Annotated in this window: 54 protein-coding genes and 1 riboswitch (2 of these 55 only partly in view); of the genes, 29 read left to right on the top strand and 25 right to left on the bottom strand. The window is 56.8% G+C overall.

Going from position 1 to position 56,034, the window contains the following annotated elements; translation table 11 throughout:
* The 5 genes from ureC to plsY all read right to left on the bottom strand — a co-directional run.
* Window positions 1–978, bottom strand: the 5' portion of a protein-coding gene (ureC, locus tag OVA10_RS25490) for an urease subunit alpha (RefSeq protein ID WP_268197218.1). 726 nt of this gene lie to the left of the window's left edge; only the first 978 of its 1,704 coding nucleotides appear in the window; its start codon is at window positions 976–978; its stop codon lies off the left edge, out of view.
* On the bottom strand, window positions 971–1,291 hold the full coding sequence (locus OVA10_RS25495) for an urease subunit beta (RefSeq protein WP_102104796.1): 321 nt from the start codon (window positions 1,289–1,291) through the stop codon (window positions 971–973). Before OVA10_RS25495 ends, ureC begins: the two co-directional genes overlap by 8 nt.
* 10 nt (window positions 1,292–1,301) lie before the next feature.
* A complete protein-coding gene (locus OVA10_RS25500; RefSeq protein WP_039031754.1) occupies window positions 1,302–1,604 on the bottom strand; it encodes an urease subunit gamma in 303 nt (100 codons plus the stop codon).
* 9 nt (window positions 1,605–1,613) lie between these two features.
* Entirely contained in the window at window positions 1,614–2,441 is an 828-nt protein-coding gene (locus tag OVA10_RS25505) for an urease accessory protein UreD (protein ID WP_268197219.1), read from the bottom strand.
* A gap of 137 nt (window positions 2,442–2,578) precedes the next feature.
* Complete coding sequence (plsY, locus tag OVA10_RS25510) at window positions 2,579–3,193, bottom strand: glycerol-3-phosphate 1-O-acyltransferase PlsY (RefSeq protein WP_100778881.1); 615 nt, start codon at window positions 3,191–3,193, stop codon at window positions 2,579–2,581.
* A 107-nt stretch (window positions 3,194–3,300) separates the two neighbouring features.
* Between plsY and folB the strand changes: the two genes are divergently transcribed.
* Window positions 3,301–3,669, top strand: coding sequence for a bifunctional dihydroneopterin aldolase/7,8-dihydroneopterin epimerase (folB, locus tag OVA10_RS25515; RefSeq protein ID WP_102104794.1), 369 nt, complete (start codon window positions 3,301–3,303; stop codon window positions 3,667–3,669).
* A gap of 105 nt (window positions 3,670–3,774) precedes the next feature.
* Window positions 3,775–4,596 (top strand): undecaprenyl-diphosphate phosphatase, encoded by an 822-nt coding sequence (bacA, locus tag OVA10_RS25520; RefSeq protein ID WP_100778883.1) that lies wholly within the window; start codon window positions 3,775–3,777, stop codon window positions 4,594–4,596.
* A gap of 14 nt (window positions 4,597–4,610) precedes the next feature.
* On the opposite strand, the gene OVA10_RS25525 is transcribed toward bacA, so the two are convergent.
* Entirely contained in the window at window positions 4,611–5,852 is a 1,242-nt protein-coding gene (locus OVA10_RS25525) for a multifunctional CCA addition/repair protein (protein ID WP_107702818.1), read from the bottom strand.
* 61 nt (window positions 5,853–5,913) lie between these two features.
* Window positions 5,914–6,534, bottom strand: a complete 621-nt coding sequence (locus OVA10_RS25530) for a TIGR04211 family SH3 domain-containing protein (RefSeq protein WP_100780817.1) — start codon at window positions 6,532–6,534, stop codon at window positions 5,914–5,916.
* Between the two features lie 229 nt (window positions 6,535–6,763).
* Here OVA10_RS25530 and OVA10_RS25535 point away from each other — a divergent pair, with 229 nt between their 5' ends.
* Genes OVA10_RS25535 through hldE form a run of 3 tightly spaced genes read left to right on the top strand, consistent with a single transcriptional unit; the run spans window position 6,764 to window position 12,412 of the window.
* Window positions 6,764–8,065 carry a CYTH domain-containing protein gene (locus tag OVA10_RS25535; RefSeq protein WP_123428404.1) on the top strand — a complete coding sequence of 434 codons (1,302 nt, stop codon included), beginning with the start codon at window positions 6,764–6,766 and terminating at the stop codon, window positions 8,063–8,065.
* Window positions 8,066–8,085: 20 nt separating this feature from the next.
* Window positions 8,086–10,941: a bifunctional [glutamate--ammonia ligase]-adenylyl-L-tyrosine phosphorylase/[glutamate--ammonia-ligase] adenylyltransferase gene (glnE, locus tag OVA10_RS25540; protein WP_268197265.1), complete on the top strand. Its 2,856-nt coding sequence runs from the start codon at window positions 8,086–8,088 to the stop codon at window positions 10,939–10,941.
* 40 nt (window positions 10,942–10,981) lie between these two features.
* Window positions 10,982–12,412 carry a bifunctional D-glycero-beta-D-manno-heptose-7-phosphate kinase/D-glycero-beta-D-manno-heptose 1-phosphate adenylyltransferase HldE gene (gene hldE / locus OVA10_RS25545; RefSeq protein ID WP_100778887.1) on the top strand — a complete coding sequence of 477 codons (1,431 nt, stop codon included), beginning with the start codon at window positions 10,982–10,984 and terminating at the stop codon, window positions 12,410–12,412.
* Between the two features lie 139 nt (window positions 12,413–12,551).
* Here the strand turns inward: hldE and ubiK are convergent, their stop codons facing one another.
* Entirely contained in the window at window positions 12,552–12,845 is a 294-nt protein-coding gene (ubiK, locus tag OVA10_RS25550) for a ubiquinone biosynthesis accessory factor UbiK (RefSeq protein WP_100778888.1), read from the bottom strand.
* A gap of 237 nt (window positions 12,846–13,082) precedes the next feature.
* Window positions 13,083–13,233: riboswitch (FMN riboswitch) on the top strand.
* Between the two features lie 105 nt (window positions 13,234–13,338).
* Here ubiK and ribB point away from each other — a divergent pair.
* Window positions 13,339–13,992 carry a 3,4-dihydroxy-2-butanone-4-phosphate synthase gene (gene ribB, locus OVA10_RS25555; RefSeq protein WP_095283406.1) on the top strand — a complete coding sequence of 218 codons (654 nt, stop codon included), beginning with the start codon at window positions 13,339–13,341 and terminating at the stop codon, window positions 13,990–13,992.
* 31 nt (window positions 13,993–14,023) lie between these two features.
* On the opposite strand, the gene zupT is transcribed toward ribB, so the two are convergent.
* Window positions 14,024–14,797, bottom strand: coding sequence for a zinc transporter ZupT (gene zupT / locus OVA10_RS25560; protein ID WP_100778889.1), 774 nt, complete (start codon window positions 14,795–14,797; stop codon window positions 14,024–14,026).
* Window positions 14,798–14,993: 196 nt separating this feature from the next.
* On the opposite strand from zupT, the gene ygiD reads away from it, so the two are divergent.
* On the top strand, window positions 14,994–15,782 hold the full coding sequence (ygiD, locus tag OVA10_RS25565) for a 4,5-DOPA dioxygenase extradiol (RefSeq protein ID WP_268197221.1): 789 nt from the start codon (window positions 14,994–14,996) through the stop codon (window positions 15,780–15,782).
* Between the two features lie 90 nt (window positions 15,783–15,872).
* On the opposite strand, the gene OVA10_RS25570 is transcribed toward ygiD, so the two are convergent.
* The 3 genes from OVA10_RS25570 to tolC form a co-directional block, all read right to left on the bottom strand.
* Entirely contained in the window at window positions 15,873–17,033 is a 1,161-nt protein-coding gene (locus OVA10_RS25570; protein WP_100778891.1) for a glutathionylspermidine synthase family protein, read from the bottom strand.
* Window positions 17,034–17,035: 2 nt separating this feature from the next.
* Window positions 17,036–17,701 carry a DUF1190 family protein gene (locus tag OVA10_RS25575; RefSeq protein WP_100778892.1) on the bottom strand — a complete coding sequence of 222 codons (666 nt, stop codon included), beginning with the start codon at window positions 17,699–17,701 and terminating at the stop codon, window positions 17,036–17,038.
* Window positions 17,702–17,860: 159 nt separating this feature from the next.
* Window positions 17,861–19,339, bottom strand: coding sequence for an outer membrane channel protein TolC (gene tolC / locus OVA10_RS25580; protein ID WP_268197224.1), 1,479 nt, complete (start codon window positions 19,337–19,339; stop codon window positions 17,861–17,863).
* A 202-nt stretch (window positions 19,340–19,541) separates the two neighbouring features.
* Here tolC and nudF point away from each other — a divergent pair, with 202 nt between their 5' ends.
* Genes nudF through parE form a run of 5 tightly spaced genes read left to right on the top strand, consistent with a single transcriptional unit; the run spans window position 19,542 to window position 23,949 of the window.
* Complete coding sequence (gene nudF / locus OVA10_RS25585) at window positions 19,542–20,174, top strand: ADP-ribose diphosphatase (RefSeq protein WP_100778894.1); 633 nt, start codon at window positions 19,542–19,544, stop codon at window positions 20,172–20,174.
* Complete coding sequence (locus tag OVA10_RS25590) at window positions 20,171–20,593, top strand: DUF1249 family protein (protein WP_102104786.1); 423 nt, start codon at window positions 20,171–20,173, stop codon at window positions 20,591–20,593. Before nudF ends, OVA10_RS25590 begins: the two co-directional genes overlap by 4 nt.
* A gap of 27 nt (window positions 20,594–20,620) precedes the next feature.
* Complete coding sequence (gene cpdA / locus OVA10_RS25595) at window positions 20,621–21,448, top strand: 3',5'-cyclic-AMP phosphodiesterase (RefSeq protein ID WP_100778895.1); 828 nt, start codon at window positions 20,621–20,623, stop codon at window positions 21,446–21,448.
* Window positions 21,448–22,029 (top strand): esterase YqiA, encoded by a 582-nt coding sequence (gene yqiA / locus OVA10_RS25600; protein WP_102104785.1) that lies wholly within the window; start codon window positions 21,448–21,450, stop codon window positions 22,027–22,029. Before cpdA ends, yqiA begins: the two co-directional genes overlap by 1 nt.
* Window positions 22,030–22,056: 27 nt before the next feature.
* Complete coding sequence (gene parE, locus OVA10_RS25605; RefSeq protein WP_231275979.1) at window positions 22,057–23,949, top strand: DNA topoisomerase IV subunit B; 1,893 nt, start codon at window positions 22,057–22,059, stop codon at window positions 23,947–23,949.
* Between the two features lie 83 nt (window positions 23,950–24,032).
* On the opposite strand, the gene OVA10_RS25610 is transcribed toward parE, so the two are convergent.
* Window positions 24,033–26,174, bottom strand: coding sequence for a TonB-dependent siderophore receptor (locus OVA10_RS25610; RefSeq protein ID WP_268197227.1), 2,142 nt, complete (start codon window positions 26,172–26,174; stop codon window positions 24,033–24,035).
* Between the two features lie 380 nt (window positions 26,175–26,554).
* Between OVA10_RS25610 and OVA10_RS25615 the strand changes: the two genes are divergently transcribed.
* Genes OVA10_RS25615 through OVA10_RS25635 form a run of 5 tightly spaced genes read left to right on the top strand, consistent with a single transcriptional unit; the run spans window position 26,555 to window position 31,240 of the window.
* Window positions 26,555–27,367 (top strand): ABC transporter ATP-binding protein, encoded by an 813-nt coding sequence (locus OVA10_RS25615; protein WP_248859190.1) that lies wholly within the window; start codon window positions 26,555–26,557, stop codon window positions 27,365–27,367.
* Window positions 27,364–28,347 (top strand): FecCD family ABC transporter permease, encoded by a 984-nt coding sequence (locus OVA10_RS25620; RefSeq protein ID WP_129035170.1) that lies wholly within the window; start codon window positions 27,364–27,366, stop codon window positions 28,345–28,347. The genes OVA10_RS25615 and OVA10_RS25620 overlap by 4 nt, the downstream gene beginning before the upstream one ends.
* A complete protein-coding gene (locus tag OVA10_RS25625; RefSeq protein ID WP_268197228.1) occupies window positions 28,344–29,396 on the top strand; it encodes a FecCD family ABC transporter permease in 1,053 nt (350 codons plus the stop codon). Before OVA10_RS25620 ends, OVA10_RS25625 begins: the two co-directional genes overlap by 4 nt.
* A 12-nt stretch (window positions 29,397–29,408) precedes the next feature.
* Window positions 29,409–30,356 (top strand): iron-siderophore ABC transporter substrate-binding protein, encoded by a 948-nt coding sequence (locus OVA10_RS25630; RefSeq protein ID WP_268197229.1) that lies wholly within the window; start codon window positions 29,409–29,411, stop codon window positions 30,354–30,356.
* On the top strand, window positions 30,353–31,240 hold the full coding sequence (locus OVA10_RS25635) for a MurR/RpiR family transcriptional regulator (RefSeq protein WP_100778903.1): 888 nt from the start codon (window positions 30,353–30,355) through the stop codon (window positions 31,238–31,240). The genes OVA10_RS25630 and OVA10_RS25635 overlap by 4 nt, the downstream gene beginning before the upstream one ends.
* Window positions 31,241–31,261: 21 nt before the next feature.
* Here OVA10_RS25635 and OVA10_RS25640 read toward each other — a convergent pair whose 3' ends face one another.
* The gene (locus tag OVA10_RS25640) at window positions 31,262–32,101 is read right to left on the bottom strand and encodes a helix-turn-helix transcriptional regulator (RefSeq protein ID WP_268197230.1); all 840 of its coding nucleotides are present in this window, start codon (window positions 32,099–32,101) and stop codon (window positions 31,262–31,264) included.
* A gap of 166 nt (window positions 32,102–32,267) precedes the next feature.
* Here OVA10_RS25640 and OVA10_RS25645 point away from each other — a divergent pair, with 166 nt between their 5' ends.
* The 3 genes from OVA10_RS25645 to OVA10_RS25655 are packed head-to-tail and all read left to right on the top strand — an operon-like array spanning window position 32,268 to window position 36,600.
* Entirely contained in the window at window positions 32,268–34,085 is a 1,818-nt protein-coding gene (locus OVA10_RS25645) for a DUF2264 domain-containing protein (protein WP_268197266.1), read from the top strand.
* Between the two features lie 33 nt (window positions 34,086–34,118).
* Window positions 34,119–35,384: an oligosaccharide MFS transporter gene (locus OVA10_RS25650; protein ID WP_100778906.1), complete on the top strand. Its 1,266-nt coding sequence runs from the start codon at window positions 34,119–34,121 to the stop codon at window positions 35,382–35,384.
* Window positions 35,385–35,412: 28 nt separating this feature from the next.
* On the top strand, window positions 35,413–36,600 hold the full coding sequence (locus OVA10_RS25655; RefSeq protein WP_248859184.1) for a glycoside hydrolase family 88 protein: 1,188 nt from the start codon (window positions 35,413–35,415) through the stop codon (window positions 36,598–36,600).
* A 92-nt stretch (window positions 36,601–36,692) separates the two neighbouring features.
* On the opposite strand, the gene OVA10_RS25660 is transcribed toward OVA10_RS25655, so the two are convergent.
* The 4 genes from OVA10_RS25660 to qseB form a co-directional block, all read right to left on the bottom strand.
* Window positions 36,693–37,007: a putative quinol monooxygenase gene (locus OVA10_RS25660; protein WP_100778908.1), complete on the bottom strand. Its 315-nt coding sequence runs from the start codon at window positions 37,005–37,007 to the stop codon at window positions 36,693–36,695.
* An 87-nt stretch (window positions 37,008–37,094) separates the two neighbouring features.
* Window positions 37,095–37,676, bottom strand: coding sequence for an NAD(P)H-dependent oxidoreductase (locus OVA10_RS25665; RefSeq protein ID WP_100778909.1), 582 nt, complete (start codon window positions 37,674–37,676; stop codon window positions 37,095–37,097).
* A gap of 106 nt (window positions 37,677–37,782) precedes the next feature.
* Window positions 37,783–39,132, bottom strand: a complete 1,350-nt coding sequence (qseC, locus tag OVA10_RS25670) for a quorum sensing histidine kinase QseC (protein ID WP_268197231.1) — start codon at window positions 39,130–39,132, stop codon at window positions 37,783–37,785.
* On the bottom strand, window positions 39,129–39,788 hold the full coding sequence (gene qseB / locus OVA10_RS25675; protein WP_102104774.1) for a quorum sensing response regulator transcription factor QseB: 660 nt from the start codon (window positions 39,786–39,788) through the stop codon (window positions 39,129–39,131). Before qseB ends, qseC begins: the two co-directional genes overlap by 4 nt.
* A gap of 150 nt (window positions 39,789–39,938) precedes the next feature.
* Here qseB and OVA10_RS25680 point away from each other — a divergent pair, with 150 nt between their 5' ends.
* The 5 genes from OVA10_RS25680 to OVA10_RS25700 all read left to right on the top strand — a co-directional run bounded on the left by OVA10_RS25680 (window position 39,939) and on the right by OVA10_RS25700 (window position 47,402).
* Window positions 39,939–40,340, top strand: coding sequence for a YgiW/YdeI family stress tolerance OB fold protein (locus tag OVA10_RS25680; protein WP_100778912.1), 402 nt, complete (start codon window positions 39,939–39,941; stop codon window positions 40,338–40,340).
* Window positions 40,341–40,459: 119 nt separating this feature from the next.
* Window positions 40,460–42,718 (top strand): DNA topoisomerase IV subunit A, encoded by a 2,259-nt coding sequence (gene parC / locus OVA10_RS25685; RefSeq protein WP_268197232.1) that lies wholly within the window; start codon window positions 40,460–40,462, stop codon window positions 42,716–42,718.
* A 122-nt stretch (window positions 42,719–42,840) separates the two neighbouring features.
* The gene (plsC, locus tag OVA10_RS25690; protein ID WP_100778914.1) at window positions 42,841–43,578 is read left to right on the top strand and encodes a 1-acylglycerol-3-phosphate O-acyltransferase; all 738 of its coding nucleotides are present in this window, start codon (window positions 42,841–42,843) and stop codon (window positions 43,576–43,578) included.
* Window positions 43,579–43,635: 57 nt separating this feature from the next.
* The gene (gene ftsP / locus OVA10_RS25695) at window positions 43,636–45,048 is read left to right on the top strand and encodes a cell division protein FtsP (RefSeq protein ID WP_123428434.1); all 1,413 of its coding nucleotides are present in this window, start codon (window positions 43,636–43,638) and stop codon (window positions 45,046–45,048) included.
* A 182-nt stretch (window positions 45,049–45,230) separates the two neighbouring features.
* Window positions 45,231–47,402: a YgiQ family radical SAM protein gene (locus OVA10_RS25700; RefSeq protein WP_123428436.1), complete on the top strand. Its 2,172-nt coding sequence runs from the start codon at window positions 45,231–45,233 to the stop codon at window positions 47,400–47,402.
* Window positions 47,403–47,459: 57 nt separating this feature from the next.
* Here OVA10_RS25700 and dkgA read toward each other — a convergent pair whose 3' ends face one another.
* Both dkgA and yqhD read right to left on the bottom strand, forming a co-directional pair.
* Window positions 47,460–48,287 carry a 2,5-didehydrogluconate reductase DkgA gene (gene dkgA / locus OVA10_RS25705; RefSeq protein ID WP_100778917.1) on the bottom strand — a complete coding sequence of 276 codons (828 nt, stop codon included), beginning with the start codon at window positions 48,285–48,287 and terminating at the stop codon, window positions 47,460–47,462.
* Window positions 48,288–48,391: 104 nt separating this feature from the next.
* The gene (gene yqhD / locus OVA10_RS25710; protein WP_100778918.1) at window positions 48,392–49,555 is read right to left on the bottom strand and encodes an alcohol dehydrogenase; all 1,164 of its coding nucleotides are present in this window, start codon (window positions 49,553–49,555) and stop codon (window positions 48,392–48,394) included.
* On the opposite strand from yqhD, the gene OVA10_RS25715 reads away from it, so the two are divergent.
* Together OVA10_RS25715 and OVA10_RS25720 are read left to right on the top strand one after the other, a co-directional pair.
* The gene (locus OVA10_RS25715; protein ID WP_102104772.1) at window positions 49,535–49,753 is read left to right on the top strand and encodes a hypothetical protein; all 219 of its coding nucleotides are present in this window, start codon (window positions 49,535–49,537) and stop codon (window positions 49,751–49,753) included. The genes yqhD and OVA10_RS25715 overlap by 21 nt on opposite strands.
* Window positions 49,750–50,649 (top strand): AraC family transcriptional regulator, encoded by a 900-nt coding sequence (locus OVA10_RS25720; RefSeq protein WP_100778920.1) that lies wholly within the window; start codon window positions 49,750–49,752, stop codon window positions 50,647–50,649. Before OVA10_RS25715 ends, OVA10_RS25720 begins: the two co-directional genes overlap by 4 nt.
* A gap of 36 nt (window positions 50,650–50,685) precedes the next feature.
* On the opposite strand, the gene yghB is transcribed toward OVA10_RS25720, so the two are convergent.
* A complete protein-coding gene (gene yghB / locus OVA10_RS25725; RefSeq protein ID WP_100778921.1) occupies window positions 50,686–51,345 on the bottom strand; it encodes a DedA family general envelope maintenance protein YghB in 660 nt (219 codons plus the stop codon).
* A gap of 142 nt (window positions 51,346–51,487) precedes the next feature.
* Window positions 51,488–52,675, bottom strand: a complete 1,188-nt coding sequence (gene metC / locus OVA10_RS25730) for a cystathionine beta-lyase (RefSeq protein WP_268197233.1) — start codon at window positions 52,673–52,675, stop codon at window positions 51,488–51,490.
* Window positions 52,676–52,926: 251 nt separating this feature from the next.
* On the opposite strand from metC, the gene exbB reads away from it, so the two are divergent.
* Window positions 52,927–53,658, top strand: coding sequence for a tol-pal system-associated acyl-CoA thioesterase (gene exbB, locus OVA10_RS25735; RefSeq protein WP_100778923.1), 732 nt, complete (start codon window positions 52,927–52,929; stop codon window positions 53,656–53,658).
* A 6-nt stretch (window positions 53,659–53,664) separates the two neighbouring features.
* Window positions 53,665–54,090 (top strand): TonB system transport protein ExbD, encoded by a 426-nt coding sequence (exbD, locus tag OVA10_RS25740; RefSeq protein ID WP_129035160.1) that lies wholly within the window; start codon window positions 53,665–53,667, stop codon window positions 54,088–54,090.
* Between the two features lie 128 nt (window positions 54,091–54,218).
* Here exbD and OVA10_RS25745 read toward each other — a convergent pair whose 3' ends face one another.
* The 3 genes from OVA10_RS25745 to OVA10_RS25755 form a co-directional block, all read right to left on the bottom strand.
* Window positions 54,219–55,115 carry an SDR family oxidoreductase gene (locus OVA10_RS25745; RefSeq protein WP_100778925.1) on the bottom strand — a complete coding sequence of 299 codons (897 nt, stop codon included), beginning with the start codon at window positions 55,113–55,115 and terminating at the stop codon, window positions 54,219–54,221.
* A gap of 90 nt (window positions 55,116–55,205) precedes the next feature.
* Window positions 55,206–55,670 carry a cytoplasmic protein gene (locus tag OVA10_RS25750; RefSeq protein ID WP_181826874.1) on the bottom strand — a complete coding sequence of 155 codons (465 nt, stop codon included), beginning with the start codon at window positions 55,668–55,670 and terminating at the stop codon, window positions 55,206–55,208.
* A protein-coding gene (locus OVA10_RS25755; protein WP_123428449.1) for a hypothetical protein crosses the window boundary here: on the bottom strand, window positions 55,663–56,034 show its 3' portion. Its footprint extends 33 nt past the window's final position; only the last 372 of its 405 coding nucleotides appear in the window; the start codon falls outside the window, past its right edge — the gene reads right to left on this strand; the stop codon is at window positions 55,663–55,665. The genes OVA10_RS25750 and OVA10_RS25755 overlap by 8 nt, the downstream gene beginning before the upstream one ends.

A 56,034-nucleotide genomic window follows, 5' to 3' on the forward strand; every position in this document is an offset into this window, starting at 1 on the left:
GATATCCGGGTCGAGGTGATGGCAAACCATCAGCATATCGAGGTGCTCGTCGATGGTGTTAACCGTGTACGGCAGCGTCGGATTGGTGGAGGAGGGCAAAATATTCGGGTGCGCGCAGGCGGTAATAATATCCGGCGCATGGCCGCCGCCCGCCCCTTCGGTATGGAAGGTGTGAATGGTTCGCCCGCCAATCGCCGCCAGCGTATCTTCGACAAAGCCCCCTTCGTTCAGCGTGTCGCTGTGCAGCGCCACCTGAATGTCCATCTCTTCGGCAACCTCCAGCGAGCAGTTGATCGCCGCGGGCGTCGAGCCCCAGTCTTCGTGGATTTTCAGCCCGATAGCGCCCGCTGCAACCTGTTCGCGCAGGGCGTCAGGATTAGACGCGTTGCCTTTGCCCAGCAGGCCGATATTCACCGGTAGGGTATCGGCGGCCTGTAACATCCGCGCGATATACCACGGCCCCGGCGTGCAGGTGGTGGCGTTGGTGCCTGCCGCGGGGCCGGTTCCGCCGCCTATCATGGTGGTGACGCCGGAGACCAGCGCCTCTTCCGCCTGCTGCGGACAGATCCAGTGAATGTGGGTGTCGATCCCGCCGGCGGTGACGATCTTACCTTCGGCGGCGATCACTTCTGTCGCCGCGCCAATCGGGATCGTCACGCCGGGCTGGATATCCGGGTTCCCGGCTTTGCCGATGGCGAAGATTCGGCCATCTTTGACGCCGATATCCGCCTTCACGATCCCCCAGTGATCGACGATCAGCGCGTTGGTCAGCACCAGATCCACGCACGCCTGCGCCGTCATCTGCCCCTGGCCCATGCCGTCGCGGATCACTTTCCCGCCGCCAAATTTCACCTCTTCGCCGTAGATCGTGAGATCGTTTTCCACCTCGATCCACAGTTCGGTGTCGGCCAGCCGCACTTTATCGCCCATGGTAGGGCCAAACATATCGGCATACGCCTGACGCGAAATCTCAGCCATTGTGGTCCTCCAGTTCGCCCATCACTTCCCCGCGAAAACCGAAAATGCGCTGCGCCCCGGCGACCTGTACCAGCGTCACTTCGCGCTTTTGCCCCGGCTCGAAGCGCACCGCAGTGCCCGCCGGAATATTGAGGCGATAGCCTTTTGTGGATTCGCGATCGAATTTCAGCGCCGGATTTACTTCGTAAAAGTGGTAATGCGATCCCACCTGAATCGGTCGATCGCCGTGATTTTCGACGATCGTGCGCTGGGTTTTGCGCCCCACGTTAAGGGCGATCTGGCCGGGTTTAATCTGATATTCGCCTGGGATCATCGGTTTCCCCTCACAGGATCGGGTTGTGAACGGTGACGAGCTTAGAGCCGTCCGGGAAGGTGGCTTCCACCTGAATATCCGGGATCATCTCCGGCACGCCTTCCATCACCTGCGCGCGCGTCAGCACATGGCGACCCGCTTCCATTAGCTCCGCCACGGTTTGACCGTCGCGCGCCCCTTCCATAATGAAGGCGCTGATCAGCGCGACCGATTCCGGGTAATTAAGTTTGACGCCACGTGCGAGGCGGCGCTCCGCGACCAGCGCGGCGGTGAACAGCAACAGCTTGTCTTTTTCTCTGGGAGTCAGTTCCATAGGATTCTCTTAGGTCTGCCAGATTCGGGGGGCGTGAGGCGCTTTAGCAGTAACCTGCGGTCGCAGGTATTGCCAGATGTCGCGCATCGCCTGCTGGCAAATCAGGTTGTCGTGAGAGAGAAAACGCACCGACAGCAGGCCATCGGTGAGCGTTGCTCCGGCAAAATTCCCAAGCGCTGCCAGCCGTTCGCGCACGCCGTCCAGCAAAGCTTCGTTCGCCGGATAACAGAGTAGAGTGCCTGTCCACGGATGAGCCGCTACCGGCGTGAGATCGCCGTCGCGAAGGTGCTGACGTTCCACGAGCAACGGTTCGTCGTCGAGCCACACCTCCAGCCGACTTTCCAGGGTGCCATGGCTGAAGGTTTCACCGATCACCGGACGGCCCAGGCACAGCAGCTCCCACGCCAGCAGGGTACTGGAGTGATGCAGATGGAACACTGAGCGAAGCCGGGCGTCAGCGCCGGGGAAAAAAATCGTGTCTTGCGGCAGCCACTCAAGCGTCGCCTTCTCCTCAACATGAAAATGCTGATTAAGATGCGCCTGCGAGCCGCCGCTACGGTAAAACTTGCTGGCACCCGGCATGGTGATCAGCGCATGGCTGTTCGCTGTCAGCTGGACTGAAATATCGAGCGAATCGCCGCCGACAATGCCACCGGGCGGGTGCAACAGATAGAGATGGCAGGTTTCGTCTTCGGGGTAAAACGGACGCTGAACGGTGAGTGGCCCGATGTGTCGCGCCGAGTGCAGGACGGTTTTTTGCGGGGTGTGGCGAAACTGCAACGCAAGCGACGCCTGCCAGCCTTTATACGCGTTATCAGTCACCTGGGTTGCTAACATGCTGTATCCATCCGCTCGCCATTTTCTGCTTCAGTATGCCCTGGCAGAAATGAACCCTGTCATATGAGTCGCTTATGGATAGATGAAAAAAAACCGGCTCATTTCTGAGCCGGTTTCTGGAATTCTCGTTGTCCGAACTACTGCGGATCTTTTTTCTTTCTCTTAAATCGGGTCCAGATTTTTGTTTCCTGGCGGCGCCACAGACGCTGAATGTTGTCGTGATGACGCAGGAGAATCAGGCAGGAGAGCATGGAGACCGGGAAGGTGAACTGGGGTTTAAACCACCAGACATAGAACGGGGCGATCAGCGCACTGACAATTGCGCCCAGCGACGAGTAGCCGCTCAACAATACGCTCAGCAGCCAGGTGCCAGCCATCACGCCGGTCAAATCCCAGCCGATGGGGGCGATTGCGCCAAACGCAGTGGCGACGCCTTTGCCGCCTTTAAAACCAAAGAATATCGGCCAGATGTGGCCCAGACAGGCAGCGATGGCGATAAGCCCCAGCCAGAACGGCGTGACGCCCAGCGCATAGGCGCCCCAGACGGGTAACATCCCTTTCAGAACATCAAAGATCAATACCGCTACGGCTGCTCCCTTGCCGCCAATTCGTAATACATTGGTCGCCCCTGGATTCCCGGAACCGCTGACGCGAGGGTCAGGCAATCCGGCGATGCGGCAGACCAGAATGGCGCTGGAGATTGAGCCGCAAAGGTAAGCGAGGAAGATCATTCCAGGCGCGATTGCACTCATAACGCTGTTCCGTTTTGAAAATGTATCTGTATTCTCTGCATCTGTGGATAATACGCATAATTCGCCGGAAGTGGTATCCGGTTTAGCCAAAAAGCAGGCAGGTCGTGATGGATATTGTATTTATAGAGCAACTTTCGGTAATCACCACAATTGGTGTTTACGACTGGGAACAGACCATCGAGCAGAAGCTGGTGTTCGATATCGAAATGGGCTGGGATAACCGCCTGGCCGCAAAAAGTGATGATGTTAAAGACTGCCTGAGCTATGCGGATATTAGCGAAACGGTGGTGAAGCATGTCGAAGGGCAACGTTTTGCGCTGGTGGAGCGCGTGGCGGAAGAGGTGGCCGAACTGCTGTTAAGCCGTTTTAATTCGCCGTGGGTGCGCATTAAACTCAGCAAACCGGGGGCCGTGGCGCGCGCGGCGAACGTCGGCGTGATCATTGAGCGTGGCAAAAATCTTAAAGCAAAGATTTAACGTCATAATCGCTAAACCATTTTCGGTTATACCGGTCTTAAAGCTGTCTCTTTCACGGCGTCCATTGAGGTTCGCCGTTTTTTACATTTTTAGAAGGGTTAATAGATGAGCGATGTACACTCGCTGCTGGTGGCGGCAATACTGGGTGTGGTCGAAGGATTGACGGAGTTTTTGCCCGTTTCCAGTACCGGACACATGATCATTGTCGGTCATTTGCTCGGCTTTGAAGGCGAAACGGCAAAAACGTTTGAAGTGGTCATTCAACTGGGTTCCATTCTGGCCGTGGTGGTGATGTTCTGGCGTCGCCTGTTCGGTCTTATCGGCATTCACTTTGGCCGCCCGCCGCAGCACGAAGGCGAAGGGAAAGGGCGTCTGACGCTGATTCACATCCTGCTTGGGATGGTTCCGGCGGTGGTGCTGGGGCTGGTTTTCCACGACACGATCAAATCGCTGTTTAACCCAATTAACGTGATGTATGCGCTGGTGGTCGGCGGTGTGCTGCTGATAGCGGCGGAACTGCTGAAACCTAAAGAGCCGAAAGCGCCGGGTCTGGACGATATGACCTACCGCCAGGCGTTTATCATCGGCTGCTTCCAGTGTCTGGCGCTCTGGCCGGGCTTTTCCCGTTCAGGGGCAACCATTTCCGGCGGGATGCTGATGGGCGTGAGCCGCTATGCGGCGTCGGAGTTCTCGTTCCTGCTGGCGGTGCCAATGATGATGGGGGCTACCGCGCTGGATCTCTATAAGAGCTTCCACTTCCTGACGGTGGGTGACATTCCGATGTTCGCCGTGGGCTTTGTGACCGCGTTCCTGGTCGCGCTGGTGGCGATCAAAACCTTCCTGCAGATCATCAAACGTATCTCGTTCATCCCGTTTGCGATCTACCGCTTTATCGTCGCAGCGGCCGTTTACGTGGTCTTCTTCTAAGCCACTCACTGCCCTCAGTCTTTTGGCTGAGGGCAACGCGTTTCCTTCCAGTCCGTTACCGCCTGAATCCGCCGTTTCGTTAACTCGTCGCGGATTGCCGGGCCTTTAAATCCGGCTTCAACCACGTCTTTCGTCGGCACCGCTCTGGCGATCTCCCACGCTTCGCGCAGCAAACGTCCTTGCGGATAGTCGCAGGCTTCAAAGCCGGTGCGCCCACGTACGTCTGCTTCGCTGGTCAGAGCGATCTGCTCGACGCGCTGCGGTTTTCGCCACGCGTCAATGCTGTCGAACAGCTTCACGATGGTGGCCGGTTTGAGGATCGGGAAGGTGTGGATCAGGTCGTGGAATTCAGCGACCAGCTTCGCCAGATCGCGGATCTCATTGGGCACGCGCAGGCGCTGGCAAATATTGTCTACCAGTTTGACGCCCGCCGGGCCGTGCCCGTGATGGCGCGGCCAGAGCGCTTTCGGCGTTAATCCTTTGCCCAGATCGTGACAGAGCGTAGCGAAACGCACATCCACGTCCGGGCTGAGCATCGCCGCCATGCTTAATGTCATCAGGGTATGAACGCCGGTATCGATTTCCGGATGCCACTTCGCCGGAGCCGGGACGCCAAACAGGGCGTCGATTTCCGGGAACAGCACCTTCAGCGCGCCGCAGTCGCGGAGCACCTGGAAAAAGACCTGCGGATTGCGGGTAGTAAGGGCGTTCTCCGTCTCTTTCCAGACGCGTTCCGGCGTGAGATGTTCCAGCTCGCCCGCGTCGGTCATGGCGGTCATTAAGGCCATGGTTTCGTCGGCAATACGGAAGCTCAGATGGGCATAACGGGCAGCGAAGCGCGCCACGCGCAGGACGCGCAGCGGATCTTCAGAGAAGGCCGGGGAGACGTGGCGTAAAATTCGGTTGTGCAGATCGTTCTGGCCGCCGTAGGCGTCGACGATATGACCGTCGTCGTCCTGCGCCAGGGCGTTAATCGTCAGATCGCGGCGCAGCAGATCCTGCTCGAGCGTAACGTCCGGTGCGGCATAGCAGGTAAAACCGGTGTAACCAAAACCGGCTTTGCGCTCCGTGCGTGCCAGGGCGTACTCTTCGCGGCTTTTAGGGTGAAGAAACACAGGAAAATCGCGGCCTACCTGCTGGTAGCCCGCGTTAAGCATCTCTTCTGGCGTGGCGCCCACCACGACCCAGTCTTTATCTTTGACCGGCAGACCTAACAACGCATCACGAACCGCACCACCGACCAGATAAATCTTCACGCCGTAAACTCCCCAATTCTCTTTTCACCTGATAATACGTAAGTATGGTGAATAAGACGAATTAGTTCATCCAGCGATCTTTACGCTTACGGCTTGGGATCAGATGTGGCAGAACCAGACCGAGTACCAGACCTACGCCCAGCACGCCGCCGCCATACATAAACCACTGCATGATGATGGTGCGCTGTTTGTCATCGAGCTGCAGATTGGCGGCGCTCACTTTTTTCTGCGCCACAATCAGCTCGTTTTTAAGCTTCTGGTTCTCTTCTTTCAGGCCGTTGATCACGCTGTCACTCTGGGCCACTTTCTGCTGCATTTCAGCCGTGCGCTGGTTCCAGGTGGTATCGATATTAGTCAGCTTATCGGTCAGGGTTTTCACCTGATTTTCCAGATCCGGCACGCGGGTGCGCAGGCTCGGCACGGTGCTCAGCTCTTTCAGCGGGATCCATGAAGTACGGCCGGTACTGTCGCGCACCTGACCGTAATTACTGTCCTGATTTGTTTGTAACAGAACCACTTCCTCGCCGGCATTCACCGTACCCACGAGGCGATAATTATCTCCAGGGCCGCTACGTACCCAGGTGTTCAATTCGTCGGAAACATAACGTTTCTCTTCAGCGTGGACCGCAGTCGCGGCGCTGAAAGCAAGTAAAGTCAGTCCAATCAGGCGTAATTTAAGCATCATTAGTCGTTATTTTCATAAAAAGTGGAACGATAGTAGTGGCAACAGTGTCTCCACGCAAAGCATTCGTCAGCAATCGGAATCATCTGTGTCACGGCTTCAGACTTTTACACCCCTCAAATTGCTCATTGCGTGGCAATTTGGCGCAAAATACTATGTACTGACAAACAAATGGCGAGGAAGTTCGCCTTCATTGACGCGGCTGTGACGCAACCGAAAGTACAGGGCTATGGCACAAGAGATCGAATTAAAATTTATCGTCGAAACGGGCAGCGTTGATGCGCTGCGTAACCATCTGAATCAGCTGACCAGCGAGCACCACGAGCCGGTGCAACTCCTCAATATCTATTACGAAACGGCGGATAACTGGCTGCGTCGTCACGATATGGGGCTGCGCATCCGTGGTGCGAACGGGCGCTATGAAATGACGATGAAAATTGCCGGGCGTGTGGTGGGCGGTTTGCATCAGCGTCCTGAATACAATATCGACATTGAAAAGCCAGAACTTGAGCTGAATCGTCTTCCGGCGGAAGTCTGGCCGAACGGTGAACTGCCGGACGGACTGTCAGCGCAGGTTCAGCCGCTGTTCAGCACCGATTTCTGGCGTGAAAAGTGGCTGGTGAACGAAGGTAAAAGCCGCATCGAAATTGCCCTCGATCGGGGCGAAGTGAAAGCGGGCGAGTTCCAGGAGCCGATTTGCGAGCTAGAGCTTGAACTGCTGGAAGGCAGCGCTGACGACGTGCTCAAACTGGCACGTAAGCTGGTGGGCCAGTCGGGTCTGCGTCAGGGCAGCCTGAGCAAGGCCGCGCGCGGCTACCATCTGGCGGCGGGAAATGCGCCGCGTCAGGTGAAAGCCACCACCATCCTGCACGTGGCACCCAAGTCCAGCGTTGAGCAGGGTCTGGAAGCCTCGCTGGAGCTGGCCCTGAGCCAGTGGCAGTACCACGAGGAGCTGTGGGTACGCGGCGTAAGCGACGCGAAGAAACATGTGATTGCGGCGATGGGCCTGGTTCGCAGTACCCTGACGCTGTTTGGCGGCGTCGTACCACGTAAAGCGAGCACTCACTTACGTGATTTCCTGACCCAGACCGAAACGCTGATGGCCACTGATGTTTCTGCCGAAACGGCGGTCTACAGCCCGCAAACCGCGGCTGCCAAACTGGCGTTAACGGAATTCCTGGTGACGCGCGGCTGGCAGCGTTTTCTGGATGATAAAACCCAGAAGAAAATCGCCGAGTCGTTTAAGCGTTTTGCGGATACCCATTTGTCCCGCAGCAACTCCGAGCTGAAAACCATTTTTGACCGCCCGCTGGGCGATCAGTACAGCGATCAACTGGTACGTCTGAACCGTGATATCGACAGCGTTCTGCTGCTGTCGGGAAGTTACGATGGGCCGAAAGCGCAGGCGTGGCTGGAGAACTGGCAGGGGCTTCGCCATGCCATTGAGACGCGCCAGCGTATTGAAATTGAACATTTCCGTAACGAGGCTATTTCGCAAGAGCCGTTCTGGCTGCACAGCGGAAAACGTTAACTCAGGCAAGGAACCCCATGATGCCGCTTTCTTCACAGCTTCAGCAGCACTGGCAGACGGTTTGTGCGCGTCTGCCGGAGTCATTACCCGCCGCCTCACTGAGTGAGCAGGCGCAGCAAGTGCTTACTTTTAGTGATTTTGTGCAGGAGAGCATCACCGCGAATCCTGACTGGCTGGCTGAACTGGAAGCGGCACCGCCGCAGGCCGACGAATGGCAGCACTACGCTCAGTGGCTGAGCGACGCGCTGGCAGAGGTGGCAGACGAGCCGACGCTGATGCGCGTTTTACGCCAGTTCCGCCGTCGCGTGATGGTGCGTATCGCCTGGGCGCAGTCGCTGGCGCTGGTGAGCGAAGAGAGCACTCTGCAGCAGCTGAGCTGTCTGGCGGAAACGCTGATTGTCGCCGCGCGCGACTGGCTCTACGACGCCTGTTGTAAAGAGTGGGGCACGCCGTGCAGTGAAGAGGGCACGCCGCAGCCGCTGATGATTTTAGGCATGGGGAAACTGGGCGGCGGTGAGCTGAATTTCTCGTCGGATATCGACCTGATCTTCGCCTGGCCGGAAAAGGGCGCGACCCGTGGGGGCCGCCGCGAACTGGATAACGCGCAGTTCTTCACCCGTCTCGGCCAGCGGCTGATCAAAGCTCTGGATCAGCCAACCCAGGACGGTTTCGTCTATCGCGTGGATATGCGCCTGCGCCCGTTCGGTGATAGCGGCCCGCTGGTGCTGAGCTTTGCCGCGCTGGAAGATTATTACCAGGAGCAGGGGCGCGACTGGGAGCGCTACGCGATGGTCAAAGCACGGATCATGGGCGACAAAGACGACATCTACGCCAGCGAATTGCGCGCCATGCTGCGCCCGTTCGTGTTCCGCCGCTATATCGATTTCAGCGTCATTCAGTCTCTGCGTAATATGAAAGGGATGATTGCCCGCGAGGTGCGCCGCCGGGGTCTGAAAGACAACATCAAGCTCGGCGCGGGCGGTATCCGGGAAATCGAATTTATCGTGCAGGTGTTCCAGCTGATTCGCGGTGGGCGTGAGCCGTCCCTGCAGTCCCGCTCGCTGCTGCCGACGCTGAAGGCCATCGAACAGCTGCATCTGCTGCCGGAGGGTGACGCGCAGACTCTGCACGATGCCTATCTCTATCTGCGTCGCCTCGAAAACCTGCTGCAAAGCATCAATGACGAACAGACCCAGACGCTGCCGGGCGACGATCTGAACCGCGCGCGGCTGGCCTGGGGCATGCGCGTTGACGACTGGCAGGGGCTGACGGAGACGCTGGACGCCCATATGGCGGGCGTTCGACGCATCTTTAACGATTTGATTGGCGATGACGAGAGCGAATCGCCGGACGATTCGCTGTCCGAACACTGGCGCGAGCTGTGGCAGGATGCGCTGCAGGAAGATGACACCACGCCAGTGCTGGCGCATTTGAGTGACGACGACCGTCATCGCGTGGTGGCGCTGATCGCCGATTTCCGCATGGAGATGAACAAACGCGCCATCGGCCCGCGCGGACGGCAGGTGCTGGACCACCTGATGCCGCACCTGCTGAGCAACGTCTGTTCGCGGGCGGATGCGCCGATTCCGTTGTCGCGCCTGACGCCGCTGCTCACCGGCATCATCACCCGCACGACCTATCTTGAGCTGCTGAGTGAATTCCCCGGTGCGCTCAAACATTTAATTTCACTCTGCGCCGCGTCGCCGATGGTGGCGAGCAAACTGGCGCGCTACCCGCTGCTGCTGGATGAGCTGCTTGACCCTAACACCCTCTATCAACCGACAGCGATGGATGCGTATCGCGACGAACTGCGTCAGTATCTGCTGCGCGTGCCGGAAGAGGACGAAGAGCAACAGCTCGAAGCGCTGCGTCAGTTTAAACAGGCCCAGATGCTGCGCGTGGCGGCGGCCGATATCGCGGGCACCCTGCCGGTGATGAAAGTCAGCGACCATTTAACCTGGCTGGCGGAAGCGATCATCGACGCGGTAGTCCAGCAGGCCTGGAGCCAAATGGTGGTGCGCTACGGTCAGCCAAAACATCTGGCGGATCGCGAAGGACGGGGTTTTGCCGTGGTCGGCTACGGCAAACTGGGCGGCTGGGAGCTGGGCTACAGCTCCGATCTGGATTTAATTTTCCTGCACGATTGCCCGGTAGATGTCATGACCGACGGCGACCGCGAAATCGACGGGCGTCAGTTCTACCTGCGTCTGGCGCAGCGCATTATGCACCTCTTCAGCACCCGCACCTCCTCCGGGATTTTGTACGAAGTGGATGCGCGCCTGCGCCCGTCCGGCGCGGCGGGGATGCTGGTCACGTCTACCGAGTCGTTTGCGGATTATCAGCAAAACGAAGCCTGGACGTGGGAGCATCAGGCGCTGGTGCGTGCCCGCGTGGTGTACGGCGATCCGCAGCTGAAAACGCAGTTCGACGCCATTCGCCGTGATGTGCTTACCGCAACGCGTGAGGGCGAAACCCTGCAAACCGAAGTACGGGAGATGCGCGAGAAGATGCGCGCCCATCTCGGTAACAAGCATCGCGATCGCTTTGATATCAAAGCCGATGAGGGCGGGATCACCGATATCGAGTTTATTACGCAGTATCTGGTGCTTCGTCATGCGTACGACAAGCCGAAGCTGACGCGCTGGTCTGATAACGTGCGCATTCTGGAACTGCTGGCGCAAAACGACATTATGGATGAGCAAGAGGCGCAGGCGTTAACCCACGCCTACACCACGCTTCGCGATGAATTGCATCATCTGGCGTTACAGGAGCAGCCGGGCCATGTGGCGGCGGAATGTTTCAGCATTGAGCGAGAACGCGTTCGAACCAGCTGGCAGAAGTGGCTGGTGGAACCGTGCGTAACAAAACAAGTGTGATATTATCGCGCGCAAATTGTGAATCTTTCTGGAGTCAGGAATGAAAGTAACACTGCCAGAGTTTGAACGTGCTGGAGTTATGGTTGTCGGTGATGTGATGCTGGACCGCTACTGGTACGGGCCGACAAGCCGCATCTCCCCGGAAGCACCGGTCCCGGTCGTGAAGGTCGATACCATTGAAGAGCGTCCCGGCGGCGCGGCAAACGTGGCGATGAATATTGCTTCTCTCGGCGCGCATTCGCGTCTGGTAGGGCTGACCGGCATTGACGATGCGGCACGCGCGCTCAGCAAAACGCTGGCCGACGTGAACGTGAAGTGTGATTTCGTTTCTGTGCCAACGCATCCAACCATCACCAAACTGCGCGTGCTGTCCCGCAACCAGCAGCTGATCCGCCTCGACTTTGAAGAAGGTTTTGAAGGTGTTGATCCTGAGCCGCTGCACGAGCGTATCGCGCAGGCGCTGGGCAATATTGGCGCACTGGTGTTGTCTGACTACGCCAAAGGTGCGCTCGCCAGCGTACAGCAGATGATTCAGCTGGCGCGTAAAGCGGGTGTGCCGGTGCTGATCGACCCGAAAGGGACCGATTTTGAACGCTATCGCGGCGCGACGCTGCTGACGCCTAACCTCTCCGAATTTGAAGCGGTGGCAGGCAAGTGCAAAAACGAAGAAGAGATCGTGGAGCGCGGGATGAAAATCATCGCCGATTTCGACTTCTCCGCGCTGCTGGTGACCCGCTCTGAGCAGGGCATGACGCTGCTGCAGCCGGGCAAAGCGCCGCTGCATATGCCGACGCAGGCGCAGGAAGTGTACGACGTGACCGGTGCAGGCGATACGGTGATTGGCGTGCTGGCGGCGACGCTGGCGGCGGGCAATTCACTGGAAGAGGCTTGCTACTTTGCGAATGCAGCGGCGGGCGTCGTGGTCGGTAAGCTGGGGACGTCTACCGTTTCGCCGATCGAGCTGGAAAATGCGGTACGCGGACGTGCGGATACCGGTTTTGGCGTGATGAGCGAAGACGAACTGAAAACTGCGGTGGCTGCGGCGCGCAAGCGCGGCGAGAAAGTGGTCATGACCAACGGCGTCTTCGACATTCTGCACGCAGGCCACGTTTCGTATCTGGCGAATGCGCGTAAGCTTGGCGATCGTCTGATTGTCGCGGTGAACAGCGATGCGTCTACCAAACGTCTGAAGGGCGAAACGCGTCCGGTGAACCCGCTGGAGCAGCGCATGATTGTGCTCGGCGCGCTGGAAGCGGTGGACTGGGTGGTCTCTTTTGAAGAAGACACGCCACAGCGTCTGATTGCTGGCATTCTGCCGGATCTGCTGGTGAAGGGCGGCGACTATAAGCCGGAGCAGATTGCGGGGAGTGAAGAGGTCTGGGCCAACGGCGGCGAAGTGATGGTACTCAATTTTGAGGACGGGTGTTCCACCACCAACATCATTAAGAAGATCCAGAAAGACAGCCAGTAAAATGGGATTGGTGCGGGCTGATGCTCCCACTTAACCTTCTCCACAGTGAGAGGGTGCAAATACAAAAAACGGCAACTGAGGTTGCCGTTTTGTTTTCCGATTTGCAGGCCGGGTTAGGCGCAGGCGCCACCCGGCTTTTTTATGCTTCGTCGACGGGCGGAATCGCCGGTGCCGGTTTCACTTCTGCGGGCTGGCTGCGGTTTTCCAGCTCGGTCAGGCGTTGCTCCAGCAGCGCCAGCTTTTCGCGGGTGCGCAGCAGCACTTGCGTCTGCACGTCGAACTCTTCACGGCTCACCAGATCAAGACGCGTCAGCTGCGACTGCAGCACCTGGCGGATTTTCTTCTCGACGTCATCGCCAAACTCACGAATACCTTTCGGCATAGATTCATGAACCTGACGGGCAATTTGTTCAATTTTTTTCGGGTCAATCATGGTCGTTTCCCTTGATCAGAAGGTGTTAGCGAACATTGTAGCGCGTTACCCGCGATCTTTTGCACAAAATCATTTGCGATGCGGTAAGCATGAAATCCACCCAAAGTCACGTTAACGATGTGAACGGGGATTGAGGGGGCCGTCGACGCAAAGGCAATTTGGATGATGAAATGCAAATCCAGAATTGTTTGATGCTTATGCATTGCCCAGCATAATCAATAGCGTTATAGTTATCTCGCTTATTCTCAGGGCGGGGCGAAATTCCCCACCGGCGGTAAATCAGCCTTGCGCTGAAAGCCCGCGAGCGCTTTGGGTGAAAACTCAAAGGTCAGCAGATCCGGTGTAATTCCGGAGCCGACGGTTAGAGTCCGGATGGGAGAGAGTAACGATCAAGCCGGGCAAGGCCCGCTCACGTTATTTTTTTACCGCTTACGCGGTGCTCCTAAGACTGCCCTGATTCTGGTAACCATAATTTTAATGAGGTTTTTTTACCATGAATCAGACGCTACTTTCCGCTTTTGGCACCTCTACTGACCGTGTAGAGCTTGCTCTTACCGCACTCCGTGAACATCGCGGTGTGATGGTTCTCGATGATGAAGACCGTGAAAACGAAGGCGATATGATTTTCGCCGCTGAAACCATGACCGTTGAACAGATGGCGCTGACCATTCGTCACGGCAGTGGCATCGTGTGTCTTTGTTTGACCGACGAACGTCGTAAACAGCTCGATCTGCCGATGATGGTCGAAAACAACACCAGCGCATTCGGTACCGGTTTTACCGTGACCATCGAAGCCGCGCACGGTGTGACCACCGGCGTTTCTGCTGCTGACCGCCTGACGACCGTGCGTGCCGCCACCGCGGATAATGCTAAGCCATCAGACCTGAACCGTCCTGGCCACGTTTTCCCACTGCGCGCGCAGCCGGGCGGCGTGTTGACGCGCGGCGGCCACACTGAAGCGACCATCGATCTGGTGACGCTGGCAGGCTTTAAATCTGCGGGTGTGCTGTGTGAACTGACCAACGATGACGGCACCATGGCGCGCGCGCCAGAGTGCATTGAATTTGCGAAGAAACACAATATGGCTGTGGTGACCATCGAAGATCTGGTGGCCTACCGCCAGGCGCATGAACGTAAAGCCAGCTAAATAAAAAACGCCGGGTTATCCCGGCGTTTTTTTATCCAATTCCTGCTGTTTGTAGCAGTACCAGACTTAATCCCATCACCGACATTCCACATAGCACGCCGTAGCTGGGGTTATTGTTAGGGTCGATCTCTTTCGCCAGTGGCATCAGTTCGTCTACGGACAACGCGACCATAATCCCCGCCACCGCAGCCATAATTGCGGCCATTACCACCGGGGAGATCATGCTGCCCAGAATCAGCCACGCCAGCACGCCGCCTAATATCTCCGCCAGACCCGAAATCCCGGCCCAAAAAACCGCTGTGCGTTTTGAGCCTGTCGCAGCGTAAACCGGGCCAGCGACGGCCAGTCCTTCAGGAATATTGTGCAACGCCACCGCCAGCGCAATTCCAAAGCCCAGCTCAAGGTTATTGCTCGCCGTCACGTAGGTGGCGACACCTTCAGGGAAGTTGTGCAGACTGATGCCGAGGGTGAGCAAAATGGCCGTGCGTTTGATGTTGCCGTGCGACGGTTTGACGCTTTTCTGCATCAGATCCTGCGGATGCGCATGGGGTAACATCCGGTCGAGACCGAAATACCCCAGCAGGCCCACGACGAACATGCCGTAGCCGAGAACCGGCGACATCCCTTCGGTGCCGAGTGCCGCAGGCAGCATCTCCATCAGGGAGATCAACAGCATAATCCCGGCGGCAAAGCCGAGAGAAAACGCCAGCACGCGGTTCGAAGGCTTCTGTCCGAGCACGCCAAGAATGGCACCGATGAAGGTGGCGGCACCCGCAAGTATCGTCAGAATCAAGGGTACTGACATTCAATGCTCCTTATGATAATGATTCTCATTAATGTTAATGGCTAATCTGCCGCAAAGCGAGAGGGCATTTCCGGCTTTACATATTTCTTACATTCAAATTTTCTGAAGATCTTCATCATGCTTATCTGAGTTCTTGTTATGCAGATAGCGGGTAATGTAGTGACATTAAATAAACACCCTATGTAAGGATATCACCATGACTTCTTCTCGTATGCCAGCACTGTTTTTGGGCCACGGTAGTCCGATGAACGTTCTGGAAGATAACGTCTATACGCGTGCCTGGTGTCACCTAGGCGAGACGTTGCCGCGTCCGAAAGCCATCGTGGTGATCTCTGCACACTGGTTTACGCGCGGCACCGGCGTCACGGCTATGGAAGCACCGAAAACTATTCATGATTTTGGCGGCTTCCCGCAGGCGCTGTATGACACCCATTACCCTGCACCGGGTTCGCCAGCGCTGGCACAACAGCTGGTGGAGTTGCTGGCGCCTGTTCCGGTGACGCTGGATAAAGAGGCCTGGGGTTTCGACCACGGCTCCTGGGGCGTGCTGATCAAAATGTATCCGGATGCCGATATCCCCATGGTGCAGCTGAGTATCGACAGCACCAAACCGGCGGCGTGGCACCTTGAGATCGGTCGCAAGCTGGCAAAACTGCGCGATGAAGGCATCATGCTGGTGGCGAGCGGTAACGTGGTGCACAACCTGCGCACGGCCCGCTGGCACGGTGAAAACACGCCATACCAATGGGCGACGTCGTTCAATGATTTTGTAAAAGCTAATCTCACCTGGCAAGGACCTGCGGAAGAACATCCGCTGGTGAACTATCTGGATCACGAGGGCGGTTCGCTCTCTAATCCAACGGCGGAGCACTTCCTGCCGCTGCTGTACGTGCTGGGCGCGTGGGATGGCAGTGAACCGGTGACCGTGCCGGTGGATGGGATCGAGATGGGCAGTTTGAGTATGCTGTCGGTACAAATTGGCTAACGAAAAGCCCGGTAGCGCTGCGCTTACCGGGCTTCAGGTTCGTGCGATTTTGCAGGCCGGGTAAGGCGAAGCCACTACCCGGCAAATCCATCACTCCACAAAAATATGCGGATAGAAGCGCGACAGATCCTGGGTGATCAACGCGCGATCTTCGCGAATCCCAATCCCCGCAGGCTGATCGTTGATAAGCCAGCTGCCAATCAGCACATAGCTGTCGCCAAATTTCGGCAGCGGATAGAACTCCTGCACGATCATCCCTTCTTCGCCGTACGGGCCTTCCGCCGCTTCGAGGGTTTTGCCGTTTTCAATAATGGAAACGTTCGCCCCTTCGCGGGAGAAGATCGGCTTAATGACGTATTTATCCATCGGCGGATAATCATCTTCGGCGAAATACGCAGGCAGCAGGTTAGGGTGATTCGGGAACATCTCCCACAGCATCGGCAGCAGCGCTTTGTTAGAGATAATGCTCTTCCAGGCCGGTTCCAGCCAGCGCACGCCCGCGTCTTCCAGCTTGGTAGAGAACACCTCGCGCAGCATGTATTCCCACGGATAGAGCTTGAACAGATTGCTAATCACTTGGTCCTGCGTATCCGTAAACTGGCCGCGCTCGCCTAAACCGATATCTTCGATATACAGGAACTCAGTGGCCACTTCCGCTTCGGCTGCGCAGTCCTGCAGATACTGCACGGTCCCGCGATCTTCAACGGTATCGCGACAGCAGGCCAGATGCAGATAATTAAATCCGTGCTGCTCGCGCAGTTCAGCGAAGCGCTCGATCAATTTTTCCTGCAAGGAGTTGAACTGATCGCTGCCTTCCGGCAGATTGCCCGCCGCCGCCTGATCTTCAAGCCAGATCCACTGGAAGAACGCCGCTTCGTACAGCGAGGTTGGTGTATCGGCGTTATTTTCCAGCAGCTTAGGATCGCCCACGCCGTCCCACGCCAGATCGAGGCGTGAATAGAGCGAAGGCTGGTGGGTCTGCCAGGCGTGACGTACAAAACCCCAGGTGTGCTTTGGAATGCGGAATTTGGTCATCAGCTCATCGCTGGCAACCACCTTTTCCACCACCTTGAGGCACATCTGGTGCAGTTCGGCAGTTACCTCTTCCAGTTTTTCGACCTGGGCGAGGGTGAGCTTGTAATAGGCATCTTCACACCAGTACGGTTCGCCGTACATGGTGTGGAAGTTGAAACCATATTCGGTGGCTTTTTCGCGCCAGTCCGGGCGCTCGACAATACTGACTCGTTCCATTATCAGCCGCCCATTGAGCGAGTGGTGGAACCTGTCGCGCTGCGCTGCATGGTCGCTTGTTTCGCCACGGAGTCGCCAAAGCCGCCGCGCGTCACGGTGCTGGTGGTCGCAGGTTTTGGCGCCATTGCGGTTTTCGGAACCGTCATCGAACGGCCAGGCGTCGCCGCGCCGTAGTTTTTGCCGCTCGCATCGGTGTATTTCCCGTAGGCTGGGCTGGACGGATTTTTGGAGCTGAACAGCGGCTGCTGCTGGAAGCCCATTCCACCGCCCATCATGCGGCCCATCATGTAGCCTGCCATCAGCGGCATCCAGAAGCTGCCGCTGGACTGGGCCTGCGCCTGGTTTTCAGGTGCCATGCCAGCCTGAGCCGGTGCCTGCTGGCACTGACCTTCACCGAACTCGGCGATACAGTCTTCACGGGTGGCGTATTTCGGCGCGGTTCGTTCTGCTTCTTTCAGGGCATTATTATAGGCAGTGGTACATTCCGCGCTTTTACCGGTGGCTGACGAGCAGTCATCGGCATTCTGATACATCGATACTGTTTCATCGGATTGCTCACAGCCTGCCAGCATAAATACGGCGGTGAACGCCAGGGCGACAGGGGTGAGATGGCGTGCGTTCCAGTTTTTGCGGAACGAAGCGTGATTGATCGTTTTTGTCCGTTTCATTTTGTCTTCCAGGACCCAGTGGTAGAACGAAGTAAATAAGGCTCAGGATAGAGGATGAGTGGTCGAAAATGAAGCGCAGAGGGGGATTCGGGGGGATCTTTACGTTGGCTTACGTTCAAATGTGACCCTCTCCCGAAAGGGAGAGGGATTATTCAACAATTAGTTACGGAACGGGTTGTTTCCGGTGCTATTTGTTGTGGTGGTGCGCGCCGCGGCTGGCTCAGCGGCAGGGGCGGTGCTGTTGGCATTGTAGCCATCAGCGCTGGCGTCCTGCTGCGGGTTTTCCGGGGCAACGCTTTCAGGCGTTGTTGAAACCGGTTTACCCAGCGTGCTGTTCAGCATTTGCAGATCCTGCTCGTTCAGCGTACCCAGCGCGGATTTAATATTCAGCTGGTTAATCAGGTAATTATAACGAGCGCTGGAGAGCTGTTGCTTCGCGTTATACAGCGTGGTGGTCGCATCCAGCACATCAACGATGGTACGTGTACCGACGGAGTAACCTGCTTCCATCGCATCCAGGGAGCTTTGTGCAGACACAACGGCCTGTTTGTAAGCGTTGATGCTGCTGATGGAGGCGTTCACGTTGTTAAAGGAAGAACGAACGGTCTGAACCACATTGCGGTGCGCGCTTTCAAGCTGCTCGCTCGCGCCAACAAAGTTGTACTGTGCCTGTTTCACCTGAGAGTTCACCATGCCGCCCTGGTACAGAGGCAAAGAGAAGTTCAGGCCGATTTTGTTCTGTCCCTGGTTGCTGTCATCGTATTGAGCGGTGTTGGTTTTTGAGCCACTGTAGGTGGTATCAGAAATACCCGTCGATGCGGTCAGCCCCACGGTTGGCAGATGGCCATCCTGCGCCTGGCGGATTTGCTCGCGCGCCAGATCCTGGCTCAGACGAGCCTGCAGCAGCGCCAGGTTACGGTTTTCAGCTTCTTTCAGCAGGGCGTTAACCGCCTGCGGTTTGTCAGTCTTGAAGTTATCAACGTTCAGAGACGCCAGCTCTGGGTAGTAATTGCCGGTCACCTGACGCAGAGATTCGAGTGCGTTGTCGAGGTTGTTACGGGCAGTCACTTCGTTCGCCAGCACGCTGTCGTACTGTGAACGGGCGTTTTGCACGTCAGTGATGGCGACCAGGCCTACGTTGAAACGCTGGGTGGTTTGGTCCAACTGACGGTAAATCGCCTGTTTCTGCGCTTCGGTGTAGGAGAGCGAGTCGATCGCGCTCAGTACGTTGAAGTAAGCGGTAGCGGTGTTCAGGATCAGCGTTTGCTGATCGGTCTGATAGGTTACGTCCTGAATACCGGCGCTCTTTTCCTGTAAGGAGAGGGCACGCCATTTGGACATATCAAACAAGGTCTGCGTTAATTGCAGTGAGGCGCTGGTGACATTGGAGTTCACACCGTTGTTGTCACGGAATCCATTGCTGTAGGTATAATCTGCACCTAAACCCAATTGCGGCAGCAGCGGGCTACGTGCTTCATTAATCTTTTCGAACGCAGCATCACGGTCGGCGGCTGACTTACGCAGCTCAGGGTTGCCCAGACGTGCTTGCTGATAAACCTGTAACAGGTTTTCTGCCTGGCTCATCGCGCTGAAGCCCGTCAGGCTCAGGCCGATAAGGATGGGGAGCAATTTCTTCATTTGCATTCCTTGTTGTGAAGCAGTATTAGCGCTGATCTAATTAAAAATAATTGCCGATTCTAACAGAATCATCCACGCCAAAAGGTTGGCGTTACGTGCCATCTGGCGGTAATTTGCACCAATCTATCATATAGCCTGTCAAACGGCAGCCAAACAGCCTTGAAATTCATGATTTCAACACAATTGTGACCAGGATATCGCCATGCAAAAACCAGATAAGTTGCCAGTGACGCTCTCTAAAAACGATGTAGAAATTATTGCACGGGAAACGCTTTATAGCGGTTTTTTTTCACTGGAACTTTACCGTTTTAGGCATCGCCTGTTTAACGGTGAAATGAGTGGCGAAGTTCGACGTGAAATTTTTGAGCGCGGGCATGCCGCAGTCTTGCTACCCTTTGACCCAGTGCGTGACGAAGTGGTATTGATTGAACAGATCCGGATTGCCGCGCTGGATACCAGCGAAAGCCCATGGCTGCTGGAGATCGTCGCGGGAATGATCGAAGAGGGCGAAACGCCGGAAGAGGTCGCCCGCCGCGAGGCGCAGGAAGAAGCCGGACTGATTGTTGGCCGGACCAAACCGGTGCTGAGCTACCTGGCAAGCCCAGGTGGCACCACCGAGCGCTCTTCCATTCTGGTGGGTGAAGTGGACGCCACGACCGCACAAGGTATTCACGGTCTGGCAGATGAAAACGAAGATATTCGTGTTCATGTGGTGAGTCGGGAGCAGGCTTATCAATGGGTCAATGAGGGGAAAATCGACAACGCAGCGTCTGTCATCGCTTTGCAATGGCTACAGCTGCATTATCAAGACTTACGAAAAGAGTGGAAAAAATGAAGCGTTATACACCTGACTTCCCAGAAATGATGCGTCTGTGCGAGACCAACTTCGCACAATTACGTCGCCTGTTGCCGCGCACCGATGCGGCCGGCGAAACGGTGAGCTATCAGGTGAGCAATGCGCAATATCGATTAACGATTGTGGAATCCACTCGCTACACTACGCTGGTCGAGATTAAACAAACGGCGCCGTCCGTCAGCTACTGGAGCCTGCCGTCGATGACCGTCAGGCTTTATCACGACGCGATGGTGGCTGAAGTGTGTTCGAGTCAGCAGATCTTTCGCTTCAAAGCGCGATATGATTATCCTAATAAAAAGTTGCATCAACGCGACGAAAAGCATCAAATTAACCAGTTTTTAGCTGACTGGCTAAGATATTGTTTAGCACATGGAGCAATGGCGATTCCGGTTTGTTAGCGTCATAAACCTACCTAAGGACACCATTTGGAAAGCCTGTTGAACCTGACTGTTGCTGGTGGGGCGCCAGTCAGGATATTACAAATTACTGATACTCACCTGTTCGCCGAAAAGCATGAAACGCTGCTGGGTGTGAATACCTGGGAGAGTTATCAGGCTGTACTTGATGCCATTCACCTCGAAAACCGCGACTGTGATTTGATCGTTGCGACGGGGGATTTGGCACAGGATCAAAGCGCCGCGGCCTATCAGCATTTTGCTACAGGGATCGCGAGCTTCAGCGTGCCTTGCGTCTGGTTACCGGGTAATCATGACTTTCAGCCCGCCATGTATAGCGCGCTTCAGGACGCGGGTATTTCACCGGCCAAGCGTGTGTTTGTGGGCGATCACTGGCAAATTCTGCTGCTGGATACCCAGGTCTTCGGCGTGCCGCACGGCGAGCTGAGCGATTTCCAGCTGGAGTGGCTCGAAAGCAAACTCATTGACGCACCTGAACGCCATACCCTGCTGTTGCTGCATCACCATCCGCTCCCGGCGGGATGCAGCTGGCTCGATCAGCACAGCCTGCGCAACTCTGCCGCGCTCGACCGCGTGCTGTCGAAATATCCTCATGTGAACAATCTGCTGTGCGGACACATTCATCAGGAACAGGATCTCGACTGGAATGGCCGCCGTCTGCTGGCGACGCCGTCGACCTGCGTGCAGTTTAAACCGCACTGCGCCAACTTCACCTTAGATACCATCGCGCCGGGATGGCGCTGGCTGGAACTCCATGCGGATGGCCGGCTGACCACGGAAGTGTGTCGTCTGGAAGGGGCACAGTTCCGTCCAGATACCGCTTCAGAAGGATACTGATGTCTACGCTCCTTTATCTGCACGGGTTTAACAGCTCGCCGCGCTCCGCGAAGGCGACCCAGTTTCGCCAGTGGCTCAGCGAACATCATCCGCATATCGAGATGATTGTGCCGCAGCTGCCGCCGTATCCAGCGGATGCGGCAGAGATGCTGGAGTCCATCGTGATGGAACACGGCGGCGAATCCTTCGGCGTTGTCGGCTCGTCGCTCGGCGGTTATTACGCCACCTGGTTGTCCCAATGCTTTATGCTGCCAGCGGTCGTCGTTAACCCGGCGGTACGCCCGTTTGAGCTGTTGACGGACTTTCTCGGCCAGAACGAGAACCCCTACACCGGGCAGCAATATGTGCTAGAGTCTCGCCATATTTACGACCTCAAAGTGATGCAAATAGACCCGCTTGACGCGCCGGATCTCCTCTGGCTGCTGCAACAGACGGGTGATGAAGTGCTGGATTACCGCCAGGCGGTGGCGTATTACGCCTCTTGCCGCCAGACTGTAGAAGAAGGCGGAAACCATGCTTTCACGGACTTTGAGAATCATTTCACCCAGATTGTCGATTTTCTTGGGCTGCACAGCCTCTGACAACCAATGCGAATTGCTAGCTAAATCATGACGCAAACCTATAACGCTGATGCCATTGAGGTACTCACCGGGCTTGAGCCGGTTCGCCGCCGCCCTGGGATGTACACCGATACCACTCGCCCAAACCACCTGGGCCAGGAAGTGATTGATAACAGTGTGGACGAAGCGCTGGCAGGCCATGCCAAACGCATCGATGTGATCCTGCATGCCGACCAGTCCCTCGAAGTGATCGACGACGGGCGCGGTATGCCGGTCGATATTCACCCGGAAGAGGGTGTCCCTGCTGTCGAACTGATCCTTTGCCGTCTGCACGCGGGCGGTAAGTTCTCCAATAAAAACTACCAGTTCTCCGGCGGCCTGCACGGCGTGGGGATCTCCGTGGTCAACGCCCTCTCTAAGCGCGTGGAAGTGACCGTGCGCCGCGACGGCCAGGTCTACAACATCGCCTTTGAAAACGGCGACAAAGTTCAGGACCTGCAGGTCATCGGCACCTGCGGCAAACGCAATACCGGGACCAGCGTCCATTTCTGGCCCGACGAAAGCTTCTTCGACAGCCCACGTTTCTCCGTTTCGCGCTTAACGCACATTCTGAAAGCGAAAGCGGTGCTGTGCCCTGGCGTTGAAATTACCTTCAAAGACGAAGTGAACGGCAGCGAGCAGCGCTGGTGCTATCAGGATGGTCTGAACGATTATCTGGGCGAAGCGATTAACGGCCTGCCAACCCTGCCAGAAAAACCGTTCCTCGGTAACTTCTCCGGTGATACGGAAGCGGTCGACTGGGCGCTCTTGTGGCTGCCCGAAGGCGGCGAGCTGCTGACAGAAAGCTACGTCAACCTGATCCCGACGATGCAGGGCGGTACGCACGTCAACGGTCTGCGTCAGGGTCTGCTGGATGCGATGCGTGAGTTTTGCGAATACCGCAATATCCTGCCGCGCGGCGTGAAGCTGTCGGCGGAAGATATCTGGGATCGCTGCGCGTATGTCCTGTCGGTCAAAATGCAGGACCCACAGTTTGCCGGTCAAACCAAAGAGCGTCTCTCTTCGCGCCAATGTGCGGCTTTTGTCTCCGGCGTGGTCAAAGACGCCTTCAGCCTGTGGCTGAACCAGAACATTCAGACGGCAGAACTGCTGGCTGAAATGGCGATTTCCAGCGCCCAGCGCCGTATGCGCGCGGCGAAGAAAGTGGTGCGTAAAAAGCTGACCAGCGGTCCGGCGCTGCCGGGTAAACTGGCCGACTGCACGGCGCAGGATTTGAATCGCACCGAACTGTTCCTCGTCGAAGGTGACTCGGCGGGCGGCTCAGCCAAACAGGCGCGCGACCGTGAATATCAGGCGATCATGCCGCTGAAGGGTAAGATCCTCAACACCTGGGAAGTCTCCTCCGATGAGGTACTGGCGTCTCAGGAGGTGCATGACATCTCGGTTGCGATCGGCATCGATCCGGACAGCGACGATTTAAGCCAGCTGCGTTACGGCAAGATCTGTATCCTCGCGGATGCGGACTCCGATGGTCTGCACATCGCCACGCTGCTGTGCGCCCTGTTTGTGAAACACTTCCGCGCGCTGGTGAAGAACGGTCACGTTCACGTTGCGCTGCCGCCGCTGTACCGTATCGACCTCGGCAAAGAGGTCTATTACGCCCTGACGGAAGAAGAGAAAGCGGGTGTGCTGGAGCAGCTGAAGCGCAAGAAAGGCAAACCTAACGTGCAGCGCTTTAAAGGGCTGGGCGAAATGAACCCGATGCAGCTGCGTGAAACCACGCTGGACCCCAATACTCGTCGACTGGTGCAGCTGATTATCAGCGACGAAGACGAGCAGCAGACCAACGCAATGATGGATATGCTGTTAGCCAAGAAGCGTTCCGAAGACCGACGCAACTGGTTGCAGGAAAAAGGCGATATGGCGGATATTGAGGCCTGATGTCCTCATGCTGACTCACTCCCGAAAGGGAGTGGGAATAAATTCTAAGCCCGGTAAGCGTAGCGCTACCGGGCTTTTTTACATCAAAAATCCATCTTCACCGTAAACTGCACTTCACGCGGATCGCCAATCTGGTTCCCCAGGTTATTGGTGCCAATCGACGACGTGTAATAAGTCTTATCAAACAGGTTTTTCACGTTCAGCTGGAGCGTCAACGGATACTGCAGCTTCAGTTTGTACGCTGCAAAAGCGTCGGCCACCACGTAGCCCGGCAGATAATAATCCGCGCCGTTGGTGGCGGAGCGACGACTCACGCCATGCCCGCCGCCGCCGAGCGTCAGGGTATTCCCGCCGATCACATTATTAATGTCGTAAGTCAGGAACAGAGAACCTGTGTGACGCGGCACGTTTGGCAGCGGTTTACCGGCGTAATCTGGATCTTCCAGCACCTTCGCGTCCGTGTAGCCATAGCTGGCGATCACATTGGTGTTCTCGGTTAACCGGCCTGCCAGATCCACTTCCACACCCTGCGAACGCACACGCCCGGCGGTTTTCGCCACCGTCTCATCACCGACGCTCTCGGTGTAAAGCACGTTGCGTTTATGGATATCAAACAGCGCGATATTAGCGGTAATCCCGTCGAACAGGTCAAACTTCGCGCCCACTTCGTAGGCATTGGATGTTTCCGGCGGCAGGTTACCAATGTAGCTGGCGATAGACGATTGCGGCATAAACGTCTGCGAATAGTTGGCGAACAGCGACACCGATGGCGTGAGCTTGTAAACCAGCCCCGCTTTCGGCGTCCACTGGTCATCGCGACTGTCGGTATTGACGTTAAACGGACGGCCTTTCCCCGCATACTGCGTGTAGGACTGATAGCGCAGGCCGGTGACGGCGATCCATTTATCCGTCAGATAGAGGGCATCCTGCACGTAGGCGGAATAGCTCTCCTGCTTAATGGTCTGATCGCTGTCCGACGCTGACACGGTCGTACATTTGCTCAGATTGCCGTAGGACGGGTTGTAGATATTGAAATCTTTAACGTTCTTACAGCGGATCATATCCGTGCGCAGCAGATCGTAATTCTCATAAGAGACACCGGTCAGGATCTCATTGTAAAACCCGGCAATATCCACATTCCCCTGCAGATCCGCACGGGTGGAGTGCATGCGCTGAGTCGAGCCTTGCGTGGCGTCCACGCGGCGGGTCAGATTGCCGGTGGCGGAATCGTAGGCCATCACGCGCGCCTGGTTATCCGTGTATTTATCCTGGCTAAAGCTGTAGTCGAATTTGGCGGTCCACTGGCTGTTGAGACGGTACTCCGCGTTCAGCTGGGCCAGATCGGATTCACCGTCGGTAATATTGAACGGTTCGTCAAAGCGCGTCTTGCGATCCACATCGACCGGCTGTTTGGTCGTTAAATCGAAGATCGTTCCGCGATCGAATGGCGTCTGATAATCGCGATGCGAATAGAGCACCGTAACGGTGGCATCATCGCCAAACCAGGTCAGAGACGGCGCGATAAAGGTGCTGCGCTCTTTGCCGAAATTACGCCAGTAATCCTCTCTCTGATACTCACCCGTCAGGCGATACGCCAGACGTGTGCCTTCAATCGGGCCGGTCACATCGAGCTGTCCGGTGCCGCCGCCAAAGCTGGTGGAGGTCGCCGAGATCGAACCGCCGAACTCTCTTTCCGGGTGCTTCGTTACCACGTTAATCAGCCCGCCAGGATCGAGGATCCCGTACAGCGTCGACGCCGGGCCTTTCAGCACTTCGACGCGCTCCGTCGAAGCATTAAAGCTGCGCGGCAGCACGGTGCGCAGGCCGTTGGTCATGATCGACCCGTCACGGTTTGCGCCAAAACCACGGCGCACAAACGCATCCTGCGTCCCGCCAAGGGTGTTGGTTTGCACCACGTTGCTGACGTTATACAGCGCTTCGTCGAGCGTGGTAGCGTGCTGATCTTCCAGTACCTGATCGCTCACGGTATTGACCACCTGCGGGATGTCCAGCATCGGCATAGTCGTGAGCGTGGCGGTGGAGGTGTTCAGCGGCTGATAGCCGTTAGTGGCATCGGTTTTCGCGGAAGGATCGGCGGTGACGGTCAGCGTTTCGCCGTCTTTCGCGGTTGTGCTGTCAGCCGCCTGCGCCAGTGGCGCGAGGAACAGCAGTGAAAAGAGCGCGCGCCCTTTAATCCCAGAGAATGAAGGTGTGTACATAGCCATTGGATCTGTTTTCCCGAAATACCCGCGCATGGTCGCGGGTGAAGATGGTGTGTCATTGCCCGTAAAGCGCTACCCGTTTGCCTGTGCGGAGTCGGGTATGTAATTGAGAATCATTCAATCATGCAGGAATGTAGTAGTAAATGGAAAAAAGCAAAATTCGGCTACAGCAAAAAATCGCTTGATCTGGGATGCCTGTAAAAAAAGTAATTAACTGAAAATAATCAATTAATGACTTTTGTGTCACATGCGTATCGGTCGACTAATCCCTGGTTTTTTCAGGGTGTTTATCCCCTTGACTACTACATGGCGCAGCGGCAAACTCACAAAAGAGAATGAGATTTATTTTTATTTATTTGTTATTTGATTAAGTTGGCGCACACGTGGCTCATAACGCGACAAAGCAGGGGTTGGTTGTCGAAAACCTCTCTGCTGGCTATCAGAAAAAAATCATCGTCGATGATATTTCCCTCACTATCCCTTCTGAAAAAATGACCGTGCTGGTCGGGGCGAACGGCTGCGGGAAATCGACGCTTCTTAGTACGATGGCGCGTCTGTTGCAGCCGATGGGCGGCGCGGTGCTGCTCGACGGCAAAGTCCTGCACGATCAGCCAACCAAAGCGGTTTCACGCGAACTGGGCATTCTGCCGCAATCGCCTTTGCTGCCGGAAGGGCTGACGGTGTTTGAGCTGGTCTCGCGCGGGCGTTTTCCCTGGCAGAATTTTATGCGCCAGTGGACCGATGCCGACGAACAGGCCGTGGAAGAGGCGCTGCGTCTGACCGGCACGCAAGCCTTCGCCCATCTGCCCGTCGAGAGTCTTTCGGGCGGTCAGCGCCAGCGCTGCTGGATCGCAATGGCGCTGGCGCAGCAAACGCCAGTGATTCTGCTGGACGAGCCGACGACTTTTCTCGATCTGCGCTATCAGGTGGAGATCCTCGAACTCCTGCACGATCTCACCCGTCACCACGGCCGGACGGTGGTGGTGGTGCTCCACGATCTGAACTTTGCGGTGAACTACGGCGATACGCTGGTCTTTTTACGCGAAGGCAAAGTGCAGGGTGTGCTTCATGAGGGCGACGTCTGCACGCCGGAACTCATCAAAACGGTGTTTGATGTCGATGTGCAAATGTCGATCAACCCGATGACCGGCAAACCGTTCTTTATCCCGTTTCGTCGCGGTAGCGAAAAAGCATGATGCGCACAGGACTGGCTTCTGCCCTGTTTTTGGCGCTGCTGCTTATGGGCGCGATTATCCATCTGGGCCTCGGCGCGCGGTTTATCGCCCCGCAGACCGTGGTGCAGGCGTTTCTGGCGTTTGACCCGCGCAACTTCGATCACAATGTGATCATCAACCTGCGCCTGCTGCGTCTGGCGGCAGCGCTTACCACCGGCGCTGCGCTCGGCGTGGCGGGTGTACTGCTGCAGGCGGTGATCCGCAATCCACTGGGTGAACCGCATATTCTGGGGCTAAACGCCGGAGCCGCACTGGCAGTGGTTTTAACCAGCGCCCTCGGGCTGGCGCTGCCGTTTGGGCGGCCGCTGATTGCGGCGGCGGGCGCGGCACTCCTGTTCCTGCTGGTGCTCGCGCTGTCGTCTGCTGGTCGCACTGGCCTGACGCCGATGAAAGTGACGCTCTGCGGCGTGGCGCTGTCGGCTTTCGCCTCATCCATCACCGCAGCGGTGCTGATCCTTGATGAACAAACCCTGCTGGCGATGCGCACCTGGCTGGCGGGCGATCTGGCAGGATTAAGCTGGGCGGCCACGCAAAACGCCGCCTGGGTCGCGGCGGGCGGATTGGCCCTTTCCATAGCCATTTCACCTTCCCTGAACATGCTGGCGCTGGGCGATCGCATGGCGCAGGGGCTAGGCGTGTCCCTTATCCGCACGCGGATACTCGCGCTGATCGCCATCGCGTTACTGTGCGGTGCCGCCGTGTCGATCGCCGGGCCGATTGGGTTTATCGGCCTCGTCGTTCCGCAGCTGATTCGCCGTCTGGTGTCGGTGGATTTGCGCGTCATGGTGCCGCTCTCGGCCTGCTGCGGCGCGCTGGTGTTACTGCTGGCAGATATTGCCGCGCGCACCCTGTTTATGCCCCACGAACTGGCGACCGGCGTGATGACCGCGCTGGTGGGCGCGCCCGTGTTTATTCTGATTGCCGCGAGGATGTTCCGATGAGCCGGGCCGTTCTGCGCGCCGAGTTACGCCCGCTGCGTTGGGGCCGATTTTCAACCCTAATCCGCCCCAAAGCGCTGGCGTGGTTAGCCGTTTTAACCGCGTTGATCTCCGCGCTGCTGGTCATGGGCCTGACCCACGGCACGCTTCCGGTTCCCACTTCAGACGTGGCCCGCGCGCTGTTTTCTCCTGACGCTCTTAGCCCCGACGCGCGCTACATTGTGCAGGATATCCGTCTGCCGCGCCTGCTGATGGCTGTGCTCTGTGGGGCGATGCTGGGCATGGCGGGCGCGGCGATGCAGTCCATCACCCGAAACGGTCTGGCCGATCCGGGGCTGATCGGCGTGAAAGAGGGGTGTAGCGTGGCGGTACTGCTGCTGATTTTCCAGTTCCCGGCGATGTCAGTGTTCTGGCGTCCGGTCGTGGGGATGGCGGGCGGGTTACTGACGGCGCTGCTGGTGGTGGTGCTCGCCCGCGATATTTCTCGTCCGCGTTTTATCCTGATTGGCATCGGCGTCTCCTGGACCTTTGCCGCCGGAATGGGCGTCTTTATGACGACGGCAGACGTGCGCGACGTGCAGACCGCGCTGCTGTGGCTGGCTGGCAGCCTGCATGCCGCCAGCTGGCCGCTGGTGAGCGTGGCGGCAGGCTGGTCGCTGCCTGGGTTTGCGCTGCTGCTGTTAACGGCCCGCGCGGCAGATGTCGCGCTGCTCGGTAACCAGACGGCCACCGGGCTGGGTGTGCGCACCGCACGTCTGGCCCTGATTCGCGTGCTGGCCCCGGTGCTGCTGACGGCCGCCTGTGTGTCATGCGTCGGGAGCATTGGATTTGTCGGTTTGATTGCGCCGCACATGGCGCGTTTTCTGCTGCGCGGCGGCCAGACCACGTTGCTTGTGGGCAGTGCGGCGCTGGGCGCGCTGCTGGTTCTGCTGGCAGATAATGTCGGGCGGCTGGCGTTTCTGCCGCTGCAACTGCCTGCGGGCATTGTTATCTCGCTGATTGGCGGGCCGTTTTTCCTGGTGCTGCTCTGGGCGCGCCGGGACCGGTTTTAAAAGGGGAGTGTTATGCGCGTAGTGTTAATGTTGCTGTTGCTGACGGGGTTTTCCGCAAGCGCCGCTGAACCTGTTCAAACCTTTACTGACGATCTGGGGCGCACGGTCACGGTGCCGCTGCACCCGAAACGCATCGTCTCGCTGCACGATCTCGACATCACCATTCCGCTGATTGAACTCGGCGTGCCGCCGGTGGCGAGCCACGGACGTACGCGCCCGGACGGCAGCCATTTTATTCGCTCCGGCGGGCTGCTGACGGGCGTGGATTTTGATAACTCTGCGATTCAGTTTATCGGCACTGCGGATATCGATATTGAAGCCATCGCCGCCGCGAGGCCGGATCTGATCATCACCGAGCCAACCCGCAATACGCCTGTCGCGATGCTGGAGAAAATCGCGCCGACGGTGAGCATCGATCACCTCGACGGCGGGGCGCCGGAAATCTACCGCAAGCTGGCGCAGTTAACCGGCACGCAGGCACGGCTGAAAATTCTTGAACGTCGCTATCAGGAGCAGATCAAGGCGCTAAAAGCGACGATTGATACACATAAAATCAGCGTCGCGGTGATTCAGGCTAATCAGGGCAAAATCACCGTGATGCACAGCTATCACTCTTTAGGGCGCGTGCTGCGCGATGCCGGATTCACCTTCCCGAAACTCATCGACGCGATTTCTGAAGGCGGGCGTATCGACGTCAGCGCTGAGCGTCTGCCGGAGCTGGATGCGGATTTCGTCTTCGCCACCTGGCGCGGCGATACGGGCGGTAAACCGCAGGATGAGCTGGCAGCGATGGAGGCGGTGATGCCCGGCTGGTGCCAGTTCCTTAATGCCTGTCGCACCGGGCATTACGTGCTGATCTCACGCGAGGAGGCGATCTCCAACTCCTTTGCCTCACTGGGATTAATGGCGGCGCAGGTGCAGTCGCAAATCGCCGGGCGTCCGCTGCCGGAGGCGAAATGATCAGAAAAGACAAATCGCGGGTCGATCTCTACGGCGAGCGTTTTCGTGCTCGCGGGCATCAGCTGACGCCGCGTCTGCTGCTGGTGGCCAGCTACATCAACGACAACCGCGAAGCGGTGATGGAGCAGACGGCGATGGAGATTGCCGCGCTGCTGAAAACCTCTGACGCCACCGTGGTGCGGGCGATTCAGGCGCTGGGCTTTGCCGGTTTACGCGACCTCAAACAGACGCTTGAGCACTGGTTTGGCCCCACGCTCAGCTCCAGCGAAAAGATCACCACCACGGTGAAAGCGCTGACCAGCGACGTCAATTCCAGTATCGATTTCGTCCTCGAAGGGCATCAGCACACCTGCGAAGTGCTGTCTGAACCGGCCAACCGCTACGCCCTGGCGCAGGCGGTGGCGTTGCTGGGCGAAGCGCGGCAGGTGGCGATTTTTGGCATCGGCGCGTCGGGAATTCTGGCGGAATACACCGCGCGACTGTTCAGTCGCATTGGCCTGCCGGCGACGGCACTGAACCGCACCGGAATTAACCTTGCCGAGCAGCTGATCGAACTCCAGCGCGGGGATGTGCTGGTGATGATGGCGCAAAAATCCGCGCACCGGGAAGGGCAGACGACCCTTCGCGAAGCCCGCCGTCTGGGGATCCCAACCATCCTGCTCACCAACGCCGTCGATTCGCGTTTCAGCAAAGAGGCGAGCGTGGTGATCCACGTTCCGCGCGGCAATGAGAAAGGCAAAATCCCGCTGCATGGTACGGTGATGCTGTGTCTGGAGATGATTGTGCTGTCGGTGGCCTCCACCGCGCCGCAGCGCACGATTAAGTCCATGAAGCGTATCAATGAATTTCACCGTGGATTAAAGCCGGGTAAGAAAAGCGCGTGAAGCTGCCGGGCAAAATACCACTCAACGGCCCGAATGATTTTTCCGGTACTGAAGGGGTGTCTCGCCGATGCCCTTCCTGAAGGCGCTGATAAAATAGGTCACGTCAGAAAACCCGACCCGCGCACCGATATCCCGCACGCTCTCTTCGCTGTGTAACAGGCATTCACAGGCTTTTCGCAGCCGCAGCGTATTCAGGTAATCATGAATTTTCTCGCCCGTTTCCAGATGGAATTTGCGGGAAACGTAGCTGCGGGATTTGCCCAGTTCCGTCGCCAGCGCATCGAGGCTAAATTTAACCTGATAGTTCTCATCCAGCCAGAACATCACCTGGCTGGCGATGCCGTTGCTGCTGCCGGGCGCGCCGTCGCTGTCGTCCGGCAGCATGGCAAACAGCGCAATCAGCAGGCTGGCGATGCTTTCACTGTTCATCGGCGGCTGGTAGCAGCTCAGCAGGTGATGGATGTGCACCTGACAGTGAGCAACATCAGCGACCCAGGCCGGCCCGCCGCGTCGTGACAGTTTTTGCAGCCGCTGCTGCGCCTGCGGAAAATCTCGCAGCACTTTCAGCACCGCGTGATGATCGAGATGGATAATGGTACGGCGATAAATCGCTTCGGCCTGTTCATCCACCATCACCTTATGCAGGGTGAACGGCGGGAAGAAAAACAGCCGTCCGGGGCGCATGGTGTAGTGGCGGTTATCGACAATCGCCACGCCAAATCCCTCTTCGACATAGAGAATTTCCAGACACTGATGCCAGTGGTGGTAGCGCACCGTATTGGCGAACAGGCGGCTGAACGACACGATGGTGTCATTCAGGGCGATCAGCTCCAGATGGTCGGATTTTGGCGTGTCGCGCATAGTGCAATAAAACTCAACTTTTCCCCGTCTCTTTCTCGTTATAAACCACCTTTTTAAATTTTCTCAACTTCAGGTTTATTCATCTCTCTTCCCTGTGACACGGCTAACATTTCTGAGGGTTATGCATTCACTATTCTTTGCCGCAGATGATTACGAGGACGAGCGTATGTGGGCGGCAAAGAAAGAAACATCAAATCCGTTGTCTTCCCGTCAGGATGTGGTGGCGGAGCTAAATACCCTGTTAGGCGCGCTGGACAAGCAGTTTGCGCCGGGCAGTTCACGCATTTCTCTGGGTGATACCTGCGCGCACTACGCGACGGATATTGCCGAAATGGAAGGGCTGTCGCGTGCCCTGTGGGGGCTGTTTCCACTGCTGGCTTCCGGCGAGCGCACCCTTTACAGCGAGAAATACATCACTGCGATTAAACAGGGCACGGACCCGCAAAGCGCCGGTTACTGGGGCGAAACCGCGCCTTACGATCAGCGTCTGGTGGAGATGGCGGCCTATGGCCTTGGGCTTGCGCTGTTGCAAAACCGGCTCACGGATCTCTTCAGCGAGCGGGAGGTGCAGAACCTGCACGCCTGGCTGAATCAGATCACCGATGCTCAGATGCCGGACAGCAACTGGAACTATTTTGCCATTATGGTCCAGCTTGGTTTTAAACGCGCCGGACTGCCGTTCGATCAGTCTGCCATCGATCGTCGCTTTGCGCTGATGGACGCTTACTACCTCGGCGACGGCTGGTATTCCGATGGCGTGGGCCGCCCGAAAGACTATTACATCTCGATGGCGTTCCACTTCTATGGCCTGATCTACGCCACCCTGAGCGGCGACGAGGCGCGGGCCGCAGTGCTGCGCGATCGCGCCCGCCAGTTTGCCGACGATTTTATCTTTATGTCCGCAGCCGACGGGGCATCGATCCCCTTTGGCCGCAGCCTGACCTACCGTTTTGCGATAGTCGCGTTCTGGAGCGCAGTGGCATTTTCTGAGCTGGATGTGTTCACGCCGGGCATTGTGAAAGGGATCATTCTGCGTCATCTGCGCTGGTGGCAGCAGCAGCCGATCCTCGATCGCGACGGTATTCTGACGCTCGGTTTTGCCTATCCCAATCTGGCGATGTGCGAGGATTACAACTCGCCGGGATCGCCGTACTGGGCGCTGAAAACCTACCTGATCCTGGCGCTGGGTGAAGATCATCCGTTCTGGCAGGCACAGGAACAACCGTTGCCGGAACGCGCTGAAAAACACGTTATCCCCAACGCACAGCAGATCCTGATCCACGCCGACAATTCACAGCACGCGACCCTGCTCACTGCCGGGCAGCTGGAGCTGAACAATTACGTCAACACCGAGGCGAAGTACACCAAATTTGCCTACTCCAGCCGCTTTGGTTTCACCATTGAGCGCGGACGCTACGGCATCAAACACGCGGCCTGCGACTCGATGCTGCTGCTCAGCGATGGCGATAACTATTTCCGGGGTCGCCGCGACTGCGACGCGGTGCGCGTTGATGAGAACTTCATTTTCTCGCGCTGGTCGCCGTGGCACGACGTGCAGATCGACACCTGGCTGGTGCCGTTCGGCGAGTGGCATCTGCGTCTGCATCGCATTAATAGCGCGCGCACCTTGCAGACGGTGGAGGGGGGCTTTGCGGTGATCAAAACGGCGCATCGCCTGCAGGCGCGCGGCTGTGTTCTGAATGCGGAAAATGGCAGCAGCGTGATTGTCGATCTGTCGCCCGATCTTTCGCGCCAGCCCGACAGCATTGTTACGCCGCCGAACAGCAGCGTGATGTTTGCGCAATGCGCATCGATTCCTGTGCTTGCCACACAACTCCCGGTCGGGGAAAGCTGGCTCTGCTGCGCTGTTACCGCGTCCGGGGAGCAGAAAAACTACGCGGTCACGCCGCAGCTGAAAATAAACAATAACCAGGTCGTGATTCACGAACCGGGCAGCGAACGTCAGTTGTCGTTCTTTATATAAACACTCTGGACCCTACCTGTTGGCGAGGATTCTATGAAAATCAGCTCAACGAATAAAACCGAATATTACAAAATCAGTACCTTTATTTTTCTCTATTTCTTTACCTGGTCGGCCAGTATTGGCCTGCTGGCCATCTGGCTCGGCCAAAAAGCGAACCTGAGCGGTTCGGTGATTGGTACGGTATTTGCGGTTAACGGTGTCTTCTCCGTTATTCTGAAACCTATTTACGGCTATATTCTCGATAAAATCGGGATGAGCAAATATCTGCTCTATTTTGTGGTGGCCATGTCGGCCCTGATGGCACCGTTCTTTATTTACGTCTATCAGCCACTATTGATGTCCAACACCCTGCTCGGGATTATTATCGGTGCGCTCTATTTAAGCTTTGCCTGGTATGCGGGCGTGGCGGCGTGCGAATCCTATTCCGATCGCTTTAGCCGGTTGAACGGCATGGAGTTTGGTCAGATTCGTATGTGGGGTTCCCTCGGCTGGGCGGTGGCGTCATCCTTCTCCGGCCTGCTGTTTAACCTCTCTCCGGCGTATAACTTTATTATGGGCAGCGTCGCGTCGGTCATCATGCTGATTGTCCTGCTAAACCTGAAAGTGAACACTAACTCCGTTCATGCCGGGGAGGTGCTGACCAAAGAGAAAATCGCGCCGTCGGACGTCTACGCGCTGCTGCGTAATCGCAAGTTTTGGGCCTTCTGCCTGTACGTGGCGGGCGTGGCGTGGATGATGTTTATTGCTGAGCAGCAGTTCTCGCGCTACTTCGTCACTTTCTTCGACGATGTGCATCAGGGCAACGCGGTCTTTGGCTATCTGGGCACGGTACAGTCGGGGATGGAATTCCTGATGTATATGGTGATCCCGCTGTTCGTTAACTTTATAGGTGCCAAACGCGGATTATTAATTGTGGGATTAGTAGTGGGCGCACGCCTGATTATTTCCGGCATGTGCGATTCCCACCTGTTAATTTCGATTCTCAAACCGTTATACGGCCTGGAAATCTGTCTGCTGCTGGTGTCGGTATTTAAATATATCGCCGAGCATTTCGACAAACGCGTCAACGCCACCATGTATTTATTAGGCTATCAGGCGATGCTGTATGTCGGAAATGTGGTGGTCTCATCGCCTGCCGGATATATGTATGACCGTATCGGCTTTGAGCAGACTTATATCATCATGGGTGCCACGGCGCTGACATTTACCCTTATTTCTGCCTTTACCTTATCCGCCTGCCAGAGCAAATGGCGCGGCGCGCAGGCCATCAACATCGCAGAACAAAATCCATCACGCTAATTTTTGCTGTCAAAGAAGGAACCGAAATATGTTAAATCGTATCGCAGAGGAACGCCTGTCCGATATTCCTGCACCCGTTGATGCGCGCGTGTTCAGTGATGAATTAAGCTCGGCGCGGGATCATGTCCTCGAACTGATTAGCCGTCATTTAACGGAGTTCGGTGAAAAATTCCCGGCTGAAACCTGTGTAGAGGGCTTTTATCCCCTGACGGAAAACGTGGAGTGGACCACCAGTTTCTGGACCGGGCAGCTTTGGCTGGCGTGGGAGATGAGCGGTGACGAGAAATTCCGTGCGCTGGCCGAGAAAAACGTCCGCTCGTTTGGCCTGCGCATCGCCGGGCGAAATGATACCAATACCCACGATTTAGGCTTCCTCTATACCCTGTCGTGCGTGGCGGCCTGGCGTCTGACGGGCAATCGCGAGGCGCGTGGTTTCTCGCTGCTGGCCGCCGAAGCGCTGCTTGAGCGCTTCCACGAGAAGGCGAAGATCATCCAGGCGTGGGGCGATCTGTCTGACCCGGAGCAGGCCGGACGAATGATCATCGACTGCAACATGAACCTGCCGTTGCTCTACTGGGCGACGGAGCAGACCGGCGATCCGCGCTTTGCCGACGCGGCGGAAGCGCACGTCATGCAGGCGGCGACCTATCTGATCCGCGAGGACGCGTCGACGTTCCACACCTACTACATGGACGTTAAAACCGGTGCGCCGCGCTACGGCAATACGCAGCAGGGCTACGCGGATGACTCCTGCTGGTCGCGCGGGCAGGCGTGGGGAATTTACGGTTTCCTGCTGAGCTACATCTATACCGGCGACGAGACGATGATCGCCTTGTCGAAACGGCTGGCGAACTATTTCCTGAATCGTCTGCCGGAGGATTACGTTTGTCACTGGGATCTGGCGCTGGTGGGCACCGATGCCCTGCGCGATTCATCGTCGGCGGCGATTGCGGTGTGCGGCCTGCTTGAGCTGGTGAAGCACCTGCCGGTGACGGACCCGGATCGCGAGCGCTATCTGGAGTGGGCGAAAGGGATGATGTCATCGTTGACCCGTCACTATCTGATGGGTAAAGACGAGAAGGGTAACGGGCTGCTGAAGCACTCGGTTTACCATCTGGCGAGCAATAAAGGCGTGGATGAGTGCGCGAGCTGGGGGGATTACTTCTACGTGGAGGCGCTGGTGCGTTTTACTCAGAGCTGGAAGTTGTACTGGTAATAAAAAAGCCCGGTGACGCTAAGCTTACCGGGCCTCTGGCTCAGGTTTTGAATGCCGGGTAAACGCGGTGTCGCCCGGCAAAATGCAAAAACTTAAACCCCTTGCTCCAGAATACGGATATGCGTTTCCAGAACGTTCCCTTTCACCGCTTCGCTCCACGCTTTCATGTGCGCGGTTTGCAGATGCGCTTCCAGGTGTGCCACGGTTTCCCACAGTTCAACCATGATGATCGAATCGGGCGCGGTGGTCTGGAAGCTTACGCCTGCGGCAGCGTCAACCATCGGCGCGTAGCCGTGGCAGCCTTCTTCTTTCAGAACGGTCGGGATAATTTTCACGAATTCATCCAGCACCGCCTGACGGTGATGTTGACCTGGACGAGTGCGAATTTCAGCAATGACGGTAAGCATGGTTAACTCCTTCTCTACCCGGCATACTTCAAGTTGCAGCTGCGTTGGCTGCAACTCGAATTAATTGGGTCTTAATTGAATAACCAGTTAAGCAAAAATCTCAGCCAGATGCTTGCGATATTCTGCGATATAGCGCGGCACGTCCGGCATTTTAATCACGTCGTTGACGATAAAGGTCGGCAGTGGCTCCAGCGCCAGGAACTGATTGGCTTTATGGAACGGCAGGTAAGCCCCGTCCACGCCAACGCCGTGGAAGAACTGATCTTCATCGGTGAAGGCATCCAGCGGCGCGTTCCAGGTCAGGGACAGCATGTATTTTTTACCGTGCAGCAGACCGCCGGAACCGTATTTTTTAGAGGCGTCGGAACGGGTGCGACCATCGCTGGCGTACAGAGAACCGTGACCTTCGGTGAAGACATCGTCCATGTACTTTTTGACGGTCCACGGTGCGCCCATCCACCAGCCTGGCATCTGCCAGACAATCACGTCGGCCCACAGGAAATTCTGCACTTCGGTTTTGACGTCGTAATCGCTGTCGGCGCGAACCACTTTAACATCATGCCCGGCGTCGCGCAGGAAACCATCCGCGACCTCGGTCAGGGTGTCATTCAGTTGGCCGTTAGAGTGGGCGAATTTTTTCGCACCGTTGATAATCAGAATATTGCTCATAATTTGTCCTCAGACTGGCAAGTTTGGCAGTCATGTTACCCGTAATAACGGTGCGGAAAAATGAGCAAAATGTGCAAAGTCTTTTGCTTATAGCGCAATAATCCCACTACAAGCTGACTGTCACTTCAAACCCGCCTTCGCGCGCGTTGGCGAGCGTTACCCGCATGCCGTGCAGCGTCGCGATGCGTTTGACGATGGATAATCCCAGCCCGCTGCCGGTCTGCTCCTGGCCCGGAGGACGATAAAAACGCTCGCCGATGCGCGCCAGCGCGTCCGGCGAAATCCCCGGCCCGTTGTCGCGCACGGTAAAACTCTGCGCATCCAGCGTGACATCCACCACGCTTCCACGCGGGCTGTAGCGCACGGCGTTATCCAGCAGGTTGCGCACCAGCAGGCTCAGCAGCAGCGGCTGGCCGGCGCGCGCCACCTGAGGCGCGTGAATGTTGAGGCGCAATTCGATGCCCGCCTGCTGCGCCGAATGGTAACTGTCCATCACCGCCGATTGCAGCAGATCGGCCATCGCGATCGTCTGAACATCATCGAGGTTTTCCAGTGAGTCGAGGCGCGACAGCGTGAGGAGCTGATCCACCAGCCGCGAGGCACGGTCGATGCCTGCGTGAAGCTGGTTGAGCGCTTTCGCCTGCGCCTCGGGATCGTCGAGCGACAGTTGCGCCACTTCGGTTTGCACCTTCAGAGCGGTGAGCGGGCTGCGCAGTTCGTGGGCGGCATCGGAGGTAAAGCGCCGCTCGCGGGTCATCATCTCCTGCGTGCGGGCAAAAAGATGATTCAGGGCATCGAGCAGCGGGCGCACCTCCGTCGGCAGCCCATCGGTTGCCAGCCGGTCGGTGGCATCGGGTGAACGACGGCGCAAGGTCAGGGCGAGGTTTTTCAGAGGGCGCAGTTCGCGCGCGAGTAAAACAATCAGCAAAATCAGCATCAGCGGCAGCGCCACCAGCCAGGGGGTCAGCTGCGAAGTGACAATATCCAGCGCCATCTCCTGGCGATACTCCCACTCTTGCCCGACGACAATCCGGTATTTCTCGTTCGGCGCGGTCAGCCACAGGAAACGCCACGCGTCGTTGTCGTCCTTCAGCCGCCCGTCGGTAAATCCGTCGCGACGATAGTGATAAGGAATATCCCGGCCATTTTCGCCGTCGTTCAGCAGCATTTTCCCGTCGCTGGCGTAGATGGCAAACGCCAGCGCGTCGTCATCAAGATGGCCATGTTTGGCTTTTTTTGGCATGTCGCTCATCCGCATGGGCGCGTTAAGCTCGTCGAGATCCATGGTCATCAGCCGTTTGGCAAACAGCATCTGCTGGGTATCGAACAGTTTATCGAGCTTGTGGGTGGTCTGCTGCCAGGCTACCACGCTTGCCGCCAGCCATGCGCCGAGGGACAGCACGAGAAAAAGTAGCGTCAGGCGCAGTTTCAGGCTTAAGCGTTGTGTCAGTTTCATGCGTCACCCAGGGTATAGCCGATGCCGTGAACGGTGCGGATAAAATGGCTGCCGAGCTTGCGGCGTAAATGGTGAACGTGGACTTCGACGGCGTTGCTGGAGACGTCGTCATCCCAGGTATAGAGCTTTTCTTCGATAAGCTTGCGCGGCAGCACGCGCCCGGCGTTACGCATCAGCAGCTCCAGCAGGGCGAACTCTTTCGGTTTGAGGGCCAGCGTTTCGCCGTTAAGCGTAGCGACCAGGCTTGTGGGGTCCAGCGTCACGTTGCCGTGGCGCAGTTCGCTGCGGGATTTGCCGTGGCTGCGGCGCAGCAGTGCTTCGAGCCGCGCCGCCACTTCGACCAGAGCAAAGGGTTTGCACAGATAGTCGTCCGCGCCGAGACGCAGACCTTCGACGCGCTGATCGAGGGCATCGCGCGCGGTGAGGATCAGCACCGGCTCGCTGCGCCCGTTTTCGCGCCAGTCGCGCAGGATGTCGAGGCCGTCCATGCCCGGCAGCGTCAGGTCGAGTACCACCGCATCGAAAGGGGCGGTATAGAGCGCGGCCTTGCCTGTGCTGCCGTCGGTAAACCAGTCAACGCTAAAGCCCATTTTGCTTAAGCCCGCTTTGATGCCGTCGCCAATCAGCCTGTCGTCTTCTACCAGTAAGATGCGCATGTTCCCCTCCTTGATGCTGCGGTTTATGTGCAGTAAACCCCCTGTGACATCATGCTGTACAGCAAATAAATTTAAATTTTCCCCTTAAGAAGTTGTTAAGGTTTACCCTGTTTAATGGCGTTCTAAACAACATTAAAGGGAGAGATAACGATGAAAAAATTTGCAGCTATTACGGCAATCATGATGATGACCACGGCTCCGGTATTTGCTGCAGAAGGCGGCTTTAACGGTCCATCTGCAACGCCTGCACAAACCCAAACCCAGCAGGGCGGATTTGTGGACAATAACGCTAACCTGACCACCGCGGCCAAAGTCAAAGATCAGAAGGACGACAGCTGGGTCAAACTGCGCGGTAACATTACCGAGCGCCTGTCCGACGACCGCTACCTGTTCCGCGACACCACCGGTACGGTGAATGTGGAAATTGACCACAAACGCTGGAACGGGCAGACCATCACCCCGCAGGATCAGGTCGAGATTCAGGGTAAGGTCGATAAAGAGTGGAATGAGTTTGAAATCGACGTCAAACAAGTTATCAAACTGAACAAATAATGACGAAAAGGGCCGATTCTGCGGCCCTTTTTCTTTGTGACTCAACTCGTCAGATAGGGTAGTATCTGCGGCAATATTGCCTGAAACCCACAGGTTTCTGAGTTGAGGAATGACATTTAATGAGCGATATGGCAGAGCGCCTCGCGCTACATGAATTCACTGAAAACGCCTATCTGAACTATTCCATGTACGTCATCATGGACAGGGCACTGCCGTTTATCGGCGATGGCCTGAAACCCGTTCAGCGTCGCATCGTTTACGCGATGTCTGAGCTGGGCCTGAACGCCAGCGCCAAATTTAAAAAATCCGCCCGTACCGTGGGTGACGTGCTGGGTAAATACCATCCGCACGGCGACAGCGCCTGTTACGAAGCGATGGTGTTGATGGCGCAGCCGTTCTCCTACCGTTATCCGCTGGTCGATGGCCAGGGAAACTGGGGGGCACCGGACGATCCGAAATCTTTCGCCGCGATGCGTTACACCGAATCGCGCTTATCAAAATATGCAGAACTGCTGCTCGGCGAACTCGGCCAGGGCACGGTGGACTGGGTGCCAAACTTCGACGGTACGATGCAGGAGCCGAAAATGCTGCCTGCCCGTCTGCCGAATATCCTGCTGAACGGCACCACCGGCATCGCGGTTGGCATGGCGACGGATATTCCGCCGCACAACCTGCGCGAAGTGGCGAAAGCCGCCATTACCCTGATTGAACAGCCGAAAACCACGCTGGATGAACTGCTGGATATCGTGCAAGGGCCGGACTATCCGACCGAAGCGGAGATCATCACCTCCCGCGCTGAAATCCGCAAAATCTACCAGAACGGTCGCGGATCTGTGCGCATGCGCGCGGTGTGGAATAAAGAAGACGGCGCCGTGGTCATTACCGCGCTGCCGCACCAGGTGTCCGGCGCGAAAGTGCTGGAGCAGATCGCCGCCCAGATGCGCAATAAAAAGCTGCCGATGGTCGATGACCTGCGCGACGAATCGGACCACGAAAATCCGACGCGTCTGGTGATTGTCCCACGCTCTAACCGCGTCGATATGGACCAGGTGATGAACCACCTGTTCGCCACGACCGATCTGGAAAAAAGCTACCGCATCAACCTGAACATGATCGGTCTGGATGGTCGTCCGTCGGTGAAAAACCTGCTGGAGATCCTGACTGAGTGGCTGGCGTTCCGTCGCGATACGGTGCGCCGTCGTCTGAACTATCGTCTGGAAAAAGTCCTTAAGCGCCTGCATATCCTCGAAGGTTTGCTGGTGGCGTTTCTCAATATCGATGAAGTCATTGAGATCATTCGCACCGAGGACGAGCCGAAGCCCGCGCTGATGTCACGTTTTGGCATTAGCGAAACCCAGGCTGAAGCCATTCTCGAACTGAAATTGCGCCACCTCGCCAAACTGGAAGAGGTGAAAATTCGCGGCGAACAGAGCGAGCTGGCGAAAGAGCGCGATCAGCTGCAGGCGATTCTGGCGTCCGAACGCAAGATGAGCAATCTGCTGAAGAAAGAGCTGCAGGCGGATGCGGAAGCCTTTGGCGACGACCGTCGTTCACCGCTGCAGGAGCGCGAAGAAGCGAAAGCGATGAACGAGCACGACATGCAGCCGTCTGAGCCGGTGACTATCGTGCTGTCCCAGAGCGGCTGGGTGCGCAGCGCGAAAGGCCACGATATCGACGCGCCGGGCCTGAGCTACAAATCCGGCGATAGCTTCAAATCGGCGGTGAAAGGCAAGAGTAACCAGCCGGTGGTGTTCCTTGATTCCACCGGGCGTAGCTACGCCATCGACCCGATCACGTTGCCGTCGGCGCGCGGGCAGGGCGAGCCGATCACCGGCAAGCTGACGCTGCCACCGGGGGCGACCGTTGATCATATGCTGATGGAAGGCGAAGAGCAGAAACTGCTGATGGCCTCCGACGCCGGTTACGGTTTCATCTGTACCTTCAACGATCTGATTGCCCGTAACCGCGCGGGTAAAGCGATGATCAGCCTGCCGGATAACGCCCACGTTATGCCGCCGCTGGTGATTGAGAACGACAGCGATATGCTGCTGGCGATCACCCAGGCTGGACGGATGCTGATGTTCCCGGTCAGCGACCTGCCGCAGCTGTCGAAAGGCAAGGGCAACAAGATCATCAATATCCCGACGGCGGAAGCCGCAAAAGGCGAAGACGGTCTGGCGCATCTCTTCATTCTGCCGCCGCAAAGCACGCTGACCATTCATGTCGGCAAGCGTAAGATCAAACTGCGTCCGGAAGAGTTGCAGAAAGTGGTGGGCGAGCGCGGGCGTCGCGGCTCGCTGATGCGCGGGCTGCAGCGTATCGACCGCGTGGAGATTGACTCTCCACTGCGTGCGAAATCGGGCGATAGCGAAGAGTAATGTGCCTCTCCCCCTCCGTTCGGGAGGGGGTTCTCGCTAAAATTATCTGTCTTTACACAAAGTCCTTACCTGGCTGGCATTGGAGTATATAATTGTCAGCTGTTAGGGCTTCTGAGGTCGCTATGCTATTCATTGTTCGTGCAATTCTCACCGTTATCTATTGCATTCTGGTCTGCGTGTTCGGCTGCATTTACTGCCTGTTCAGCCCGCGCAACCCGAAGCATGTCTCCACCTTTGGCCGCATGTTTGGTCGACTGGCGCCGCTGTATGGCCTGAAGGTCGAAACCCGCTTGCCGGAAGGCGCAGAAAATTTCGGCAACGCCATCTATATCGGTAATCATCAGAATAACTACGATATGGTCACCGCCGCGAACATCGTGCTGCCGCCAACGGTCACGGTGGGTAAAAAGAGCCTTCTGTGGGTGCCGTTCTTCGGCCTGCTGTACTGGCTCACGGGTAACTTGCTGATCGATCGTAATAACCGCGCCAAAGCGCACAGCACCATTGCCGAAGTGGTCAATCACTTTAAGAAACGTAAAATCTCTATCTGGATGTTCCCGGAAGGGACGCGCAGCCGTGGTCGCGGCCTGCTGCCGTTTAAAACTGGCGCGTTTCACGCCGCAATTGCTGCAGGTGTGCCAATTATTCCTGTGTGTGTTTCCAATACTTCGAATAAAATTAACCTTAACCGCCTGAAAAACGGGCTGGTAATTGTTGAGATGCTGCCACCCGTGGACACCAGCAAATACGGTAAAGACCAGGTGCGTGAACTGGCTGCCCATTGCCGTGAGCTAATGGCGCGTCAAATCGAAGTGCTCGACAAAGAAGTCGCAGAGAGAGAAGCCTCCGGCAAGATTTAACCGGAGTTTCAGGGAAATGAATTCCCGCGTTTTATCGTCGTTTCACATGGAGCAAATATGTCACTCAGTCGGCGTCAGTTTATTCAGGCTTCGGGAATCGCCCTTTGTGCTGGCGCGGTTCCGCTGACAGCCAACGCCGCCGGGCAGCAACAGCCGCTGCCCATTCCGCCGTTACTGGAATCTCGTCGTGGGCAACCGCTTTTCCTTACCATGCAGCGCACACACTGGTCCTTTACCCAGGGCACGCGCGCATCGGTCTGGGGGGTGAATGGCCGTTATCTCGGGCCGACGATCCGCGTCTGGAGCGGGGATGACGTAAAGCTCATTTACAGCAACCGCCTGGCGGAAAACGTCGCCATGACCATCAGCGGATTGCAGGTCCCCGGCCCACTGATGGGCGGCGCGGCGCGCATGATGACGCCGAGCGCTGACTGGGCACCCGTACTGCCGATTCGCCAGAGTGCCGCGACCCTGTGGTATCACGCGAACACGCCAAACCGCACGGCGCAGCAGGTCTACAACGGTCTGGCCGGAATGTGGCTGGTGGAAGACGACGTGAGTAAATCGCTGCCGATCCCGAACCACTACGGTGTCGATGATTTCCCGGTCATCATTCAGGACAAACGCCTCGATAACTTTGGCTCGCCGGAGTACAGCGAGCCGGGCAGCGGCGGTTTTGTCGGCGATACGCTGATGGTGAACGGCGCGCAAAGCCCGTACGTCGAAGTCTCTCGCGGCTGGGTCCGTCTGCGTCTGCTGAATGCGTCCAACTCCAGGCGCTATCAGCTGCAGATGAGCGATGGTCGCGCGCTGCATGTGATCTCCGGCGATCAGGGCTTTTTACCTGCACCGGTTTCCGTTAAACAGCTGGCGCTGGCGCCGGGTGAGCGGCGTGAAATCCTCGTCGATATGACCAACGGGGATGAAGTGTCGATTACCTGCGGCGAGGCGGCGAGCATCGTGGATCGTATTCGCGGCTTCTTCGAGCCGTCGAGCATTCTGGTGTCTACGCTGGTGTTGACCCTGCGTCCGACAGGCCTGTTACCGCTGGTGACGGACAGCCTGCCGATGCGTTTGTTGCCGGAGGAGATCCTGAGCGGGACGCCGGTGCGCAGTCGTGATATCAGCCTCGGCGACGATCCGGGTATCAACGGTGCGCTGTGGGACGTCAATCGTATTGATATTACAGCGCAGCAGGGCACCTGGGAGCGCTGGACGGTGCGTGCGGAGATGCCGCAGGCGTTCCATATCGAAGGGGTGAGTTTCCTGATCCGTAACGTCAACGGCGCGATGCCGTTCCCGGAGGATCGCGGCTGGAAAGACACGGTCTGGGTCGATGGGCAGGTAGAGCTGCTGGTCTACTACGGACAGCCTTCATGGCCGCACTTCCCGTTCCTGTTCCACAGCCAGACGCTGGAGATGTCGGATCGCGGTTCCGTAGGGCAACTGCTGGTGAATCCGCTGGCCTAGCACGCTTTTACAGGCCGGGCGGTGGCTTCGCCTTACCCGGCTTACAGAATCCGCGAACCCAGGCACGCTAAGCGCAGCGCCACCGGGCGAGCGGCGAAAATGCCCGCATAATACCCCTTCATTTCATGTATAAATCCAGCGTATAATCCCCGCCCTTTGTCTATTTTTTCTTCGGAAGCATTATGAGCGCAATATCCCTGATCCAGCCGGATCGAGACCTCTTCTCCTGGCCCCAATACTGGGCAGCCTGCTTCGGACCGGCGCCATTCCTGCCGATGTCCCGCGAAGAGATGGACCAACTGGGCTGGGACAGCTGCGATATTATTCTGGTGACGGGCGATGCATACGTCGATCACCCGAGCTTCGGCATGGCCATTTGTGGCCGTATGCTGGAGGCGCAAGGCTTCCGCGTAGGGATCATCTCCCAGCCAGACTGGAACAGCAAAGACGCGTTCATGAGCCTCGGCAAACCCAACCTGTTCTTCGGTGTTACCGCCGGGAACATGGACTCGATGATCAACCGCTACACCGCCGATCGCAAACTGCGCCACGACGATGCCTACACCGCCGATAACGTCGCCGGTAAGCGTCCGGATCGCGCCACGCTGGTGTATACCCAGCGCTGCAAAGAAGCATGGAAAGACGTGCCGGTCATCCTGGGGGGAATCGAAGCGAGCCTGCGCCGCACCGCGCACTACGATTACTGGTCTGATACCGTGCGCCGTTCGGTGCTGGTGGATTCCAAAGCTGATATGCTGATCTTCGGCAATGGCGAGCGTCCGCTGGTGGAAGTGGCGCACCGTCTGGCGCAGGGCGAACCTGTCGGTAACATCCGCGACGTGCGTAACACGGCGATCATGGTGAAAGAAGCGCTGCCGGGCTGGAGCGGGGTGGATTCCCGTATCATCGATATGCCGGGCAAAATCGACCCGATCCCGCACCCGTATGGCGAAGATCTGCCGTGTGCGGACAACAAACCGGTTGAGCCGAAGAAAGCCGAAGCCAAAGCCGTAGTCGTGCAGCCGCCGCGCCCAAAACCGTGGGAAAAAACCTACGTTCTGCTGCCGTCCTTTGAAAAAGTGAAAGGCGACAAGGTGCTTTACGCGCACGCGTCACGCATTCTGCATCATGAAACTAACCCAGGCTGCGCACGTGCGCTGATGCAAAAGCACGGCGAGCGCTATATCTGGGTTAACCCGCCAGCCATTCCGCTCTCAACCGAAGAGATGGACAGCGTGTTTGCGCTGCCGTACAAACGCGTGCCGCATCCTTCCTATGGCAATAGCCGAATTCCTGCCTACGAGATGATCCGCTTCTCGATCAACATCATGCGCGGCTGCTTCGGAGGCTGCTCGTTCTGTTCGATCACCGAGCACGAAGGGCGCATTATTCAGAGCCGCTCTGAGGATTCGATCGTTAACGAGATCGAAGCCATTCGCGACACGGTTCCGGGCTTTACCGGCGTGATCTCCGATCTGGGCGGCCCGACCGCCAACATGTATATGCTGCGCTGCAAATCACCGCGCGCGGAGCAGACCTGCCGCCGTCTGTCGTGCGTCTATCCGGATATTTGTCAGCACATGGACACCAACCACGAGCCGACGATCAACCTGTACCGTCGCGCCCGCGATCTGAAAGGCGTCAAGAAGATCTTGATCGCCTCCGGCGTGCGTTACGACATCGCCGTGGAAGATCCGCGCTACATCAAAGAGCTGGCGACCCATCACGTTGGCGGCTATCTGAAGATCGCCCCTGAGCATACGGAAGAAGGCCCGCTGTCGAAAATGATGAAGCCGGGCATGGGCAGCTACGATCGCTTTAAAGAGCTGTTTGACACCTATTCGAAACAGGCGGGTAAAGAGCAGTACCTGATTCCGTATTTCATCTCTGCGCACCCTGGTACGCGCGATGAGGATATGGTGAATCTGGCCCTGTGGCTGAAGCAGCGTCGTTTCCGTCTCGATCAGGTGCAGAACTTCTATCCGTCGCCGCTCGCTAACTCGACGACCATGTATTACACCGGCAAGAACCCGCTGAGTAAAATTGGTTACAAGAGTGAAGATGTGGTGGTGCCGAAAGGTGACAAACAGCGTCGACTGCATAAAGCACTGCTGCGCTATCACGATCCAGCCAACTGGCCGCTGATCCGTCAGGCGCTGGAAGATATGGGTAAAAAGCATCTGATTGGCTCGCGCCGCGAATGCCTGGTGCCCGCGCCGACGCTGGATGAGATGCGCGAAGCGCGTCGCCAGAACCGCAATACCCGTCCGGCACTGACCAAACACACGCCTGTTGCGCATCAGCGCCAGACGCCGGCGGCGAACAAAAAACGCGGGAAAGTGGCAGGGCGCTAAGCCTGTCGCCCGGCAATAAAAAAGCCCGACGTTCTGTCGGGCTTTTGAACGAGGGTATTACCCCCCAAACTGATCCGGATCTGGCCCCAAACGCTTGCCCTGATCCAGCTTCGCTATCTCGCTTAACTCCTCTTTATCCAGGCGGAAATCCCAGACGTCGAAGTTCTCGGCGATACGCGCCGGGGTGACCGATTTCGGGATCACCACCAGACCGCTGTCCAGATGCCAGCGAATGACGATCTGCGCGGCGGTTTTGCCATACTTCTCGGCCAGGTCGCGAATAATTTTCTGATCGAACACGCCTTCGCCGCCCTGAGCCAGCGGGCTCCAGGATTCAGTCTGAATTTTGTGCGTGGCGTTCCAGGAGTGCAGCTGACGCTGCTGCATCAGTGGATGCAGCTCAATCTGGTTGATCACCGGCGCGACGCCCGTTTCATCAATCAGCCGCTGCAGATGATGGATCTGGAAATTACAGACGCCAATGCTCTTCACCAGCCCCTCTTTTTGCAGATCGATCAGACCTTTCCAGGCCTCAACGTAGTGATCGATTGCCGGAACCGGCCAGTGCATCAGATAGAGATCGACGAAATCGAGCTGAAGTTTTTCCAGGCTTTCCAGCAGGGCTTCGCGTGGGCGTTTCTGGTCGTCGTTCCACAGTTTAGTGGTGATGAATAACTCATCGCGCGGGATGCTGGCGCTGGCCAACGCTTTGCCGACGCCGTCTTCATTTTTGTACGCGGCGGCGGTATCGATAGACCGATAGCCGACTTCCAGTGCTTTGTGAATGGCGGACACGACCTCGTCATTACCGGCTTTCCATACGCCCAGTCCCAGCTGGGGCATGACGTTGCCGTCCTGAAGCTTAATTACGGTTTGGTTTGCCATTTTTCCTCCTCCATTTGCTCATCACCGGGGGTGTCCCCGGTGATGTGGTGTGCATTAAGTCTGGACGAAATGTCAAAAAACGAAAGGCGGGATGACAAAAACGCTTAGCGGGCCGCTTCGTAAATGCGACGGCTGACGTCCAGCGTAATGTCGTGATTCTCGCCCAGTTGCGTCATGCCGTGCTCTTCGAGTTTAGCCAGCAGGGCAGGGATAGAGCTGCCATCCAGGCCGTAACCGGAGAGGCGAGTCGGCACGCCCAGCTGCTCGAAGAAGTTACGGGTCGCCGCGATTGCCGCGTCGATACGCTCGTCTTCAGAACCGGAAGTGATGTTCCATACGCGTTCTGCATACTGCAGCAGTTTGGCACGTTTGGTGTCGCGTTTTTCATTCCACAGGGCAGGCAGAACCACCGCCAGCGTCTGGGCGTGATCCAGGCCGTGCATCGCGGTCAGTTCGTGGCCCAGCATATGGGTCGCCCAGTCCTGCGGCACGCCTGCGCCAATCAGGCCGTTCAACGCCTGAGTCGCCGCCCACATCACGTTTGCACGCACATCGTAGTTTTCTGGCTCTTGCAGCGCTTTCGGGCCGTCTTCTACCAGCGTCAGCAGAATACCTTCCGCGAAGCGATCCTGAATTTTGCCGTTGACCGGGTAAGTGACGTACTGCTCAACCGTGTGAACGAAGGCATCCACTACGCCATTAGCCACCTGACGCGGCGGCAGGGTATAGGTGTAAACCGGGTCGAGCACCGCAAACACAGGCTGAACGTGTTCGTTCATAAAGGCCTGTTTGTCACCGGTGGTTTTACGGGAGATGACCGCGCCTTTGTTGGATTCAGAACCGGTCGCAGGCAGAGTCAGTACAGAGCCCATCGGGATGGCGCTGGTGATTTTGCTGCCGCCGGTTTGCAGGATTTCCCACGGGTCCACGCCGTCGGCGTAATGGGCCGCAGCCGCGATGAACTTGGTGCCGTCGAGAACCGAACCGCCGCCGACTGCCAGCAGGAAGGTGATGTTCTCTTCACGGGCGATGTTAACTGCGTTCATCAGCGTTTCGTAGGACGGGTTTGGCTCGATGCCGCCGAATTCACGTACGTCCACGCCTTCCAGTGCGCTGTACACCTGGTCCAGCACGCCGGTTTTTTTGACGCTGCCGCCACCGTAAGTGATCAGGACGCGCGCCCCGGCTGGGATTTGGTCGCGCAGATCGGCGATGGCGTCTTTACCAAACAGAATGCGGGTTGGGGTATGCAGATTAAAATTATTCATTGCTCGTTCCCTTATGTGGGTGAAAAACGTGGCGGCGTCGATGGCTGCCTGATGGTGCCCATTGTGGCCATCGAAGGCACGCCTCTCAATGCACATTCCTGCCGTTGTCTTGCCCATTTCTACAGAGGGCTGGAGAAAATGCGAAAAGGTGCGCAAACTGGCAACAATGGAAACCGTATCGGGAGTAAACCTGAATGAACCGCGATGAGATTTGCCTGCAATTGACGGGGCAAATTAACAGACTGAAAGATAAAGAAAATACGCTCACTGAGCTGCTGCCGGATATCCGTCTTTTATACGGCACACAGCCCGGCACGCGCACGCCGGTGATGTACCAGCCCGGCATCGTATTTCTCTTTTCAGGCCATAAAATTGGCTATATCAATGAGCGCGTGTTCCGTTACGACACCAACGAATATTTACTCCTCACAGTACCTTTACCCTTTGAATGTGAAACCTATGCGACTGAGGCCGTTCCGCTGGCGGGCATTCGCGTCAACGTTGATATTCTCCAGCTTCAGGAACTGCTGATGGATATCGGTGAAGACGAACTGTTCCAGCCCGCGATGGCGGCGAGCGGCATTAACTCCGCGACGCTCTCCGATGAGATTTTGTGCGCCATTGAGCGCCTGCTGGACGTTATGGAACGCCCGCTCGACGCGCGTATTCTCGGCAAGCAGATAATCCGCGAGATCCTCTATCACGTCCTGATGGGACCGGGAGGCGGGGCGCTGCTGGCGCTGGTGAGCCGTCAGACCCATTTCAGCCTCATCAGCCGCGTATTAAAACGTATTGAGAGCCAGTACACGGAAAACCTGAGCGTGGATGAGCTGGCGTCAGAGGCCAATATGAGCGTCTCGGCGTTCCACCATAACTTTAAATCCGTCACCAGCACGTCGCCGTTGCAGTACCTGAAAAGCTATCGCCTGCACAAAGCGCGGATGCTGATGATTCACGACGGGATGAAAGCCAGCGCTGCGGCGATGCGCGTTGGGTATGAAAGTGCGTCGCAGTTCAGCCGTGAGTTTAAACGCTATTTTGGCGTGACGCCGGGGGAAGATGCGGCGCGTATCAGAACGATGCAGGGAATGTAAAGCGTCCTCTCCCGGGGAGGGAGAGGACGGACAAGATTAGACGTTACAGCATTTCTTCTTGATCACCACAAACAGCGTCCCGACGAGGCCTGCAACCAGCAGGAAAATCGGCAGGATCATCAGGAAAGTCATCACCTGATCTTCATGGTGCTTCACAAACGGGATCATGCTCAGGGCATAACCCAAAGAGGTCACAACGCCGACCCACAGCAGGGCGCTCAGCCAGTTGAAGAACTGGAAGCGGCGGTTCGACAGGCCAGAAATCCCGGCCATCGTTGGCAGCAGGGTGCGAATAAACGCCAGAAAACGTCCGGCGAGCAGAGCCAGCAGGCCGTGGCGGTCAAACATGCAGGTGGCGCGCTCGTGGTATTTCACGGGCAGTTGCGCCAGCCAGCCTTTCACCACGCGCGTATTGCCGAGCCAGCGGCCCTGCACATAGCTCAACCAGCAGCCGAGGCTGGCGGCCGACGTTAAAATCACGATCGTGGGGGCGAAGTCCATAACGCCTTTACCAATTAACGCCCCGGCTAATAACAGCAGGCTGTCGCCTGGAAGAAACGAGGCCGGCAGCAGACCGTTTTCCAGAAAAAGCGTGGCGAACATAACGAAATAAACAACACCTACAACGTGCGGGTCCGCCAGCGCTGCAAAGTCGTGTTGCCAGAGCGCAGCGATAATATCTTGAATGACAGCCATGGACTTTCCTGTGGAACAACTGATATGTGGCTATTGTACTCCTGATTTCGCCCAGTGGGGTTGATCGGGGACCCAACAAATGCAGTCTTTTCTGCTGCACGTGTCTGTAAAACGGTCCGGGAGTACATTTACAGCCCGCACTCTACACGATGCGTTCGAAACCTGCCGATAAATCCGCGATCAGATCATCAACATTTTCTAAACCGATGTGCAGTCGGATCAGCGTGCCGGTAAAGTCGATTTCTCCGCCAGGGCGCAAACCGGCAAGTTGTTCAGGCTGATTCGGCAGAATGAGCGATTCAAAGCCGCCCCAGGAGTAAGCCATGCTAAAGAGCGAGAAGTTATCCAGGTAGGCGGCCAGCTCGTCGTTACTCAGTCGCTTATTGAGAACAAATGAGAACAGGCCGCTGCTGCCCATAAAGTCACGTTTCCAGAATTCGTGGCCTTTGCTGCCCGGTAGCGCAGGGTGATTCACGCGAGCGACCTGCGGATGTTGCGCCAGCCATTCGGCCACTTTCAGACTGCTTTCGTGATGCTGACGCAGACGCACGCCCAGCGTACGAAGCCCGCGACTGGTCATATAAGCGGTATCAGCGTCCACCATCTGCCCCATCAGGTACGCATTTTCGCGCAGCTGATCCCAGCAGCGGGCGTTAGACACCGCCGTGCCAATCATGCCGTCTGAGTGGCCAATCAGGTATTTCGTTGCCGCCTGAATCGAGATATCGATGTCAAACTCAAGGGCTTTAAACAGTACGCCCGCCGCCCAGGTGTTATCGATCATGATAATAGCGTCTGGCGCCACGCGACGCACCGCGCGCACAATCGCCGGAACGTCATGCACTTCCATGGTGATAGAGCCGGGAGATTCCAGGAACACAATGCGCGTATTCGGCTGGATAAGCTCCGCAATGCCTTCGCCGATCAGCGGATCGAACCAGCCGGTGGTGACACCCAGACGGGTCAGAATTTTGGTGCAGAAATCCTGGCTTGGCTCATAGGCGGTGTTGGTCATCAGGATATGATCGCCCTGTTCAACGAACGCCAGAATCGTATTCGCTACCGCAGCAGCACCGCATGGGAACAGGGCACAGCCGACGCCGCCTTCCAGCTCGCACATCGCTTCCTGCAATGAGAAATGGGTCAAAGTGCCGCGACGCCCGTAAAACAGCTCGCCTTTCGCGCGGTTGCGGGTGGCGTGTTTCTTGGCCTCAACAGTATCGAAGACCAGCGAGGAGGCGCGTTGAATCACGCTATTTACCGAACCCTGAGTGTACTTTTTACTGCGTCCTGCCTGCACAAGCGTGGTATCAAGATGCTTCTCTGTCATGTTCGCTAAACCTGTTTTTATCCGTCTGGACGTCCAGACTACCACGATTGCGAAAATCTGCACCCGGATGCTTAGCGAATAAGCACAATATTTTATGAAAAATACGCATAAGAAATTTTTACTGCGTAAGCGCAAGGAAAATGAGCGAAATTTACGGCACTATGCAAATACTAATGAGAACTACTATCAATTCGACGTGGTTTTGATATTATTATGCTCAGAATTTGTGATTTGCGTCCTGGAGATACAGAGTGGGTAATAATTTGATGCAGACGGATCTCTCCGTTTGGGGCATGTATCAACATGCTGACATCGTGGTTAAGATTGTGATGATCGGCCTGATTCTGGCGTCCGTGATCACCTGGGCAATTTTCTTCAGCAAAAGCGTTGAGCTGATTTCTCAAAAGCGCCGCCTCAAGCGCGAGCAACAACAGCTGGCTGAAGCACGCTCGCTGAATCAGGCATTTGACATCACCTCAGCGTTCCATGCGAAAAGCCTGACCACCCAATTAGTCAACGAAGCTCAGAACGAACTGGAACTCTCCGCAGGCAGTGAAGATAACGAAGGCATTAAAGAGCGTACGGGCTTCCGCCTGGAACGTCGCGTTGCCGCCGTGGGCCGTCACATGGGCCGCGGAAATGGTTATCTGGCAACTATCGGTGCGATCTCCCCGTTCGTGGGTCTGTTTGGTACCGTGTGGGGCATCATGAACAGCTTCATCGGTATTGCTCAGACGCAAACCACCAACCTCGCCGTAGTGGCACCGGGCATCGCGGAAGCGCTGCTGGCAACGGCGATCGGCCTTATCGCTGCTATTCCGGCGGTGGTTATCTATAACATATTCGCGCGTATGATTGGCAGCTACAAAGCCACGCTCGGTGATGTTGCCGCACAGGTTCTGCTGCTGCAAAGCCGCGATCTCGACCTCAGCGCCAGCTCCGTTAAGCCGGTACATTCTGCTTCGAAACTGCGTGTAGGTTGATACGTTATGGCAATGCGTCTTAATGAAAATCTGGACGATAACGGCGAAATGCACGAAATCAACGTAACGCCGTTTATCGACGTTATGCTGGTTCTGCTGATTATCTTCATGGTGGCCGCGCCTCTGGCGACGGTGGACGTGAAGGTCAATCTGCCGGCCTCTTCCAGCCAGCCGCAGCCGCGTCCGGAAAAACCGATTTACCTGTCGGTGAAAGCTGATAAATCGATGTTCCTGGGCAACGACCCGGTCACCGATCAATCCGTTATTCCGGCACTGGATGCGCTGACCCAGGGCAAAAAAGACACTACCGTCTTCTTCCGCGCGGATAAAACCGTCGACTACGAAACCATGATGAGAGTGATGGATACGCTGCACCAGGCGGGCTATCTCAAAATCGGACTGGTCGGCGAAGAGAAAACGGCGGCGAAATAAACGTAAAAACGGCAACACAAGTTGCCGTTTTGTTTTCTCTCTTTCGTGAGTAACGCGTAAGCGAAAGTCTCAGGCGGGACAAACCCGCAGGCGCGATATTCGTAGCGCCCCCGGGCAGACTGACAGCACTAGCCTAAATGTTCCCCGCCGCACACGCCGTGCACTTCCGCCGTAACGTAGCTCGACTCCTGACTCGCCAGATAGACATACACTCCAGCCAGTTCAGCAGGCTGCCCCGCACGTTTCATCGGCGTCTTCTGACCAAACTGCGGAATTTTCTCCTGCGTCTGGCCGCCAGAAATTTGCAGTGCCGTCCAGATCGGGCCAGGGGCAACCACGTTAACGCGAATGCCTTTCTCTGCCACCTGTTTTGCCAGCCCACGGCTGTAGTTCAGTATCGCCGCTTTCGTCGAGGCGTAATCGAGCAGATGCGGGCTTGGCTGATAGGCCTGAATGGACGAGGTGGTCACGATGCTGGAACCGGCTGGCAGGACGGGAATTGCCTCCTGCGTGATCCAGAAAAGTGCCAGCACGTTCACCGCGTAGGTTTGCGTAAACTGTTCGGTGGTCAAATCGGCAATCTTCTCGACAGCGACCTGTTTACCGGCAACCAGCGCCAGCGTATCCAACCCGCCCAGCGCTTCGCGGGCTTTATGCACCAGCGAGCGGGCAAAGGACTCATCGCTCAGATCGCCTGGAATCAGCACCGCTTTTCGGCCCGCCTCTTCGATCAGCTGTTTGACCTCCTGGGCGTCCTCTTCTTCCGCAGGCAGATAGTTAATCGCCACGTCAGCGCCTTCACGCGCGTAAGCAATGGCGGCGGCGCGCCCGATACCGGAATCACCCCCAGTCACCAGTGCCTTACGATCCTGGAGCCTGCCGCTACCTTTGTAGCTCTTCTCGCCGCAGTCGGGCACGGGCGTCATCTTCGCTTGCACGCCAGGCGCTGGCTGCTTTTGCTTAGGGTAGTCGCCGGTGTAGTACTGGGTGGTTGGGTCCTGGATATGTGTCTGATGTTTTGACATAAGGCCTCTCCTGTTGGGTGAGTTAGGCCATTAAGTGTAGAAGAGCGAGAGGAGGAGGTTGTCGTATTCGGGGGAATCTGACTGGTGAGGCTATTTCGGCTCAGCAGGCGCGTGGGAAGGGGCGTCCACTTTTGCCGCCAGCGCATCTTCGTCCAGAGCGACGGTCGTGACGTTCGAGGTGTGATAGCCACCGTCAGCCAGTTTGCGCGTCAAACGCAGCGTGGAGGCCTCTCTGGAGAGCAGATGCTGGTAGTTGCTCTCAATGCGGCCCATGATTTTCTCTTTCAGTTCGGGCTTGAGGGAGATGACCGCGTTAATCATCGCGCCATAAATCTCTTCTTTCACCTGCAACGAGTAGATCTCGCGGCGATTTTCCCACTTCAGGCGAACCAGCGCGGCCGGGATCGATACCATGTCTTGCGCAATGCGGGTCATCTCGTCATTTTTATGTTTTATTAATGCGTCGAGATTTTGCTTTAAGATAAACTCATCGCTTTTATGGTTATCTAAAGTCAAATAAACGTTATTATCTTCAACTTCTTTCACGTTAATCATCCTCTAGTTTATAAAAAATAGGGTTGTTTTTTTCTCGGGTAATTAGATTAAGCCAAATTTCGTTGCCAGCTTCGTTTATTTCTTCGGTTTTTTCAGTCATTATTTGACTTAATGTTTGAGCGTCTATTTCTCCCTCGGCCTGCAGGTCGTTAAGCAGGTGGGCAAAGGCTTCAATCTTCACCACGCGAAATAGCCGATCTTTTATATGGCGGTCATGCTCTTCTAACAGCATATTACGTGATTTACCGGTACGGGTAACACCAATTAATATGTCAGCCTCAAAATCGGATAGTTTTCTTTTTCCCTGAGTGAAATTAGCATTGCTTTCTGCTTCCGCCGATTTAGGGACCACAGAGGCGATGTG

The sequence above is a fragment of the Lelliottia sp. SL45 genome (assembly GCF_026672535.1).
Taxonomy (GTDB): domain Bacteria; phylum Pseudomonadota; class Gammaproteobacteria; order Enterobacterales; family Enterobacteriaceae; genus Enterobacter; species Enterobacter nimipressuralis.

Bases quoted from the DNA above. Each gene is read 5' to 3' on its own strand.
- qseC (WP_268197231.1), bottom strand. From the start codon at position 39,132: ATGAAACTGACACAACGCTTAAGCCTGAAACTGCGCCTGACGCTACTT.
- ribB (WP_095283406.1), top strand. From the start codon at position 13,339: ATGAATCAGACGCTACTTTCCGCTTTTGGCACCTCTACTGACCGTGTA.
- OVA10_RS25750 (WP_181826874.1), bottom strand. From the start codon at position 55,670: ATGATTAACGTGAAAGAAGTTGAAGATAATAACGTTTATTTGACTTTA.
- plsC (WP_100778914.1), top strand. From the start codon at position 42,841: ATGCTATTCATTGTTCGTGCAATTCTCACCGTTATCTATTGCATTCTG.
- OVA10_RS25645 (WP_268197266.1), top strand. From the start codon at position 32,268: ATGTGGGCGGCAAAGAAAGAAACATCAAATCCGTTGTCTTCCCGTCAG.
- yqhD (WP_100778918.1), bottom strand. From the start codon at position 49,555: ATGAATAATTTTAATCTGCATACCCCAACCCGCATTCTGTTTGGTAAA.
- qseB (WP_102104774.1), bottom strand. From the start codon at position 39,788: ATGCGCATCTTACTGGTAGAAGACGACAGGCTGATTGGCGACGGCATC.
- tolC (WP_268197224.1), bottom strand. From the start codon at position 19,339: ATGAAGAAATTGCTCCCCATCCTTATCGGCCTGAGCCTGACGGGCTTC.
- dkgA (WP_100778917.1), bottom strand. From the start codon at position 48,287: ATGGCAAACCAAACCGTAATTAAGCTTCAGGACGGCAACGTCATGCCC.
- OVA10_RS25680 (WP_100778912.1), top strand. From the start codon at position 39,939: ATGAAAAAATTTGCAGCTATTACGGCAATCATGATGATGACCACGGCT.
- OVA10_RS25610 (WP_268197227.1), bottom strand. From the start codon at position 26,174: ATGGCTATGTACACACCTTCATTCTCTGGGATTAAAGGGCGCGCGCTC.
- ygiD (WP_268197221.1), top strand. From the start codon at position 14,994: ATGACTTCTTCTCGTATGCCAGCACTGTTTTTGGGCCACGGTAGTCCG.
- OVA10_RS25715 (WP_102104772.1), top strand. From the start codon at position 49,535: ATGCAGATTAAAATTATTCATTGCTCGTTCCCTTATGTGGGTGAAAAA.
- nudF (WP_100778894.1), top strand. From the start codon at position 19,542: ATGCAAAAACCAGATAAGTTGCCAGTGACGCTCTCTAAAAACGATGTA.
- plsY (WP_100778881.1), bottom strand. From the start codon at position 3,193: ATGAGTGCAATCGCGCCTGGAATGATCTTCCTCGCTTACCTTTGCGGC.
- OVA10_RS25530 (WP_100780817.1), bottom strand. From the start codon at position 6,534: ATGCTTAAATTACGCCTGATTGGACTGACTTTACTTGCTTTCAGCGCC.
- OVA10_RS25625 (WP_268197228.1), top strand. From the start codon at position 28,344: ATGAGCCGGGCCGTTCTGCGCGCCGAGTTACGCCCGCTGCGTTGGGGC.
- OVA10_RS25570 (WP_100778891.1), bottom strand. From the start codon at position 17,033: ATGGAACGAGTCAGTATTGTCGAGCGCCCGGACTGGCGCGAAAAAGCC.
- OVA10_RS25590 (WP_102104786.1), top strand. From the start codon at position 20,171: ATGAAGCGTTATACACCTGACTTCCCAGAAATGATGCGTCTGTGCGAG.
- OVA10_RS25495 (WP_102104796.1), bottom strand. From the start codon at position 1,291: ATGATCCCAGGCGAATATCAGATTAAACCCGGCCAGATCGCCCTTAAC.
- OVA10_RS25575 (WP_100778892.1), bottom strand. From the start codon at position 17,701: ATGAAACGGACAAAAACGATCAATCACGCTTCGTTCCGCAAAAACTGG.
- hldE (WP_100778887.1), top strand. From the start codon at position 10,982: ATGAAAGTAACACTGCCAGAGTTTGAACGTGCTGGAGTTATGGTTGTC.
- ubiK (WP_100778888.1), bottom strand. From the start codon at position 12,845: ATGATTGACCCGAAAAAAATTGAACAAATTGCCCGTCAGGTTCATGAA.
- OVA10_RS25665 (WP_100778909.1), bottom strand. From the start codon at position 37,676: ATGAGCAATATTCTGATTATCAACGGTGCGAAAAAATTCGCCCACTCT.
- OVA10_RS25720 (WP_100778920.1), top strand. From the start codon at position 49,750: ATGAACCGCGATGAGATTTGCCTGCAATTGACGGGGCAAATTAACAGA.
- OVA10_RS25655 (WP_248859184.1), top strand. From the start codon at position 35,413: ATGTTAAATCGTATCGCAGAGGAACGCCTGTCCGATATTCCTGCACCC.
- yqiA (WP_102104785.1), top strand. From the start codon at position 21,448: ATGTCTACGCTCCTTTATCTGCACGGGTTTAACAGCTCGCCGCGCTCC.
- OVA10_RS25500 (WP_039031754.1), bottom strand. From the start codon at position 1,604: ATGGAACTGACTCCCAGAGAAAAAGACAAGCTGTTGCTGTTCACCGCC.
- OVA10_RS25505 (WP_268197219.1), bottom strand. From the start codon at position 2,441: ATGTTAGCAACCCAGGTGACTGATAACGCGTATAAAGGCTGGCAGGCG.
- OVA10_RS25630 (WP_268197229.1), top strand. From the start codon at position 29,409: ATGCGCGTAGTGTTAATGTTGCTGTTGCTGACGGGGTTTTCCGCAAGC.
- OVA10_RS25745 (WP_100778925.1), bottom strand. From the start codon at position 55,115: ATGTCAAAACATCAGACACATATCCAGGACCCAACCACCCAGTACTAC.
- folB (WP_102104794.1), top strand. From the start codon at position 3,301: ATGGATATTGTATTTATAGAGCAACTTTCGGTAATCACCACAATTGGT.
- OVA10_RS25650 (WP_100778906.1), top strand. From the start codon at position 34,119: ATGAAAATCAGCTCAACGAATAAAACCGAATATTACAAAATCAGTACC.
- exbD (WP_129035160.1), top strand. From the start codon at position 53,665: ATGGCAATGCGTCTTAATGAAAATCTGGACGATAACGGCGAAATGCAC.
- OVA10_RS25700 (WP_123428436.1), top strand. From the start codon at position 45,231: ATGAGCGCAATATCCCTGATCCAGCCGGATCGAGACCTCTTCTCCTGG.
- OVA10_RS25635 (WP_100778903.1), top strand. From the start codon at position 30,353: ATGATCAGAAAAGACAAATCGCGGGTCGATCTCTACGGCGAGCGTTTT.
- bacA (WP_100778883.1), top strand. From the start codon at position 3,775: ATGAGCGATGTACACTCGCTGCTGGTGGCGGCAATACTGGGTGTGGTC.
- parC (WP_268197232.1), top strand. From the start codon at position 40,460: ATGAGCGATATGGCAGAGCGCCTCGCGCTACATGAATTCACTGAAAAC.
- ftsP (WP_123428434.1), top strand. From the start codon at position 43,636: ATGTCACTCAGTCGGCGTCAGTTTATTCAGGCTTCGGGAATCGCCCTT.
- parE (WP_231275979.1), top strand. From the start codon at position 22,057: ATGACGCAAACCTATAACGCTGATGCCATTGAGGTACTCACCGGGCTT.
- zupT (WP_100778889.1), bottom strand. From the start codon at position 14,797: ATGTCAGTACCCTTGATTCTGACGATACTTGCGGGTGCCGCCACCTTC.
- OVA10_RS25535 (WP_123428404.1), top strand. From the start codon at position 6,764: ATGGCACAAGAGATCGAATTAAAATTTATCGTCGAAACGGGCAGCGTT.
- metC (WP_268197233.1), bottom strand. From the start codon at position 52,675: ATGACAGAGAAGCATCTTGATACCACGCTTGTGCAGGCAGGACGCAGT.
- yghB (WP_100778921.1), bottom strand. From the start codon at position 51,345: ATGGCTGTCATTCAAGATATTATCGCTGCGCTCTGGCAACACGACTTT.
- OVA10_RS25660 (WP_100778908.1), bottom strand. From the start codon at position 37,007: ATGCTTACCGTCATTGCTGAAATTCGCACTCGTCCAGGTCAACATCAC.
- OVA10_RS25640 (WP_268197230.1), bottom strand. From the start codon at position 32,101: ATGCGCGACACGCCAAAATCCGACCATCTGGAGCTGATCGCCCTGAAT.
- glnE (WP_268197265.1), top strand. From the start codon at position 8,086: ATGCCGCTTTCTTCACAGCTTCAGCAGCACTGGCAGACGGTTTGTGCG.
- OVA10_RS25620 (WP_129035170.1), top strand. From the start codon at position 27,364: ATGATGCGCACAGGACTGGCTTCTGCCCTGTTTTTGGCGCTGCTGCTT.